The following is a 57,671-nucleotide window of genomic DNA, read 5'->3' on the forward strand; positions in this document are numbered from 1 at the left end:
TTTAATGATCTGACTCGTCCCAAGTTTTAAGCGCCTGCTCTACCACTTCCATTACACAGGTAATGCCCCCTGCTAAACTAAAAAGCCAGTATTTATGCGCATAAATCCAATCTAGCTGTTTGGCCTGCAAACTCTCTTTATCTAAAGCGGGTTTAGCCACAATTTTAGCGATGTCTAATTCTTGGTGGAAAATATAAGATTGAATCGCATCATTAAAACAATGGCTAAATCTAGGGTCTTCAAAAATATCTTTTAAATCATTGATTTTTTGGCTTAGCTCTTCTAAATGATCTATTTGTAACTGATCTAATTGCCCCTTAGCATGCAAGCTTTCCACTTCCTCTAAAAACGCAGCCACCTCTAAAAAAAGCCCTTCAATTCTTTCCTTACACTCTTTGGTGTAGGCGATAAGATTAAAACAGGTTTGTTTGGCTTTTTGCAAATTGTAGGCGTATTGTTCTTTTGTAGGATAGGGTAAAAGAAGGGGGGTTTTAGGAATAAGGGGTTTAAGATCAGCTTTGATTTTTGCGACACTTTCTAAAAAGCTTAGCTCTTTTGTGCCGTGTATGCGCGCCCCTCCCTCTGTAGCGTTGATCACTTCTAAATTATAGGGCGTGTGGAAGATGTCTTTTTCAAAGAAATCTAAAAAGAGTTTCCAAATACGAGTCGTTTCTACCTCCCCCTCCCCTCCATAGCCTTCTATAAAAATTTTATCCTCTGTTTTGGGTTTGATCTCTGTATTACCATAAAGTGCCCCACTCGCATGGCTATGCCCGCTTTTAGAAAAACTTAAATCTTGTCCGATAAAAATACAACGGGCAAATCGCGCATGCACCACCAACTCATAAGCCATATTAGCCGCACTCATTCCAATGCCAAGATAGCCATAATCATGCAAACCAAATAAGCTAGTATAACCAAAAGGGCGTAGGCTAAATTGTTTAACCCCTTTTGTAATGGCTTGAGGCAATGTGGGGTGTACGATAGAGGTGAGTACAAAAATCACGCCCTCTTGGGCTTCTTCGGGGGTGTCTGTGTAAAATTTTGCTGTAGCTTCTACGCGTTCTAAAGAAAAAACAAGATCGGGTTTAATGCCATAAGCGTTTAGAATGGGAAAAGAGGCATCTATACAAAAAAGAGTAGCATAGGGGGCTATTTCTTTTAAAAGGGGGAGTTGTTTATTTAGACTAGGGCCTGTAGAGATGATAATGGCGGTGTTGTGTGTGAGGTTACGCTCTTGCAGGGCAGCAACTAGGCTTAGTAGAGTTGGGTTTTTTAGTACTAAGGGGAGATTTTGCACATGGTTTTTAATCCCGATAATGGCATCTCTGGCATCATTGCCCACACTTAAAACCGCGTTTTCTAAGGCTTTAATTAAATCTTGGTTAATGCGCTCAATTTCTGTAAAGTAGCGCTCATAGTAGGCATTAAAGACAATTAATTCGTAAAGTTTGGCATAAATACGCGCCTTTTTATCCATGTTAAAAAGCGAGGCTAACATTTGATAAGAACAAGCTTGGCTATGCAAAAAAATAATGCGATCGCTTTGCATTTCTTGACTAAAATCAAGTAGGTTAAAAATAATAAAAAGAATTTCAATTTCAGGCTCAATCACTACAATACGGCTAATAGAATCTAAACCTAAAAGCAAGCGGTATAGCATTCCATTACCCGCCCCATAAAAATAAAGATAGGGAATGGGGCTTATGCGTTTGAATTTTTCTAAGTTTTCCTCTAAAGGTTTATGGGTAAAAAGGGGAGTATTGGTGCGAATATCTAAAATATTAAAGTCCTCTTTTTGCATGAAGACTTCGTATTTGAGGTTAGCCTTAATCTGTAAAAGATCTGAGGCTAAAAGGGGGTCTTTATGTTTTAAAACCTCTAAATTTTGTTCGTAAATAGATGCCATGCCCCCTTAAAACCTATTGCAAGAGTCGTAATACATTTTGCTGTACCGCATTAGCTTGCGCCATAGCAAAGCTCCCACTTTGGGCTAAAATGTTGTATTTAGAGAAGCTTGCGCTTTCCTCTGCAAAGTCTACATCTCTAATTTGTGATTCGGCTGCCTTGACATTAACCTGAGTTACAGAGATGTTATTAATCGTAGTAACTAACTCCATTTGCACCGAACCCAAATCTGATCGGATTTTATCTAGCTGGACTCGCGCACTCTCAGCCATATCCATCACCACCATCGCCCCGCGTAAACTTGTAACCCCCGCGCCAATGCCTTTAAAATTAAGTTGAGCCTGCGCGGCATTGGCATTTCCCCCGCTAGCACTAGCCACATTGGCATCAAAAACCCCACGGATAGCCCGTAGATTAACTGAATATTCTGCTATCCCTTGTGCTGAGTGTAACCCAATATGGCTATAGTTAATGCCACTAATAACGATGTCTCGAGCATCTTGCTTGATCAAAGTCAAACGGCCAATAATAGCATGGGCATTTCCTGAAATGCCTGCAAAATTCCCGCCCCCAAAAACTTTCCCGGAGGCACTGATAGCATGCACAGAAATAGCCCGCCCGTCAGTAGACTTTAAATTAATGCGCCCTGATATGTCTATGTAGGCCTCTACCCCTGTGCGCTCTTTAACTGAGTTGATTGCATTAATAAGCCGCCCATCGCGATCGTTGCGCTTAACATCATTGATCGTACCTATCATCACCCCATTAATAGTAAGCCCTTTAACCGTGCCTGATTGTACCGGTTCTCCGCCCGTTCCCATTACAGTAGCTGTAGCGCGTACCCCTAAAGTGTTAGAATTTTTATTAATCACCTCTACTAATGCTCCAAGACCCGTACCCGCACTGGTAGAAATCTTGACTGATTCAATCTTAAAGTCATTAACAGCATTAGCCTGTCTAAAATTTAAAGTAACCTCTTGTAGGTTCTTTGCCCCAGCACTCACCTCCATGCCATCCCTATCCATTGCTGAGGTCTCAAAGCGCACATGCCCTATCTTATCCGATCCAGTGGGGCCAATAGAGGCCTTAATCGTTGTATTAGAATAAGCCCCGATCTGAAATTCCTTATTAGAGAAACTACCCGCCAAAAGCTGTTGGCCATTAAAGCTAGTGGTATTAGCGATATTATCTAGTTCCTCTAAAAGCCGTAAAATATCACTCTGCAACGCTTTTCTAGTTTCAGCTGTTTGGCCATCTTGGGCGGCTTGGACGGCTTTTGTTTTAACCGTATCTAAAATCTTAATTTGCTCATCCATTGCCTTATCTGCTGTTTGGACTATCCCAATAGCATCGTTGGCGTTTTTAATGGCCTGCCCTAAGCTTGCGCTTTGGCTACGCAAACTATCCGCAATGGCCATCCCTGAAGCGTCATCTGCTGCCTTATTAATGCGCAAACCCGAGCTTAATTTTTCTAAAGAGCTAGCAAGGTCTCTATTGTTGCGTACGCCTATTGTGTGGGCGTTTAAAGCCGCGACATTGGTGTTGATTCGAAAACTCATCTTTGCATCCTTTGCTAATTATGATACGCACACCAAGCAAGGGCTGTTCCATAACTTGTTAACTACAATGTCTTTTAAGCCTTCTTGGCAGAAATCCCACTATTCCCACTTTTGTGGTACAATACCCGCGTACATTTCGTATCTACGGCAGGAAGTGCCGAAAGTTACGCCTTTGGATATATGATGTGTGAGACCTGTAGGGAATGCGTTGGAGCTTTCAACTCTGTAAAATCCCTACCATAGGGACACAGAGTGAGAACCAAACTCTCCCTACGGGCAACATCAGCCTAGGAAGCCTAAATGTCTCTAGCATTTGGGCACTTCACAATAGTTTATAATGCCGCCCACTACTAAATCAAAAAAAGAGTTTGTATGAGAAGAAAGTCTGCTAAAAATCTCATTATCGTAGAATCCCCCACGAAAGCTAAAACAATCGCGCATTTTCTTGATCCTAATTACCAAGTTATTGCCTCCAAAGGACATGTACGCGATCTAAGCAAATATGCTATGGGGATTCATATTGAAGATGAGAAGTTTTTCCCTAAGTACACGGTGAGTAAAGATCATGAAGAAATTGTGAGCCAGATTTTAGATTTAGCCAAAGATGCCTCACAAATTTATATCGCTACAGATGAAGACCGCGAAGGGGAGGCCATTGGTTATCACATTGCCTATCTGATCCAAGAAAAACAAGAGGGGGCTAAAAAAACCTCTCATTCTATAAAACAAGAAATCTTAGATTTAGAAACACAAACAAATAGCCCCAAAAACAACCCTATTTTTGCCCTCCCCCGTATTGTTTTCCACGAAGTTACCAAATCAGCTATTTTGCACGCCCTAGCGCACCCCAAAACTTTAGATATTGATAAAATTAACGCCCAACTAGCCAGAAGACTTTTAGATCGCATCGTAGGTTTTAGTTTAAGTTCTTTGTTAGCCCATAAAATTTCGCGGGGCATGAGTGCAGGGCGCGTACAAAGCGCAGCCTTAAAAATTATTGTGGATCGTGAAAAAGAAATCCAAGCGTTTAAACCCCTTACTTATTACAATATTGAGGCTATCTTTGCCCATGGGATAGAAGCGAGTTTAGAAAGTTATCAGGGTACTAAAATTAAAAAGCAAAGTTTAACTGATGTTGCAAAAGCCTTAGAAATGGTAGCTAATTTAAAGGATCAAGTTTACCATGTCCAAGGAATTAGCCATAAAAATAAAACCTCTCCTACCCCGCCTCCCTTTATGACTTCTACCTTGCAACAAAGCGCCTCTACCCATTTGGGTTATAACCCCTCTAAAACTATGGGCATTGCCCAAAAGCTTTATGAGGGTGTGGCTACTCCTGATGGAATTAGCGGGGTAATTACTTATATGCGCACGGATAGTTTACACATCGCTAAAGAAGCCCAGCAAGCTGCCAGAGAATTTATCCAAAACACCTATGGTAGCCCTTATTTGCCACCAACTCCCAAAAATTATACTTCTAAGAATAAAAGCGCCCAAGAAGCCCATGAAGCTATCCGCCCCACACAGTTAAGCTTTACCCCTGATATTGCCAAAGATTATCTCAAACCAGAAGAACACAAACTTTATACCCTTATTTACCAACGCTTTTTAGCTTCTCAAATGAGTGATGCCATCTTTGAACAACAACAGATTTTAATTGGTACACCGCTAGAGGCTGTGTTTAAAGCCAGTGGGCGTAAATTGATCTTTGATGGCTATCATAGAGTTCTTAAAGATAACAGCGAGGATAAACTCCTCCCGCCCTTAACCCTTCAAGAATCCATCGCCTTAGAAAAAATACAAGCCCGCGAATACCACACAGAACCCCCTGCTAGATATTCTGAAGCCTCTTTAATTAAAACTTTAGAAAGTTTAGGCATTGGTAGACCTAGCACCTATGCCCCCACTATTACCCTCTTACTAAGCCGCAACTATGTACAGCTCAAGAAAAAACAACTAACCCCCACTGAAAACGCCTTTGTAGTTGTTGGCATTTTAGAAAAATATTTTACCAATATTGTAGATGCCACTTTTAGCGCTAGTTTAGAGGATAAATTAGATGCCATTGCCGGCAATAAAGCCTCTTGGCAACAAATGCTCATGGATTTTTACATGCCTTTTATGGAACAAATAGAAATTGGAAAAGCCCAAATTGCCTCCCAGAAAGTCAGTATCCCCACCGGAGAGTTTTGCCCAAAATGTGGTTCAGAATTAGTGCAAAGAAAAGGTAGATTTGGGGTTTTTGTTGCTTGTAGTGGTTATCCTAAGTGTAAATTTATCCAACTCACCTCTAAAGACTCTGAAAATATAGAACCTTGTGAAAAATGCGGATCTGCTATGGTGGTTAAAAAAGGGCGTTTTGGAGAATTTCTAGCCTGTAGTAATTACCCCACCTGTAAAAATATCCGCTCACAAACCCCCAAAGAACAGGGCTCTGCCTATCCATGCCCGCAGTGTCAGGGGCAGGTGGTGCAAAAAAGAAGCAAGAGGGGGGTTTTTTATGGCTGTAATAATTACCCCACCTGTACTTTTCTAACCAATTATAAACCCATAGAAAAACCATGCCCGCAGTGTGGTTCTTTAATGGTCTTAAAAGCTTATAAGAAAAAACCTAGCCTTCATAATTGCTTAAAATGTGATTTTACAGAGCCAGCAGATGCCTAATTTAGTTTTTGGGCCTATTAAATCACGCCGTTTTGGTTGGTCCTTAGGGATTGATGTTTCCGGGGAGGCTAAGCAATGTAATTTTGATTGTCTTTACTGCGAACTCACGCCTAATAAACCTATGGAAAGTATGCACACAGCTTTACCCCCAGAGGTTTTAATTTCTAAGATCAAACAAGCTTTAACCTATAAATACGATCATTTAGATGTACTCACCACTACAGCTAATGGCGAACCCACTCTTTATCCTCATTTAGAAGAGCTCATCACCGCGATAAAGCCCTTTATTCCTAGTGGTGTGCAGTCTTTAATCTTAAGCAATGGTGCGCGTCTTGGCAACAAAGAAGTACAAAAAGCGCTTTTACACTATGACATCGTTAAATTTTCTTTAGATGCCATTTGGCCACAAGTTTTTAACAAAATAGATCGTCCACATAAAAATCTAGCTTTAGAAACTATTTTAGAGGGCATTTTAGATTTTGCTAGCCAGTATCAAGGCATGTTAGTTGCAGAGGTGCTATTAGTAGCAGGGATTAACGATCAAGAAGCACATATTCAAGATTTAGCCGCCTTTTTACAAAAAGTCCCTAATCTAGCCCGTGTGGATTTAAGTAGTATCGATCGCCCTCCAGCTTATAAAGTCCAGCCTCTAACCCTTGATCACCTACTCAAATTAGCCACTTATTTTGAAAAATTGCCCATTAGCTTACCTAGCCGCATTCCCTTTAAAACCACAAAGTTACAAACCACCCCAAAGGTTTTTTTAGATTTACTCAAATACCGCCCCCTAAGTGTAGATGAGGCACATTATTATCTTTTACCAGTAGAATTAAAATCTCTCTACCAAGAAGGGGCAATTGTGGTTAAAAAAGTCGGATTGGTGGATTTTTATCATTTGCCTTAGATCTCTTTAGTGTGCTATAATTTTGGCGTTAAAAGCTCAATATTAGGAGGAAAACATGAAAATACGCGCCTTATGTTTAGCTGTTGTACTTACAAGTGGGCTTTATGCTAGTCCAAGCCATGAAAAAGATATATCCTTATTAAGCGATACACAAATTGGTTTACGCAAAGCCCCTCTGGAGGACGAAAAGGATTTGCACTTGCATGACTATAATTTCCATAAAAACCCTCCCGGAGAAAGCCAACGATTCGAACGGGCTTATGAAAATGCCCCACCCATGATCCCCCATGACACCACCGGATTACTCCCCATTACAAAAGATAATAACCAATGTTTGGGTTGTCATATGCCAGCTGTGGCTAAAACCGTGGGGGCAACACCTGTACCCCAATCGCATTTTTTTGACTTTAGGCATAACCGCCCCACTAGAAAGGGTAATGTGAGCGATGCGCGTTTTAACTGCACTCTTTGCCATGCTCCCCAAGCCAACGCCCAGCCTCTTGTGAAAAATAATTTCAAACCGGTTTTTACCAATAAATCTTTAGAGTATCGCTCCGATTTTATAAATGTGGTCAATGTCGGGGTTAAAGATTATAGCAAGCACTCTAAAAACAGACAATAAATTTGAAAACTTTCCAGTGCTTGGGCGTGGCTGTATTTTTTTGGGGGTGCTGGGTGGGCGATCCTAAAGATGTTAACCCTAAACTCCCCGATGTAGATACTCTTAATGAGTGTAACGAGATGAAAAACGAGTGTGTGGGCAATAAAGATGGGGATATTCCTGTGGCACTTAAGCCCAAAAAATACGGGTCTTTCCATGATATTTTTTTAGCCGGTATTAAACTTGCCCACGGGGGTAAATTTGCTCTCTCGGCTCTGCCTCCAACAGGAGCGGGCTATATTCCCTACAACCCGATGATGATGCGTCCGATGATAAGCCCTATGGGCATGTATCCTTATGGCATGTATCCGATGATAGGAGGCATGCCCATGATGTATGGGCCTTGGTGGTGAAAACGCAAGGATAAATGCCTAATTTGTGGAGGGCGTATTATCTGTTTTGCTTAATTTAACAGGCGGGTTACTCAAGCCAAAGAAGATAGCAAGCGGGTAGGTCTGGTTAGATTTTTTCAACTCCAAATAGGCCTTGATAATTAAAAACTCATCTTGAGGGTGGGTGTTTAAACGCTCTTGAGCCTGCTCAAGCATCTCTAAATCTAATAGCACAAACAATAAAGCCTTTTCAGCTAACTCGTCTTTGCTAGCTAAAAGCTCAAAGAATTTAAACCAATCATCAGGGGATAAAAAGGGTTTAGAATCTAGCGCCATTTGCAAATATTGCTGTTTATCATAACCCACCCCCGCACACAGCTCCACAACTTCTACTTGGCTTAAACCCACATTTTTTTGCCAAAATACCTGCAAAAGAACCGCCAAAACAGATTTATCCACTAGCTCTTTAGCGCCTTTAAGCACCTTAGGGATTTCTTTTAAAGAGCCTCTTTGGATAATATTGATAAGCGCTTGTTTTTTAGCCTCCGGACTAAAACCCTCTTTTTTAAGAACGAAAGAGGCGTATTTCAGATCGCGATCTATTTTATTGGAAATATTTTGGGTATAAAGAGAATTATGCGCGTCTAGGTGGTATTTTTGCCACTCCACCTCCTCCCCCTTTTGTACTTTTTGATAAAGCTCAAAAAGTTGATCAACTCTTTCATGCCCACTTTGTGCTGTGTTTAAATCCTCTTTGAGAAAAAAGCGGGAGAGAATGTTAGAAAGTTCTGCAAAATGGGCGTTAGAATAATTTTGCTTGCTAAAGCTATTGTGGGTGTTTTGATCAATGATCTGCCCTACAAGTTTTTCAAAATCCCGTTTTTCCTTGTAGCGTTTAAAAAAGCTACCAATCCCTCCTAAGAGCATAAAAAATAGGGTAAAAAGGAAAAACACAAACACCGCCCCCACTACCCAAAAAGCAACGGGTAAAACAAAAGTGTGTTGTGCGACATTGAGCGTAAGCTTTTCGGGGGTGGCGTGGTAGATATACCAGCCAATAGCTGCCATAAATAAAATTGTAAATGTACCATAGTAGCGCAGTTTCATATTGCCTCCATTTCTTATTTGTGATAGGGGTGTTTGTTTAAAAGGCTAAGCCCTCTAAAAATTTGCTCACACAAGACAAGCTTAGCTAGTCCCGCGCTTAAAGTCAGCGGGCTTAAAGAGAGCGGCATTAATTTATCTAAAAAGGTTTTTTCAAAGCCATAAGCCCCCGCGATGAAAAACTGCACGCGGGCATGTGTGCTTAATAGCTGGCTAAATTGCAGACTATCATAAAGCTTACCTGTTGGGTGCATGGCATAAGAATTTGGCTTAAGATAGGGGTTAAAGGCTTTGCTATAGTGCTCTTTGCTCTCTTTTGATACAGAAATATCTACAATTTCAAGCTTAGTTTTAAATTGTAAACACGCCTGTTGGTGGTGTTTAAAAAGAGACGCATAGAGGGGATTTTTCTTAGAAATAGAGTAAATAATGCAGGTCATCTATTTTCTCTTAACATCCCTACTAAATCGCTGAGTGTCTTTTTTAAATCTTTGCGTTGCACGATCATATCAATCAAGCCATGCTCAAGCAAAAATTCTGCACTTTGAAAGCCTTCGGGTAATTCTGCCCCGATAGTTTGCTTAATCACTCGCGCCCCAGCAAAGCCAATCATCGCGCCCGGTTCAGCAATGATTAAATCACCTAAAAAAGCAAAGGAAGCGCTCACACCCCCAAAGGTAGGATCGGTCAGTAGGGAGATAAAGGGCAATTTAGCCTCTGAGAGTTTATTAAGTGCGGCGCTGGTTTTAGCCATTTGCATGAGCGCATAAGTAGATTCTTGCATGCGCGCCCCTCCGCTAGCAGAAACTATGAGCAAAGCTTGGGATTTTTCAACAGCACGGTTAATTGCCCGTACAATTTTTTCACCCTCCACAGAACCCAAAGACCCTCCCATGAAAGCAAAGTCAAAAACAGCAATTTGTAAAGAAATCCCATTGATTTGCCCCTCTCCACTGATGAGAGAACTAGGCCGTCCTGTTTTGGCTTGGTGTTTTTTAATGCGCTGTTTATAACTTTCCTTGTCTACAAAATTGAGAGGATCAACGGGCTGTAATTCTTGATCATTTTCTACAAAAGTATTAGGATCGCAAAGAAATTCTAAACGATCATTAGCACTCATTCTAAAATGATAGTTGCATTTAAGGCAAACATGGTGCTTAGAAAACACTTCCTTATAATACATGAGAGCTGCACATTTTGGGCATTTAATCCAATGGCTTGGCATGTCCTGCCCAGAAGACTGCACCCTATTTCTCTTGAAATTTTTTAAGAAGTCTCCAAAACCCATCCATTTATCCTCAATCAAAAAATAGGGCTATTTTAGCATGGACTAGGCGCTTTTAAAAGTTTTTTGTGGAATGGGGAGCAATACCGCAAAACTTAAAAAACACACAGCCGTACAAATCATAAACATCCAATAAAAGCTTATAACCCCCAAACACCAAGTGAAAAAGAAAGAAAAAAGCGCCTGAAAAATCCCAAAGGTTAGAAAAACAGCACTTGAAGCGAGCACAAAATGCTCTTTATTTTCCTTACCCACGATGTAGATAATCATGGTACTTGTAAGAACAACATTGCCCGTCGTGGTAAAGCCCATTAAAAAGATCGAGAGATTAAGCCAGTAAATATTAGTACAATAAGCTGCTAGGATACAAGAGAGGGTTTTAAGCAGTGAAACCACGCTAGAGGCGTTTTTAAGCCCGATTTTATGAGACATCCCCGCGCTTAAAAAAGTACCTAACACCGCCCCAAAGCCAAAAAACGCCCATGAAGCCCCAGCAATGGCTTTATTGAAGTGTAAAAAGCGGACTAGATAATCCACCCAAAAAAGAGTGTGGGGTAAATAACCAATGGCATTGAGGGCAACAGAAATGAGTAAAAGTATGAAAAAATAGGAAAATTTAAATTTTTCTGTTTGTATGGTGGCGGGTTTGGGTGGATGCAGGGTTTTTAAAGAGAGTGAGCAGAGGAAGGCTAGAAAACTTAGCCCTCCTAAAAAGATCCAGGACCAAGAAATAATATGGGCAAAATGGGGCAAGGCAAAACCACTAAACACCACCCCTACGCCAATGCCACTAAAAACTAAGGCACTCACATAGGGGCGGTATTGTTCTTTGATAAAGCCCAGACATAAGGGGGCTGAAAGAATCATCAAACAAGAGGAGGCCACACCGGCTAAAAAGCGCCAAATCCACGCCCAAGCAAAGGGGAAGTTATCTAAATAACAGGCAAAAAAACTAAGCGCAATGATTAAAAAGCTCATTTTGCCAATGCTCTCTAATGAGAAGCGTTTTTGCAAAAGACTTAAAACCACACTCCCAAAGATATAGCCCACAATAACAGCAATACCTAATTGTAAACTCTGATTTTGTGTTAACTTACCAGAGAGAATTAGAAAGGGAATAAGAGCTGTATAGCCAAAGCGGGCTAGACCATTGGAGACAAAGGTAGCCAAAAAGCACACAAATACACGCATTGTCATGAAAAAACTCCTCAAAATTAGACCGGGAAACTAGGGCAAATTGTACTCCTTTTTTTGTTAACAATTTCAGGCTATCTTAGAGGAATTACTTTTGCTTGTAACTTGTCAATACCACCACAAGGATATTTGTGCCAAGCAGTGTCAAGGGCTTAAATGCCCCTAATCTTAAAAGCAAACCCACTCAAGGGGCTAGCAAAAAGCACACAGCTACAGAGGACAAGGACGCCTTTAAAAAGCTTGTTGAAACAAAGAAAACTAACCTTAAAGCATCTCCTAGTACGGCTAAAGTACCCCCAGATAAGACAAAGAATTTAAACAAGGAAGAAAAAACCTCTGAGAAAAACACCGATAAAACTAGGCACTCCCATATTTCTCCAAATAGCCCTCTAGCCCAACTGCTTGATAAAAAAGCCCCCCTTAAAAGCACAGAGCCTAAAGAAACACACCCAGCAGGGGCTAAAGGTAAGGATAAAGCCCCGTTAAATTTTGCACAGCAATCTAAAGCCTTTGAAAAGGCAAATGCCCTTAAAAAAAATAGTGCCAAACTCTCAGATATTAAACAACTAGATAGCGCTAAGCAACTCAAGTTAGGTAAAATCCAGCATGAGAGTAAACCCGGTGCAAGCACCGCTAAAAATCAAAGCACAGAAACACAAGCACAAGCCAAAACCTCCCCTAATCCAGAAGCTAAAGCAGATAAAATGTCAACAGCTGATTTATTGGCTCTTAAAAATAACCCTACCACTGAGTAATAATGTTACGGCTGATGATCGCAATTTTGGGGTTGCTAAGGGGAGTAATGCGATTTCAGATAAAGATGGCGAGTATATGCCCAGCGACTCAGATTTTAACATGGCCTATCAAGGGAGTGGGTGGTTTATTGTAGGGCCTAATAACTTAATAAAAACCTAGCGCCAACCCCCTCTTCTCATATCATCAAGGATAGCCATACCAATGATAGAGACATTAAACAGGCCTTTGAAGAAGCCTTTGAAGGGCCTTTAAGACAAAAACCTGCCATAATTCCCCTTTCTTTTAATCCTAACCATTTGCCTTTACAAAGTCCGGGTAAACCCCCCACACCCTCCAAAGACACAGGAGAGGAAGTTAAAACTAGTTCTATAGAAACGCCTAATCATTCTGTGCACAACACCAAAGTAGAATCCCAACCCTCTTTACAAGCTCCTCAAATTAAAGAAACCTTAAAAAATTTTGCCACCATTTTACGCCAAGAACTTTTAGATTTTAAACCACCCATTACAAAACTTTCTATAGAACTTAATCCTGATAATTTAGGCAAAGTAGAGGTTGTGATTCAGCAAGTGGGTAAAAATATTCAGGTGAGTGTGGCTTCTAGCCCGCCGGTGAGTGCTCTTTTAGCCACCCACCAAAGCGAGTTACGCCAAAATTTAGCCCAAATGGGCTTTAACGATGTAGATTTGCGCTTTAATGCCCAAAACGATACGGGGGGGAGTTTTCAGCAAAATTTAGGCCAAAACCCCGGACAACACCCCCAACAACAACAAAATTTAGGCCAAAACCCAAACCAGCCCCAGCAAAGCCAGCCCCAGCAAAATATAGAGCCATCTACCCAAACCCCCACTCTTACCATGCGCGATCAAAATGCGCCCCCCTCTACTAGTACACAAATCCCTAATTACGCCTAAAAGGTAGAAGTTCTAGTGTATAATGGGCGCAAATCCTGCACTTTTGGAGGCGCACATGCCTATTGATTTAGCAGAGGTAACCGGGGCTAAGGCAGCAATGGAAAAGAAAAAACATGAGCCCAAAGTTGCCAATGGCTTAAATAAAGATGCGTTCATGAAGTTGTTTTTAGAGCAACTTAAAAACCAAGACCCCACTGCACCTATGGAGACTGATAAAATTATCAGCCAGACCGCACAACTCTCGCAAGTAGAAATGCAAGAGGAAAACAAAAAGGCGATGAAAGAAGTAGCCGATGCGATGCAATCCACTAAAGAGACGAATAAATCTTTAAAAGACTCTCAGGGCAAACTCCAAGATACCCTTGAAAATCTGAATAAGGGAATGAATAACACCTTGCAAAGTAACATGGCTATGGCTCAGGTAGCGGGCTTAAATAGCGTCTCTATGATTGGTAAGATTGCTGAAACCGATGTGAAGGGGATTAATGTTACTAAAGGCAAGGTGGATTTTTCTTTGTATTTTGATGAGCCGATTAAAGTAAGTGAGGGTAGCCCGGGGGTGCAAATTTTTGATAAGGATAAACAATTAGTACGCACCCTCTCTTTAAAAGAGAAAAATGGCAAACAGGGATATGTAGCCTTTGAGTGGGACGGGTTAAACGATCAGGGTAAACCCGTGCCAGCGGGTACTTATGAAGTTTTTGCCGAATACAATTTAAACCCGACGAGTAATAAATACCTACATACTCGCATTGGTAGAGGCGAGATACAAGGAGTGGTGTTTGATAAGGGTAAGCCTATGCTACGCATGGGGGAGATGATTTTGCCTATGGATAGCGCTTTAGAATTTTATGATAAAACTAATTCGCGCCAAGAGGAGGAGCAACGCGAAAATACAGCCCATTTTGTGTCCTCTAAAAGTAAAGAGAAATTAGCTTGCCGCAGCATGGGAGACTCTGCGCCTAAAGAATTAAAAGAGGGTGAAGTGTTCTATACCGCACAAAAAGCCCCCATAAATACACAAACCCCGTTTGCATCTAATCAAAAAACCCCACAAAGCCCACTACAACAAGGCTTGCACACGCCAAATAAGGCACAAAGTACAGACCAAAAACCCCCTTTAAATCCAGTAAGAAATACAGATCAAAATACAGCTAGAGTTAATAGCTCAAGTCCCTTAACTCATAGCCAAAACCCACCCAATAACCACCCTCTAGCGCATAATCTAGCAAGTAGCGCTAGCTCCCACCCCACTCCAAAAAGCGCCTTTGAAACGCCTAACACTGCTTTAAAACCTAAGATGAATCCTTTAGAACGGGCTAGTAGCCATTCTAACCCACAAGAAAGCTCCACATGAACGACACCCTCTTACATGCCTACTCCGGGATTAAAACCCACCAGTTTGGAATTGATAGCCTTTCTAATAACCTTGCTAATATCAACACGGTGGGGTATCGCGAGAATGAACCTGAATTTAAATCTCTCTTTGCAGCCCATTTTGATTCGATGAGTAATAATGTTACGGCTGATGATCGCAATTTTGGGGTTGCTAAGGGGAGTAATGCGATTTCAGATAAAGATGGCGAGTATATGCCCAGCGACTCAGATTTTAACATGGCCTATCAAGGGAGTGGGTGGTTTATTGTAGGGCCTAATAAAGATGGGAGTTTTGAAATTGATAAAGATGGCTATAAACAAAGCCAAGAAAACTTTTTTACCCGCGATGGGAATTTTTTACGCGATGCTGATGGTTATATTGTCAACACGCATGGCTATTATGTTTATGGCATTGATTTACACAAGATTAAAAATGGCGTACTCATGGCAGGCAATGCAGATGCAGAAGCTAAGATTTTAAAGGGTAGCAAACTTAGTACGCTGTATTTGCCCCGCGATGTGCAGTACCAACCGGTGGTGAGTACTAAAGTTAACATGAGTTTGAATTTAAACCCTAAAAACCATGTACGCCCGGCTGAGGAGTATCTTTTAGATGAAAATGGAGAGGTGATTACGAATCGCTTTTTAAATCAAGATGCTAACGCATTAGCCAATAGTGATAATGAACCTTTGGATTTAGCTATGCATCGCAATTTAGAGATCATGATTGTTAAGGGCGATATGGCTCAGGATTTAACCTTTAAATACGGCACAGGCGGACCTGAGAAAAATGAGTTTCACACTTTAGGAGATTTAAAAAACTTACTCAAAAGCAAGGCTAATTTAGATCTCACTATTGCTAAAAGCAAACCCGATCAAGTGATCTCGCCTCTCATGTTACAGATTAAAAACCCTAGCGATCCAGAGGCTACGCTCTTTATTGGTGGCCAGATGGCAGAAAAATTAGGCTGGGTTGCTAGTGGCATGATTTTAAAAAAGGGTGAGACACGCGATTCGGTAAATATTCGTATCCCTTTTTATAGCACCACTACAGAAATTTATGACAAGGCCGGGGATAAATATTTGCTTAAAAGCGATTTTTTCATGACTAATTCTAAAGACCCTATGGCAACCCCGCCCACAGAGCAAAAATGGGATGTGGAAAGCTCTATTTTAGAAATGCGTGATAAAACCCCTATCACCCCTAAACCTGTGCGCCAGACTATCACCTTTGATCAAGCGGGTAAAATGCAATCTAAGCCTATCACGCTTAATTTTAAAGGTAACCCTCTTGTTTATTCAATCAATAAAAGCGATGATTTTGAATCTAGCGATGTACCCTATGAGGATTCTAGAATCTATCAAGTTTCTCAAGACGGCAAGCCTAAGGGAATATTAAGAAATATGCGCATTGATGATGATGGGATCATTCATTTATCCTTTAGCAATGGAGCGATTGAGACTATGGGGCGGGTGGGCATTGCAGCCTTTACTAACGATCAAGGGCTTAAAAAAGTGGGGAGTAATTTATTTGATATTAGTAATGCTACGCGCAATGGCCGCGCTGTACCTTTAAGCGGAAACCCCATTTTAGGCTGGGATCGCGATGATGGCAAACTTAAATTTGGCAAGATCATGCATAAATATTTAGAAACTAGTAATGTCAACGCCGGGCGATCTTTAACGAATTTAATTTTAATGCAGCGCGGCTATTCTATGAATGCTAAAGCCTTTACAACGGGCGATGATCTGATCAAAGAGGCCATTAATTTAAAGAAATAATCCATGCCTTTTAATAACTACATAGAAAAAGAATTTAAAGAAATTGTGGCGCTTTTATCAAAGAGGGAGTATGTGATCCCGCGTTTCCAAAGAGGCCTTGTGTGGAAAAGAGAACAAGTAGCCAATTTTTTAGACAGCATTTTAATGGGGTATCCTACGGGTATTTTTGTGCTGTGGAAAAGTAAAGAGAAATTAGCTTGCCGCAGCATGGGAGACTCTGCGCCTAAAGAATTAAAAGAGGGTGAAGTGTTCTATATTTTAGACGGGCAACAACGCATGAGCGCGCTTTACCTTGTCTATGAGGGCTTAACACTACCCCAAGCTAAGGGAGTGGAGGAAGATTACAAGGATATTTTATTAAGAGTAAAGCCCGATGCTAATGGGGAATATTGCTTTGTTAAACCTAAAAAATCTGAAAAGATAGAGCAGGCAATTAGGGCTACAGATTTGCTTAGAAACGAGAGTATTTATGATATTGAGGAAAAATACGGGCTTGATAAAAAGACGGCTAGGGAATTTGAGCGTTTTAGAACTAAGCTTTTAAACTATAAATTCCCTATTGTAGAGATCACAGACGCCTCTTTAGAGGAGATTATCAAAATTTTTACCCGTATCAATACGGGGGGTACTAAATTAAGCCTTTCTGAAATTTTATATGCTAAGTTTTATATCGCCCCTAAAAACACACAAAAAGGTTTTGATTTAGAGGCACATTTTAAAGAACTCCAAGATGAGCTTAAAAGCCTAGATTATGGCTTTAACTCATGTGTGGTGGTTTTACAGCTGATCTCTTTTATTTTGCGGTATAACGCCTCAGGCAATTTAACAGAGAAAATTTCTACCTCCACCCTCGATCACATTGGAGAAAAGAGTATTAGAGGCGGGCTTTAATGGACTTTAACCTACAAAGCTAGTTTTTAGGTCGATACTGGTAGTCTAGCGCGTTTAAGCTTTGCTAGGGTTGTAGTCTAAAAGTCGGGTATTAGTAAAAGAGTTTTGAAAATGGATATTTTAAAGAGATGAATCGCTACAAATGCCCTCTAAAATCAAGCCTTAATGAGAGTTCTAAGGCCGAAAAACAAGCCATTGTTACAAGCATGAAAAATTTACAACCCATGCTTAAAAAAGGCAAACTAGACTCTAGTTATAAACTTTTTGTAATAGGGGATAATCAGGCTGTGATCAATGGTTATAAGTGTAAAAACGAGGGTTTTATTCTTGAGAGTGGTTTTAGAAATATTGAATACAAATGGTGCAAGCGCGGTTCTGATGCGTGTAATAAAGTGGTAGATGCCATTGTTAATCTTAGAGGATAAAAAGCGTTCTTTTTAAAATTTATCAAGGGTAGGTTATTTTGCAACTTAATAGCGAACAATTACAGGCTATAAAAGCCCCTTTGGGGCATAATTTAGTGATTGCCTCTGCTGGTACGGGTAAAACTTCTACTATTGTGGGGCGGATTTTACACCTGCTTACAAGTGGCATTGATCCGCGCCAAATTCTTTTACTCACCTTTACTAATAAAGCCAGCCAAGAGATGAAGGAGCGTTTAGCACGCTACACTAAGGAAGCTGAAAAAATTGAAGCCGGGACTTTCCACGCTGTGGCTTATCGTTTTCTTAAACTACAAGACCCTTCTTTAAGTTTAAAGCAACCAACAGATATGCAAACCTTACTGAAGAGTTTTTTAATAGAGACAGAGGGGGTTTATAGCGCGAAGTATTTATACGAGCTGTATTCTTCTTATCTGAATGAAAATTGCGCGCAAAGTTTTACAGGTTGGCTATTAAAGCGCACCCCTGAGCAAGAGGCGTACACAGAATTATATGAATGCGCGTTAGGGCTTTTTGAAAGCTGTAAAAGAGAACAGCACTATGTAGATTATAACGATCTATTAATTCTTTTTAAAGAGCAGATCAAGCATCAGCCCAAAGCCTTTTGTGAAGTTTTATGCGATGAGTATCAAGACACTAATCCCTTACAAGATTCTATTTTAGATGCCCTACAACCCTCTAGTCTTTTTTGTGTGGGTGATTATGATCAAAGCATTTATGCCTTCAATGGGGCAGATATTTCTATTATCAGTAATTTTACACAAAAACATAAAAACGCGCAGGTTTTTAGTTTGCGCAAAAATTACCGCTCCTCAGGGGCTATTTTAAATCTGGCTAACCGCGTGATTGCTAACAACCCGCGCATTTATCCTAAAAGCTTAGAGGTGGTGAAACAAAACAACCCCTCTACCCCTAAACTTTTGGTTTATGACGAGTTATTAGATCAATATCAAGGCATTGCTAAGCAGATCGCGCTAAGGGGGCGTTTTGAGGAAGTGGCCATTCTCTTTAGAAATAACGCTAGTGCTGAGGGGTGCGAGGCGGCTTTGCGGCTACTTGGTATCCCCTCTATTCGCAAGGGTGGGGTGGGTTTGTTTGATACTAAAGAGGTGAAATTACTCTTAGATGTTTGTGCTTTTTTGATCCAGCCTAAGGAAATGGTAGCAACCATGCAGATTTTAGGCTATGGGCATGGGGTAGGGGCTAAGTTGTGTGCAGAACTTTACCAAGCTTTGCAGATTTTAGGCGAGGGTAATAGTCTAAAGGGCTTACTCACCCCTAATCAAAAAGAGCCCTATCCTAGTATAAAACGCCCCCAAATGGGTTTGTTTGAGGGTTTTATGGCTAATACCTCCCCTTTTGATCTGCGCTCTGATTTTAAAGATCACCCACTTTTAAGCCACCCTAAAATAAAACCACCTATCGCCTGCTTTTTAGAAGATCTTTATATCCTTTGTAAAACCCACTCTTTTAAAACCTCCGCCCAAAGCCTAGAACACATTATGCAATCTGCGTGGTTTGATAACATTATGCAAAAGCTTGCACGGGAGCGCTCTAAAAATAAAGATGGAAGTGTGGATACAAACCGCTATGAGCAGGCTTTAGAGAAAATTAAAAGGCGGGGGGAATTACTTGTACAGATGTCTAGCAAATATGGCCATTTAAAAGATTTTATCAATGAAATAGGGCTTGACTCTCAAGAAATGGATAGTGGGAGTGGGGTACACTTACTCACCGTGCATGCAAGTAAGGGGCTTGAATTTAGCGAGGTGTATGTGATTGATTTAATGCAAAAGCGTTTTCCTAATACCAAGTTAGCCAAACAAAACGGAGGTTTAGAGGAGGAGCGCCGTTTGTTTTATGTGGCAGTTACTAGGGCTAAAGATCATCTTTATTTATCCTATGCTAGAGAGGATCGGCGTAAAAATACCCGTTATGAACCCTCATGTTTTTTAAAAGAGGCGGGCTTTAATGGACTTTAACCTACAAAGCTAGTTTTTAGGTCGATACTGGTAGTCTAGCGCGTTTAAGCTTTGCTAGGGTTGTAGTCTAAAAGTTAAAAATAAGTAAAAGAGTTACATGGAAAAGTTTGTGAATGAAGATCACTTTTTAGTTACCAAGACGGATTTAAAGGGAGTGATCACCTATGCAAATAAGCCCTTTATAGACATTGTTGGGGGTGGAGAAAAAGACCTTCTGTATAAACCCCATAGCGTGGTGCGCCATCCAGAAATGCCTAAGGTCATTTTTAAACTCCTCTGGGATAACATCAAAGCCCAGCATGAAATTTTTGCCTACATTAAAAATAAAACCTTTGATGGGCATTTTTACTGGGTTTTTGCCAATGTAACCGCCTCTGTAGATGAATCGCAAAATTCTATCGGGTATTATTCTGTAAGAAGAGCCCCCAATAGAAAAGCCCTTAAGGTGATCATTCCTCTTTATACTTCTTTGTTGTCTGCTGAGAAAACACAGGGGATACAGGCTAGTTTAAAAGCCCTCCAACAAGTTTTACAAGAACAGGGCTGTGATTACCACCAATGGGTCAACCAGCTACAACGATTATAAGGATGGCGCATGTTTAAATGGCTTTCAGGCAACTCTGATCCTGCTATTGAGAAAATCTATGAGTTTATCGCTCAAGTTAGAAACGGGTATTTAGAATGCCGCATTGTAGAGATTGATGAGAATAGCCCTTATAGCGCCATGATGCATGGTTTAAACGATCTTTTAGATCAAATCGAATCTTTATTCCGTGAAATGGATGCATGTGTACAGGCGGCTAAAGAAGGTAGGGATTATCGCAACATCTTTTTAGAAGGGTATAGAGGGATTTTTAAACAATATGGAGAGCATGTGAGATCCCATGTTGATGGGATTATTGCAAGCAATAATAGCAAGATCGTACAGCGCTTATTAGAAATGGGAGGGGGCGCTAAGGGGATTTTAGCCATATTAAATGAACTTAGCCGGAGAGTACAGCAGTGTACAGAAAATAAGCAATTAGCACAAAATATTGAAGAGAATTCTTTAAAAAGCCAAGATGAAATCTTAGGTATCCACACTAATTTAGATAATTTTAGCGCGCACTGTTCGCATGTCAACACAGTTGTAGAAGAATTAAAGAAAAACATGGATTTTATCATGCAGGTTGCTGATATTATCAATGATATTGCCGATCAGACTAATTTACTTTCTCTTAATGCAGCTATTGAGGCAGCTAGGAGTGGAGAACACGGGCGAGGCTTTGCGGTGGTGGCTGATGAAATTAGAAAACTTGCTGAGAGGGTGGCTAAGGAAGTTAGCAATATTAAAGGTAATTTTAGTGGTTTTAAAGAGGAAATTGATAAGTTAGAGGAGGCCTTTTCAGAAGTAACAAGTCTAAGCACGGAGATTGGCGTACATTTTCAGGGTTTTTCAAAGGTGCTAGAGGTTTTTGTGCAAGATAGCCGTAAAAGTTTAGAGAATAATAAAGGGTTAGAACAAGGGCTTAGCAAAATCATGCGCCATATTGAGTGGATTATTCTAAAGATGTATATTTATAAAAGTGTACTCACCAATGAAACCCAAAATATCGCTTTAGACAAAGCACTCAATGATAAAGCCAAAACCCTAACACAGGAGGTACTAGCCCATGTTAAAGATCATTATAAGCTAGATGAGGTAGAACAAATGGCAGCGCGTTTGCAGGCCTTAGATGCTGTTGAATTAGATTAATTGATAAAGGAGATCGTATGCGATATGTTTTAAGCTTAGTATTGGCGGCGGCTTTTTTAGGTTGTTTTATCGGAGGGCTTGCCTTTGAACGGTTTGTTTTGGGCAAACACAAAACTAAAAGTGGTAGTGAAATTACCATGCAAATCCAAAGTAAGCAAGTGGTGATGCCCGGAAGTTATAGCGCGCATCTTCTTTTTAGTAGCGCTAATGGGCTGTTAAAAACAGAAAAACTAACCCCTGAACAAGAGCAAAGTATCAAAGAAAGTTTTAAACAAATTAATGATCTGGCAAAAGATAGCCATTTATGCCAACGAACTTCTTATAGTCTAGAGCCTCATTATACTTTTAAACAAGAGTTAAACGGCTATTCTTTGCATGCTTTAATGGTTTGTGAAATCCCTACTTCTAAATTAAACGATTATGAAACCCTTAAAAGTAAAATTTCTGAAGTGGTTACAAAAAACGCTTTATTTGTACTCAATACACCCGCCCTTTATGCCAAAATGCAAGAATCTGATCTAGTAGCATTGCAGGATGCATTATTAAAAAAAGCCCAAGAGAAAGTGATCTTTTTTAGCCAGAAATTTAAGAAACAATGCATGGTTAAAAGCCTAGATTTTTACCCTAATCATTTCCCTATGCGCTTTAAAATAGAAAAACAACAAGAGACACAACAAAGCTTTAGCCTCACGGCTAGACTTACGGTGGGTTGCTAAAATGTGTTATAATGCCGTCTTATTAAACAAGAAGGTTAGAGTGTGAAAATTGCTGTTTTGATGAGTGGAGGGGTGGATAGCTCTTATAGCGCTTATTTGTTAAAGCAGGCCGGGCATGATTTATTAGGGCTGTATTTAAAATTGCATGGGAAAGAGGAAAAACACGCCTTTTATATTAAAAATTGCCAAGAAGTGGCCTCTTTTTTAAATATCCCGTTTGAAGTGGTGGATTTACAAGAACCTTTTAAAAAACAAGTCTATGAAGTTTTTATTGACACCTACAAAAATGGCCAGACGCCAAACCCTTGTGCTTTATGTAACCCTTTAATGAAATTTGGTTTAGGGCTAGAATTTGCCCTTGATCGTGGGTGTGAAAAGGTAGCTACAGGGCATTATGCTAGATTAATGGATTTAGAGGGTGTGCTACGCATCCAAGAGGCCTTTGATTTAAGTAAAGATCAAAGCTATTTTTTATACGCGCTCCCACAACACGCCATTGATGCGCTCATGTTTCCCTTAGGTGGTTTATTAAAAAGTGAGATCAAACCAAAAGCCCTAGAGGCCATGCCCTTTTTAGGGGACTTGCAAACTTATAAAGAATCCCAAGAAATTTGCTTTGTAGAGGGTTCTTATATTGATACGCTCAAACAACATATTGATGTAGATCAAAAAGGTCTGGTGCGTAATTTAAAAGGGGAGGTTGTAGGCACGCATAAGGGCTATATGCACTACACCATTGGCAAACGCAAGGGCTTCACAGTTCAAGGGGCACACACGCCTCATTTTGTTGTGGGTATCCATGCTAAAGCCAATGAGATTATTGTAGGCGAAAAAGAAGATCTAGCGATCTTTACCCTAGAGGCTGAAAATAAATCCTTGCCTTCTAATTTTAAAACAGGTACTTACATGGTTAAGGTGCGCTATAGAAGCACCCCCACCAAAGCTAAGATCAGCCTCAATCACCAAACCATCCACGCCACCTTTGAAGAGCCCGTTTATGGTGTGGCTCTAGGGCAAGCGTTGGTGATTTATGAGAAAGACTGCGTCTTAGGAGGAGGCGTTATCACCAAAAGCGCCTAAAATTTCCAGTGAAAACTAGCATGAAAGGTAGAAGTTGGTGATACGCCTGAGCCCATGTTAGGAACATGAATCTTAACATGCTTTTGGCACTTGCTTACAAAATCATCATACTGATAAGACAAGATATTAGAGAAATTACGAGCGCTCAAACGCTTAAGCACTTCATCTGCATCACCCAAAACTAAGGCATCAAATCTCGCGTTAAAAAGCCGTCTTATCTTTTTACCAGCAATCAAAGCCTCAAGACTTAAAACAGTCAGGTTAGATTTACCCATAACACTCCCGCGCCGGTGGTATAAGATATTCGCAGTTTTAGGGGCTGCTAATCGTTTGAGCACTTGCTTAGTATTGCCTAAAACTAGGGCATCAAACATAGCATTAAAAGTACGCCTCTCTTCTTTACCAGCAACCAAAGACCCGATACTTAAAACAGATAACTTTAAAGGATTAACAAGCACGCTAGAATCGCTAGCGTAGCCAACTTCAACATGTGCCACGCGGCTCACAAAGACCGCAAACATCAATGGCTTAAATACCCCATCAAACAACTCCCGATATTTTATTTTAGCGAAGGCTCGTATTTTAACATGCAAAATCTTAAGCTTGTTTGAGAAAAGACTTAGGAGTTTTATTTTCTGTTACAATATTATTTTAGAGTTAAAAAATCAGACCTTGAGTTGGCAAAATTTATAGTGGAGAGTGTTATGTTAAAGTTGTTTTATTCGTTTATAATTGTAGCGGCGTTAGTGGGGGTTGTGTGTGCAAAACCTAATTTGTATATTCTTGCTACAGGGGGAACTATTGCCGGGAAATCTTCTAACACACTAAGCAGTGCTTATAAATCTGGGGCGTTATCTGTAGATAGTCTCATTAGTGTAATCCCACAAGCTAAAGACTTAGCCAATCTTAAAGCTGAGCAAATAAGCAATATCGGCTCTCAAGAAATGGATAATAAAATTTGGCTCAAATTAGCTAGACGGGTACAAGCCTTACTCTCTAAAAAAGATGTAGATGGAGTGGTGATCACACATGGTACAGATACAATGGAGGAGACGGCTTATTTTTTAGATTTGGTGATTAAAAGCCATAAACCTATTGTAATGGTTGGTGCGATGCGCAATGCTAGCTCTTTAAGCGCAGATGGCCCTCTTAATCTTTATAACGCTATCGCAGTGGCTAGTAATCCCCAATCTAAAGGCAAGGGGGTTTTAGTGGTGATGAATGGAGATATCCATGCGGCTAGAGAAGTGAGTAAAACACACACGACAGATGTCGCTACTTTTAAATCTCTTAATAGTGGTCCTTTAGGGAAGGTGATTTATGGGCATGTGCGCTTTTATATGCAATCTTTGCGCAAACACACGCTAGAAAGTGCTTTTGATATTGCTAAGATTGTTCATTTGCCTCGTGTAGATATTATCTATAGCCATGCTAATGATCATGCAGATTTGATACAAGATGTGATTAAACACGGCGCTAAAGGAATTATAAGCGCTGGGGTGGGTAATGGTAATCTTTATCCGTCTGTGTTAAATGCACTAGCTAATGCGCTTAAACAGGGTGTAGTGGTGGTGCGCTCTAGCCGTGTGGGGAGTGGATTTATCACACCACTAGGTGAAATTGATGATTCTAAATACGGCTTTTTAACTAGCGATAATCTCAACCCTCAAAAAGCTAGGGTACTTTTAATGCTTGCCTTAAGCCAAACCCATAACCGCCAAAAAATCCAAGAATATTTTAAGACGCATTAATTTTTAGCTATCAAGTTTTAGCTCAAACGCATATTTGACATTTTATTTTTATATTTGCTAAACTACGAGCCTACTATTTTTTTGAAAGGGTCTTTATGGTATCATCGATCCAAACAACAAACAACAAACAACAAACAACAAACAACAAACGCGTAGCGTTTTCTCTCTAGCTTTTACCCGCTTTGCTTTTATCAGCGCTCTTAGTTTTATCTCTTTAGCGCCTTTAAGTGCGGAGAGAAAAGGTGGTTTTATAGAAGGAGGTTTTCAGTATTCTAATTTTGGCGGTAAGGATAATTCTAGCTTTCAGGAAAGCACAAATGGCAACATAACAAGTTATACTTCCACCACGACCTATAACGGCAATCTCTTCGGAGGGGACGTTCAAATTGGTTATAAACAATTTTTTGGCAAAACAAAGCGCTTTGGTTTGCGTTTCTATGCTTTTTTCAGTGGTCAGGGTGGGAGTGCGACTGTTGTTCCGGGTAAGGGGAGCTACAACACCTTTAATTACAACCAATCCTTAACTGATCTCTTTTATGGTGTTGGCATGGATATGCTCTTTAATTTTTATGATAAGAATGAAAAAACCTTTGGCATGGCTCTTGGTGTGATGGGAGGGGGGAGTTCATGGTTAACGGGGAATAATCAAAATGGAACATGTATTCCCAATCCAGACGGTACTTGTCAGGTATCATCTCAGATAACAACTCGGTACGGGCAAGTCATCGTTAATATTGGTTTAAGGGCTAACTTTAGCAAGCACCAAGGCTTTGAATTTGGCGTGCGTATCCCCACCATTAACTATCCTTATTACTCCTACTCCAACACCCAGTCCCCTATCTCTAATGCTTATGGGAGTACTTATTCTAGTAATTCTAGTAGTACTACAGAAACCATCACACTCAGACGCAAAGTTGCTGTTTATGTCAACTATGCGATCAACTTTTAGAGAAGTTTAGGGCAAAGGCTAGGGGCTTGCCCGTGTTTTATTTCTTAGATACACTAGCAAAACTTTAAGCTAATGTTGCGGTGGAGAATCTACGGGCATTTTTGAAGATAACTCCAGCTTTTCGTGTTATAATTGCCCGTGTTAGTTAGTTTTGAGTTTTTGACCGGCTTTTTAGAATTTTTAGCAAATGGGGAATAGTTGAATGGATGATTCTGATTACAAAAAGGTTTTTGAACTTGCAAAAAACAGACTTAACGACAGGCTTAACGAAAAATCTGAAGTTAGCTTAAAGGACATAACCGATTGTATCCAAAATATTAGAAAATCCTTTTCATCAGGGCAGGCATCTTTCACGTTTGGCATTGGTGATGGTGTAAAAATGAGTGAGGATGACTATACAAGACTATACCAAGATTTAAGCGATCATTTTATTAACATAAAAATGGAAGCGGGCATGTCTTTACAAGGAGAGGAACAAAGAAAACGAGACACTAGGTGGTATGCGGAGGAGTTTAAACCTAAAAATGATAATTTTTACTGGGATAGGCTAAAGAGAAACCTTAAGAGTTACCCTTCAAAGGTGGTTGAAGCGCTTGATAAAGATACAGACGTGGTTATGGGTCAAATCGGCGATCCAAGAGAGGATAATTTTGGTGTCTATGGCATGGCAGTGGGGAATGTGCAATCAGGTAAAACCCTAAATTATACCTGTTTGATTCACAAAGCTATGGATGCGGGGTATAAATTCATCGTTATTCTTGCTGGAGATAAAGAAAATCTAAGAAGCCAAACGCAAAAACGCCTCAATGAAAGATTTACAGAAGTGCAAAAAGAACGACAACCAATTAGCCTGACAACAGAGGACTATGACTTTAATAAAAGGGATTCTGATAGGGATACTCGATTTAATTTGGAAGAAACTAAACCTATTTATGCAGTTTTAAAGAAAAACAGCAAAGTACTGGATGCCCTTATGAAATGGCTTGATCCTCAAAGAATTTCAGAACATGCCATATTGCTTATTGATGATGAGTCAGATTATGCCTCTGTTGATACCAAAAAAGCTAAGGAGGAAGCCAGCGCCATTAATAGAAAGATTAGAGAGATTTTGAATCGTTTTAAAAAATACTCTTATGTCGGCTATACGGCCACACCCTTTGCTAATATTTTTATCAATTACGAGCTTAAAAAGGATAATCTCCCCGATCTGTTTCCACGGGATTTTATCCATGCCCTTAAGACGGCCACAAACTACTTTGGAGCACAAAAGATTTTTATAAAAGAGCCAGAAAAATTTCTGATAAACATAACAGACTATGAGGAAGCCTTTCCTCTAAAACATAAAAAGAAACACCAGATTTTAGAATTGCCCGAGAGTTTGGTAGAAGCTATCTTTGTTTTTTGCCTTAATATAACCATAAGGTATTTAAGAGGGCAAGAAAAACATAACAGCATGTTGGTCCATGTTAGCCGCTTTAATGATGTGCAAAGACAAATATCTGAAAAATTAGAAGAACTAAAAAGGGGTTTGGGCGATTTTATTACAGAGGCAAAGAATATTTTTGATCGCAGATTTGTAGATTGTAATTTTTCGTGGGAGCAAGTGCGAAAAGTGTTGTCTAAAACCCTATCTAGCATATCGGTTAAACTAGTCAACCAAGAGAGTGAGGAATTTAGTTATCCCGAGGATGAAAAATTGAATGTGATTGTGGTGGGAGGCGCAAGTTTATCGCGTGGGTTTACACTTGAGGGCTTAAGTGTGAGCTATTTTATTCGAGACTCCGAATTTTATGACACACTCATGCAAATGGGTCGTTGGTTTGGTTATCGGGATGGCTATGAGGATTTGTGCAAAATCTACATGCCAGAAAAGATTCAAGAAAAATTTAAAGAGATCACGAATGCTATAGATGATCTTATGGCGCAATTAAAAAGAATGGAGGAGGAGAGAAAAACACCTCTTGATTTTGGGCTAGCTGTTAAAAAAGCCGCTGGATTACGGCCTACATCTGGAAACAAGATGAGAAATGCCCAGAGACGAACAAATAAAAAGCCCTTGTCATTTTTTGGTGTCTATCGTTTTGTAATAGATAAGCAAGTACATGAGAAAAACCTAAGAATCTTATCTGCATTCGTTAAATCAAAGGAATTTGAAGAAAAAGGGTTTTATAAGGTTTGTAGAGGAGTGAGTAAAGGGGAAATATTAAAGTTCTTAAGGTTAATTGTGTGCCCGGCTCGCCAATTGACTGTGCTGCTACTACGCCTACTGCCTCGCCCGGTTTAATCATCTTGCCCTCGCCTAAATTAAGTCCATAACATTTTGCGCACACACCCTTTTGTGCCTTGCAGGTTATGGGGGTACGGATAATGACAGATTTAATCCCAGCCTCAATAATGCGTTTGGCTTTTTCCTCTGTGATGAGAGTATCTGCGCTAAAGAGTATTTCATTTGTAAGCAACAACGGAGAATGGAGAAAACCCACTTGAAGGAATTTTAGTACCCGCATACGAAGTGTCTTTCCCTCGTGGTGTGCAAAACCAAGAACAAGAACAAGAAAGAGAAGAGCGCTACTACAATGCCCAGCAAGATAATTTAGCAAGGAAGAAGAAGACTAGGCGAGCTCTTTAGAACTTTGCTATTGTCTAATGCAAGCTTAAAGATTTTATGCTGCACAAAGATATTTTTCACACCTACACAAAACAAACCGCCCTTAAAACCGGGCATTAACTCTCTGTCGCCCTTATTTTATACCCCCGTGTAGAAAATATTTTTACAAGTCTAAAAAACCCTACCTTCTACTCCCCTCCCTCTTGATAGCTTAATCTTAAGTATCCTTAATCACTTCTTGCTCTTCTTCTATCTTTACCCCTACCTTTTTATCCTTATAAAGCCCCGTGCCCACAGGAATCATGCGCCCTAGCACCACATTTTCTTTTAAATCCTCTAAAAAGTCCTTTTTCATCGCAATACTAGCCTCTGTGAGCACTTTAGTTGTTTCTTGAAACGAGGCGGCTGAAATAATGCTATCACTGCCAATAGCCGCGCGGGTAATGCCAAGCAACACAGGTTCAGCAATAGCTGGTTCGCCCTTAGCCTGTAAAATCCGTTGGTTTTCCTCCCTAAAATGTTTCTTGCTCACTAAATCCCCCTCAATAAACTTTGTATTCCCGCTATCTAAAATCCGCACTTGGCGCAACATCTGCGAAACAATGATTTCAATGTGCTTATCTGCGATATTCACCCCTTGGCGTCTATAAACCTGTTGTACCTCGCTTACAATATATTTATGCAGCTCTTTTTCCCCGCTTATGCGCAAAATATCATGGCTACTAACCACCCCATCAGTGATAGCCTCGCCAGCGTGTACAAACTCACCCGGCCGCACTAAAATCTGCTTGCCTTTATCAATAAAGTACTCTGCTTGTCTTCCATCGCTAGCGGTGATACAAATCCGTTCTTTATTGCGCACGGGTTTTTCAAAGCTCACCTGCCCATCCATTTCGCTTAAAATAGCGAGATCTTTTGGTTTGCTTTTACGGGCTTCAAAAATATCAGAAACGCGGGGTAAACCACCGGTAATATCTTTAGATTTAGCCGTAGCTTTAGGGATTTTTGCTAGCACATCGGCTACTTCTACCTGCGCACCCTCTGCTACTACAATAGAGGTTTTAGGCTCTAGCGGATAAAAGATACTTTCTTGGTTAGGGTTTTCAATCACTAAACTAGGTTTAAGCCCCCCGGTAATATATTCATTCACCACCAAAGATCGCATACCTGTATTTTCATCTTCTGTTTCAGTTACACTTACCCCCGCTACAATATCTACAAAGCGCACCACTCCGCTTTTATCCGCAATAATGGGCGTGTTGTAGGGGTCCCAGCTAGCAATCGTGGTTTTGCCCTCTACACTAGGTTTAGCCAAAAGCGTATGCGTTTCAACTGGGCTTTTATCGCCTACCTGCATTAAAGAGTTTCTAGCGATGTAGTGGCGAATAGCCTCCTGTCCGTTTTTATCCACCACCACTGCAAACAAGCCTTTTTCTTGCACCACTTCCCCCGCTCTTACTGACTCAAAGCGTTCTAAATGATCCCCTTCTAAATAGTAAAACTGCACAATGCCCTTTTCTTTGGCATAGATATTCTGAGCAATTGGCTCATTATCTTGAATGGCAATTTGGCTTGCATAGGGAATGCGGTGGGGCACATTCCAGCTATCTTTAATGATGTCTGCGATGCTATCGCCGTATTTAACCTCTTGATCATGGCTATAGGGTAGATAGAATTTTCCCTCAATCTTGCCCCCCACGCCGGCTAACTCGCTTGGCTTAGCCACATCGCTTTTACGCAAGGTAAACTTAGCCTCTTTCTCTCCTACCACGCTTAAAAAGATTTCCTCATGGGCATTGTTAATTTTAAGCACCCCATCAAAGGGGGCTTTAATCTTAGGCTCAACCACCAAAATAGCGGCGTTACGGCGGTTGGTGATGATGTTATGCCCCTCTTTATTTTGGTAGGTCTCAATGTTAAAAAAGCGCACAAACCCCTCTTTTTCAGCGACAATCTCGCGCTCCTCTTGGCTTCTGGAGGCTGTACCGCCCACATGGAAAGTTCTTAAGGTTAATTGTGTGCCCGGCTCGCCAATTGACTGTGCTGCTACTACGCCTACTGCCTCGCCCGGTTTAATCATCTTGCCCTCGCCTAAATTAAGTCCATAACATTTTGCGCACACACCCTTTTGTGCCTTGCAGGTTATGGGGGTACGGATAATGACAGATTTAATCCCAGCCTCAATAATGCGTTTGGCTTTTTCCTCTGTGATGAGAGTATCTGCGCTAAAGAGTATTTCATTTGTAAGCGGATCTAAAATATCCTCCACAATAACCCGCCCAAAGATGCGCTCCTCTAAAGGCTCAATGAGTTCACTACCCACAGTAATATCTGTAATCTCAATGCCTTCATGCGTGCCACAATCCTCTTGTACTACCTTAACATTTTGAGAAACATCAATGAGTTTACGGGTGAGATAGCCCGCTGTCGCGGTTTTAAGTGCGGTATCGGCTAGGCCTTTGCGCGCCCCGTGTGTGGAGTTAAAGTACTCTAATACATTCAAGCCCTCTTTAAAGTTAGAAATAATGGGTGTTTCAATAATAGAACCGTCCGGTTTAGTCATCAAGCCACGCATGGCAGAGAGTTGGCGAATCTGAGCAGCCGAACCACGCGCCCCGCTATCTGCCATCATATAAATAGAGTTAAAGCCCTCTTTATCTTTAGAAATAGCCTCCATCATCTCCTTACTCATGGAGTTATTAACTTCTGTCCAAATATCAATGATTTTATTGTAGCGCTCTTGATCGCTTAAATGTCCGCTTTCAAATTGCGCTTGGATTGCTTTAACCTGTTCTTTAGCCACTTCTACCATGCGGTTTTTATTAGCCGGTGTAATAATATCCTCCATAGAGATAGAAATCCCGGCTTTAGTTGCGTATCTAAAGCCTAACATTTTTAGATTATCTAAAAAGCTAGCCGTTTGGCCAATGCCACTTTCTTTATAAACAAAATCTACCAAAGCCCCGATGTCTTTTTTCTTCATGACTTTATTCCACAAATGCGCGGGCACAAAATCTGGCAAAATAGATTTAATAATGAGGCGTCCGGCTGTGGTTTGTAACATATGGCGATCTTGTAAAACCCGTACTTTAGCGTGTACATCTAATTCTTTAGTATCCACAGCGATTAAAACCTCAGCCACACTTGAAAAAAGCTTATGTTCACCTAAAACGCCACTTTTTTCTAAAGAAAGGTAATAAATCCCTAAAACCATATCTTGACTAGGTACAGCTACAGCCTTACCACTAGCGGGCAATAAAATATTCATAGAACTAAGCATTAAAACTTTACATTCCGTGATCGCCTCTTGGCTTAAAGGCACATGTACAGCCATTTGATCCCCATCAAAGTCGGCGTTAAAGGCTGAGCATACAAGGGGGTGTAATTGGATTGCCTTACCATCAATGAGTTTAGGGTGGAAGGCTTGGATAGATTGTTTATGCAAAGTGGGGGCGCGGTTTAAAAGCACCGGATAGCCCTTCACCACTTCCTCCAAACACTCCCAAACTTCGGTACTTTTTTGTTCAATCATGCGCTTAGCTTGTTTAAGCGTAGTAGCAAAGCCCTTTTCCTCCAACTTAGCTAATAAATGGGGTTTAAAGAGTTCTAGCGCCATATTTTTAGGCAACCCGCATTCATCCATTTTTAAATTAGGCCCCACTACAATCACGCTTCGGCCTGAAAAATCCACCCGTTTACCTAATAAATTTTGTCTAAAGCGCCCTTGTTTGCCCTTAATGATTTCTGAAAGGGATTTAAGTGGCCGTTTATTAGCCCCCTTAACCGCGTTAGCGTTGCGTCCATTATCAAATAAAGCATCTACCACTTCTTGGAGCATGCGTTTTTCATTGCGCACAATAATTTCAGGCGCGCCTAGCTCAATTAATCGTTTGAGTCGTTGGTTACGGTTAATCACTCTTCTATAAAGCTCATTGACATCACTTACCGCAAACTTGCCCCCATCTAAAGCCACTAAAGGCCTTAAATCAGGTGGCAATACAGGCAGAGCTGTAAGCATCATCCACTCGGGGCGATTTCCTGAATTAATAAAGCTTTCCACCACTTTTAAACGCTTAACTAATTTCTTTTTCTTAGCATCTGAATGGGTGTCTCTAACTTCTTCTTTAAGCGATTCAAGCAAACTAACTAAATCTAATTCCTCTAAGAGTTCTTTAATGATCTCGCCTCCCATTTGGGCGTTGAAATCTTGATCGCTGTAGTGGCGCTGGATACTTTGAAACTGCTCCTCATTTAAAATATCATATTTAAGTACAGGTCTAGTACCCTCTAAGTCATAACAAACCTGACCGGGATCTTTAACAATGTAAGCCTCGTAGTAAAGCACGCGTTCTAAATCTTTCATTTTAATGCCAAGAAGTGTACCAATACGGCTTGGTAGAGAGTTAACATACCAAATATGAGCTACCGGAGTGGCTAACTCAATATGCCCCATGCGAAAAGATCGCACCTTAGAGCTAGTGATAGCCACCCCACATTTTTCACAAGTTCCAATGGTTTTATAACGCGGCTTTTTATACTTACCACATAAACATTCATAATCTTTAGTGGGCCCAAAGATCTTCATGCAAAAGAGTCCATCGCGCTCGGGTTTGAGGGTGCGGTAATTAATCGTCTCTGACTTTTTCACCTCCCCATAACTCCATTCGCGGATTTTATCCGGGCTAGCTAGGGTGAGTTGGAAGGAATTAAAGTCTTTGGGGCGATCGTCCTCTTTGATCACAATGGGTTTTGGCATGCCAAATTCATCTACTTCTTCATTAAAGATATTCACATCTAAAGCTAAGGATTGTAATTCCTTAGTCAAGACATAAAAAGTTTCTGGAATTTCTGATTCGCCTACATGCTCGCCCCTAGCAATAGCCCTATAGGCATTTTCCCGTCCTTTAATATCATCTGATTTAACCGTGAGCATTTCTTTAAGCGTGTGTGCCGCTCCATAAGCCTCTAGTGCCCACACCTCCATTTCCCCAAAGCGTTGCCCGCCAAAGAGTGCTTTACCACCCACCGGTTGGTGGGTTACTAAAGAATAGGGGCCGGTAGATCTAGCATGTACTTTTTCATCTACTAGGTGGTGGAGTTTAAGCATGTACATGTAACCTACATTTACCCGCTCTTTCATTTTTTCACCCGTACGCCCATCATAAAGCTCGGTTTTGCCGTCTAAATCAATTTTGGCTAGCTTAAAGAGTTCCATAAACTGCTCTTCAGAGATGCCCTCAAAAACAGGGATAGCAAATTTCACCCCAGAACTCCAATCTCTAGCATAGCTAAGCAAATCTGTATCGCTACAGCTTTCTAGTATTTGGGCTAGAGTTTGGTTATCTACATTGACTACGCGGGCAATTTCTAGCATTTTAGAACGCAATTTAGCGATAAAATCCTTAGTCTGGCTATCTAAAAGGGCTTTAATTTGCTTGCCTAGCTCTTTACCCACAAGCCCTAAATGCACCTCTAAAATTTGCCCAATATTCATGCGGCTTGGCACGCCCAAAGGATTAAGCACAATATCAACCGGTTCGCCATCAGCTGTATAGGGCATGTCAGCAATAGGTACAATATTAGACACAATGCCTTTATTGCCATGCCGTCCGGCCATTTTATCGCCTACTTTTAATTTGCGCTTAGTGGCGATGTAAATTTTAACTAGCTTAATCACCCCATTTGGCAAAATATCATCTTTCTCTAAAATAGAAAGTTTTTTCTCATGCCCTTGACCTAAAAGTTTCTTTTGCTCTAAAATGTTGATCTTAATTTGTTCAAAACGATCTTGTACCTCTTTGCTGTACTTTTTAGCTAGAGAAATCAACCCAAAGCGATTACTCCCCTCTATAACTTCTCTAGGGATTTTTGAGCCTTTCGGATAGGTGATTTCATTAAACACCGCCTCTTCCTCTAGGGGCTCTTGGGAGAAAATATCACTGATTTGTAAAAGCTCCTCTTTATCAATCATTTTAAAATGCTTATCATGCCTATCATCTAAGACCCATTTTTCCTCTTCATAAGCATTAGTAGCCCGGGTATCTCTTTCATAACCCTTTTTAGTGAAAATCTTAACCCCAATCACAGTCCCCTCTAAAGAAGGTGGGCAGTAAAGCGACTTGTTTACCACATGCCCGGCCTTATCCCCAAAAATAGCCCGTAACAAACGCTCCTCAGGTGTGCTTTTAATTTCCCCTTTAGGCGAAACTTTCCCCACTAAAATCATGCCCGGGGCCACATAAGTTCCGATCTTTACAATCCCCCCGCTATCTAAGTGCGCCACCTCCTCCTCTTTGACATCAGGAATATCTGCGGTAAATTCCTCAATACCGTGTTTGAGCTCTCTAGCCTCAATTTCTTTTTCATAGATGTGTACGGAGGTGAAAACATCTTCTTTAATGATTTTCTCACTCACCACAATCGCATCTTCAAAGTTATAGCCATTCCATGGCATGAAAGCCACGCGGACATTTTTACCTAAAGCTAGCTCGCCCTTATCCATGCTAGGGCCATCGGCAATAATTTGGCCTTCTTCTACCACATCGCCAACTTTAACAATAGGTACTTGGTTAAAACAGGTGTTTTGGTTGGTGCGTAGATTTTTTTGTAACAAATAAGAGGTGATATGCGGGCCTTTTTGGGGGTCTTTTTCAACAATATAAATATTTCCCGCATCTACTTCATCAACCACGCCCTTACGCTCAGCTTTGATACTGCCCCATGAATCGCGTGCAATCACGCTTTCAATACCTGTCCCTACAATAGGCGCTTCTGAGCGCAATAAGGGCACAGCTTGGCGCTGCATATTAGTTCCCATTAAGGCGCGATTAGCATCATCATGTTCTAAAAAGGGGATCAAAGAAGCGGCCACGCCTACTAAAATGCGCGAACTTAAATCCATTAGGGTAACTTTGTGCTTTTCATTAAGCACAATTTCACCCCCCACTCTAGTTTCTACCAAATCTTCTTGGATATAACCTTTAGAATCTACAACCGTACTAGCCGGTGCAATCACATGCCCTTCTTCTTGAATGGCGGTTAAATACTCAATTTGTTCGCCCACATGCCCCTCAACAACCTTTTTATAAGGCGCTTCAATAAACCCTAAATCATTAACCCGCGTAAAAGTAGAAAGGGTGTTAATAAGCCCGATATTTTGCCCCTCAGGGGTTTCAATAGGACAGATACGGCCATAGTGGGTGGGGTGTACATCGCGTGCCTCAAAGCCCACACGATCTTTAACAAGCCCACCTTCACCCAAAGCTGAAAGCCGGCGTTTATGCGTAACTTCTGAAAGGGGATTTGTTTGATCCATAAACTGGGAGAGCTGGCCACTCATGAAAAATTCTAAAATTGTACTGGTAATCATTTTAGAGTTAACCAAGTCATGGGGCATGAGTGAATCTAATGCATTATTCATCGTGGTGAGCTTATCTTTGATGGTTTTTTGCATTTTCATCAAGCCCTCATGCAACTCATTAGAGAGCAATTCACCAACCGCACGGATACGGCGATTACCTAAGTGATCGCGATCGTCAATGCGCCCCTGTCCATTTTTAATTTTGATGAGGTATTTAACGGTTTCAATGATGTCTTCATGGGTTAGAACGGTTACATAATTGGGCACTTTTAAATGCAATTTATGATTCATTTTCATCCGGCCTACCATTGTTAAATCATAGCGTTCTGGATCAAAAAAGAGTTGTTGTACATAGGTTTTAGCCACTTCAGTAGTAACTGGATCCCCCGGGCGCATCACTTTATAAATGCGGATTGCAGCCAAAGCACTTTCATCTTCAATTTTTTCGCTTTGTTTGAGTAATTTAAGCGATTCATTGCGCAAAGACTCGGCATCTGATGTAAAAGATCTAATGATAGAGGCGTCATGCCCTAATGCTAGATCATTAGCAATCACAAATGCATCAATGCCAGCCTCGCGAATTTTGTCTAATTTTGGTTGTTCTAAAAGAGTGAGTGCATCTAACAATACTGATTGATTTGTATCCATAATAGGTTCTGCCAAATAGCGGTTGAGTAAAATTTTAGTGGGATATTCCACCCACTCAACCCCGCTTTCTCTAATTTCTTTGGCTTTTCTAGCCGTAACTTTTTTACTAGCCGCTAGTAAAACCCGCCCTTTTTCATCTTTTAGATCAAAATCAAGGCGACTATCTACTATAATACTTTCAAAGGGAATATAATATTTGCTCTCGCCTTTAATCACCCTATGGCGCACTTTTAAAAGGGGGTAAAAAATCTTAATAATGTCTTGTTTGCTATAACCAATGGCTCTAAATAAAATTGTGGCAGAAACCTTGCGGCGTTTGTTAATGCGCACATGTAAAATATCTTTTACATCATATTCAAAATACAACCACGATCCACGATCTGGGATAATTTGACCGGCATAGATAAGCTTATTCGTGCTAGTGGTGGATTTTTCCTCTTTAAAAATCACCCCGGGGCTTCTATGCAACTGGTTAACCACCACCCGTTCAACACCATTGATAATAAAAGAGGTACGATCCGTCATTAAAGGGATTTCACGGATAAAAATACTTTGTTCTTTAATGTCTTTGGGCCCTAGTTTTTCCCCTGTTTTAGGGTCTTTTTCCCATAAAATCAAGCGAATCTTAATCTTGAGATAAACCGAATAGGTGATACCCCTTTCCATAGCCTCGCGCACGGTGTATTTGGGTTCGCCATATTCATAGCCTCCATATTCTAAGGTGATACGATTTTGGCTATCGTGTATAGGGAATACGGACTTAAAAACCCGTTCAATCCCACTTTCTTTCCCGTCCTTAGCGTATAAAAACGCCTCATAACTCTCTTTTTGTAAAAACAAGAGATTAGGGACTTGCAATTCTTGAGGGACTCTTGTAAAATCCGCACGCAACCGATTTTTTAAAGTTTTCATGTCATTAAACCTTTGTAATGGAGATCTAAGCTGATGTGTAACCAGCTGGCATTAACCACAAACACTCAAAACGCGCCTTCAACCCCTCCTTTAAGACTACTTGATTTCTGCTTTAGCCCCCACCTCTTCTAATTTCTTTTTAATCGCCTCAGCCTCTTCTTTATTCACCGCCTCTTTAAGCACATGCGGGGTTTTCTCAGTAGCCTCTTTAGCCTCTTTAAGACCTAGCCCAGTGATTTCGCGTACCACCTTAATAACCTTAATTTTCTCAGCCCCGGTTTCTACTAGAGACACGCTAAATTCGGTTTTTTCCTCTACAGCCTCTGCTGGAGCTCCAGCCACAGCTCCCGCTACCATAGTAGGCGCTGCACTCACACCAAATTTTTCCTCAAACTCTTTGACGAGCTCAGAGAGTTCTAAAACGCTCAGGTTTGCGATGTACTCTAAAACTTCCTCTTTTCCAATAGCCATAATCTATCCTTTATTCTTGTTCTTTTGACTTTCTCAAATTGTCTAAACCCGTAACAAAATACCTAGCAGGCGCGCTCCAAACCGACAAGAGCATGCCAATGAGCTCTTGCTTACTTGGCAATTTAGAGATGGCTTCTACATGCGCGCTATCTACAGCCTGTTGCTCATAAATCCCAGCCTTAATCACAAAATGATCCTTGTGATCTTTAGCAAAACCCATCACTAGTTTAGAAAGCGCGATCTGATCATCGCCCCAAATAAAAACATTGTTCTCTTTGAGGTTTAAAACGCCCAAATTTGCCTCTTTTAGTGCTAACAAGGCAAGGGTGTTTTTGATCACCTGCACAGAAATACCCTGCGCGCGGGCTAAATTGCGCAGTTTTTCTAAATGCTCTACACGCAAACCCTTATAATCACACACCACTAAAGCCTGCATCGCGCTAAAAGACTCCCCTAAGCGCGTTACAAGCTCTTGTTTTTGCTCTCTATTCAAGATTTCCTCCTTTCCAACCAACTTCCACAAGGCTACCAAAGTAAATTAAGCCAAAAGCCCTTGTTTCTTCAGTTTAAGATGAACTATTTCACATCCATGAGTTCTTGAGAGTTGAGTTGTACACCCGGGGACATCGTAAGGGACATGACGCTATTTCTAATATACTTGCCTTTGGCTGTATTGGGTTTTAAGCGATTAATCGCGCGCACCAAAGCTAACATGTTTTCTTTGATCTGCTCCTCTGTAAAACTCACTTTGCCAACGGGGGCGTGTACATTGCCCTTTTTATCCACACGGAAATTCACTTGCCCGCTTTTAGCATTGCTCACAGCCTTTTTAATATCCATCGTTACTGTGCCGGTTTTAGGATTTGGCATTAAACCCTTAGGACCTAAAATACGCCCCACTTTCCCCACAACAGCCATCATATCCGGAGTGGCAATGACCATATCAAAGTTTGTGTTGCCATTTTTAATTTCCTCAGCTAAATCCTCGCCCCCTACAATATCTGCACCGGCCTCTCTAGCCTCATCTAATTTAACATCTTTAGCAAAAACAGCTACCCGTACTTTTTTCCCTGTGCCATGGGGTAAAACCACCGCCCCGCGCACCATTTGATCGGCATGTCTTGGGTCTACCCCTAAGCGCAACGCCACTTCTACACTTTCATCAAATTTAGCCGAAGCCAGAGATTTAAGCACCCCTACACCCTCCTCTAAGTTATAAACTTTATCTTTTTCAAATTTGTCTACTAATTTTTGTAAACGCTTTGCTATCTTTGCCATGTTTATCCTTCTATCTCAATGCCCATGCTCTTAGCACTGCCCATCACAATCTTTTTAGCCGCCTCTAGGGTGGTTGTGTTGAGATCCTCCATTTTATTTTGCGCGATCTCCTCTACCTGTTGCATGGTCAGTTTGCCCACCTTATTTTTTAGCGGATTATCCGAGCCCTTAGCCACCCCGCTAGCCTTTTTAATCAGATCCGTAACCGGGGGCTTTTTGGTGATAAAAGTAAAACTCTTATCTTGATACACCGTGATAATCACCGGGATATTAAAACTACCCATGTCTTTAGTTTTCTCATTAAAAGCCTTGCAAAATTCCATGATATTCACCCCTCTTTGGCCTAGAGCGGGTCCAATGGGGGGGGAAGGATTAGCCTTGCCTGCGGGGACTTGCAATTTAATCTGGCCGACAACTTTTTTTGCCATGCACTCTCCTTAAATGATTTTTTCTACCTGTGAATATAAAATATCAATCAGCGTATTGCGCCCAAAAATAGACACACTGAGTTTGAGTTTGCGATGCTCTACATCATACTCTTCTACTGTGGCTGTAAAGTTAGCAAATGGCCCTTCTACAATGCGCACCACCTCACCCTTTTCGTAGTAAATTTTAGGCTTAGGCGCGGCGCGATTGGCCATCTTTTCTAAGATATTGCCAATATCTGCATCGCTTAAAGGTGTGGGTTTTTTGCTCTCTCCAATAAAACGACTCACTTTAGGTAAAGACTGGATTTTATGCCAAAGTACTGTGTCTAAATCTACCTTAATAAAAACATAGCCCGGGTACAAACTGCGCTCCGTAACTTTATTTTTACCCTTTTTAGAAAGTTCAATCACATCTTCAGTAGGCACAATTACCTTTTCTACCCGATTAGCGATGCCATTTTCGCGTACCATGTTTTCAACGGCCTTTTTAACAGACTGCTCGCTACCTGAGTAAGTCTGGATTGCATACCATTCCATGCCCACAGCTTCCCCCTAAAGAATGCTAGCGACAAAAGAGGACAAAACAAAATCAATCAAAGTCAAAAACAGAGTGATAATAGTTACCACGATCAGAACAGATATTAAAGCGTTTCTAATCTGCTCTTTGAGTGGAAAAATCACCTTTGATAGCTCTTCTTTTGTCAGTCTATATTGTGATAATAACTTCTTCATGCCACCTATCTTTAATATTCACCCCTTGGCAGGCCAGGAGGGACTCGAACCCCCAACAATCGGTTTTGGAGACCGACGCTCTACCATTGGAGCTACTGACCTTTGCACCCCCTCTTCTTTCTTAGCTACTTTTTAGCTTGACTTCTTTATGCACCGTGTGCTTATTTTCACGAGGACAAAACTTTTTGAGCTCCAGCTTTTCCGTTTTGGTTTTGGCGTTTTTGGTTGTGCTGTAATTAATCTCAGCGCAATCCGCACACTTCAACCCAACCTTGACTTTCATGAAAGCCCCTATTCTACGATCTTAGTAACCACGCCCGCGCCCACGGTTTTGCCCCCTTCGCGGATGGCAAATTTAGTGCCAAGCTCTAGCGCAATAGGGTTAATAAGTTCAACCACAATTTTTGTATTGTCCCCGGGCATGATCATCTCAGTGCCTTCTGGTAGTGAGATAGAACCGGTAACATCTGTGGTGCGGACATAAAATTGGGGGCGGTAGCCGTTAAAAAAGGGAGTGTGCCGTCCGCCTTCCTCTTTGGAAAGTACATACACCTCGCCCTCAAATTTTTTATGGGGTGTGATGGATCCGGGTTTGCAAAGCACCATACCGCGGAAAACTTCCTCTTTTTTAGTGCCTCTAAGCAAAATGCCCACATTATCCCCCGCTTCACCTTTATCTAGTTCTTTTCTAAACATCTCAATACCAGTAACGGTGGTTTTTTGGGTGGGTTTGATCCCTACAATTTCTACTTCATCGCCAATTTTAACCATGCCCCGCTCAATCCTACCGGTAACCACAGTACCACGACCCGCGATAGAAAACACATCTTCTACAGGCATCAAAAAGGCTTTTTCGGTATCGCGCTCAGGGGTGGGAATATATTTATCCACCTCTTCCATGAGTTTAAGCACTTTTTCACCCCATGTACCAATGCTTCCAGATTTAGCCTCTTCTAGGGCTTTAAGAGCAGAGCCGGCAATAATGGGGGTGTCATCTCCGGGGAATTCATAGGTGCTTAAAAGTTCGCGTATTTCCATTTCTACTAAGTCTAAGAGTTCTTGATCGTCAACCATGTCCTGTTTATTTAAAAACACCACAATATGGGGTACACCTACTTGGCGGGCTAAAAGAATGTGTTCGCGGGTTTGAGGCATAGGGCCATCAGCGGCTGAAACCACTAAAATCGCGCCATCCATTTGGGCTGCACCGGTGATCATGTTTTTGACATAGTCAGCATGGCCGGGGCAGTCTACATGGGCGTAGTGGCGGTTTTCTGTAGCGTATTCAATATGAGAAGTAGCGATAGTAATCCCTCTTTCCTTTTCCTCAGGGGCGTTGTCAATGTTGTCATAATCCTTGAGTTCTGCCAAACCTTTTAAAGACAACACAGCTGAAATTGCCGCACTCAAGGTGGTTTTGCCATGGTCTACATGCCCGATGGTGCCCACATTGACATGGGGCTTGTTTCTTTCAAATTTTGCTTTTGCCATTGGATAACTCCTCTAAAATTTTATAAATAAGCGCGTGCTAGGGGACTCACACTGGAGCCCATAAGCGGGATTGAACCGCCGACCTCTTCCTTACCAAGGAAGTGCTCTACCCCTGAGCTATATGGGCACTCTCCCCAACTGGAGCGGGAAACGGGGCTCGAACCCGCGACCCTCAGCTTGGAAGGCTGATGCTCTAGCCAACTGAGCTATTCCCGCATGGTGGTGAGGCGTGGATTCGAACCACGGAAGACTAAGTCAGCAGATTTACAGTCTGCCCTCGTTGGCCACTTGAGTACCTCACCTGGAGCTGGCTAAGGGACTTGAACCCCCAACCTGCTGCTTACAAGGCAGCTGCTCTACCAATTGAGCTAAGCCAGCAAAATAAACCCGCATTATAGCTAGTTTTGCGCTACTTTGTCAAGATTGCAAAATTTAAACCCTTGACAATCTGTTTTAAATCTGCTAGAGTGCTACTAGAGTGCGCTGTCTTAATCTTTTGAAAGGATTTTTATGGTATCGTTGCAACAAATCACAAATCACAAACGCGTAGCGTTTTCTCTCTGACTTTTTCCCGCTTTACTTTTATCAGTGCTCTTAGTTTTATCTCTTTAGCGCCTTTGAGTGCGGAGAAAAACGGCGGTTTTATGGAAGGGGGTTTTCAGTATTCTAATTTTGGGGGTGAGGATAATTCTCAGGCAAGTTTTACTTATGATTCTTATTCTTCTTCTCCTACAAAAACCTATAACGGCAATCTCTTTGGGGGGGGGATTTCCAAATTGGTTACAAACAATTTTTTGGCAAAACAAAGCGCTTTGGTTTGCGCTACTATGTTTTCTTTAGCGGTCAGGGGGGAAGTGCGACTGTTACTGATAATAGCTACAACGCTTCCAGTGATAACCAAACCTCTAGCTATAACCAACCCTCAGCTAATCTCTTTTATGGTGCAGGCATTGATATGCTCTTTAATTTTTATGACGAAAACGAGAAGACCTTTGGCATGATTCTTGGTGTGATGGGAGGGGGGAGTTCATGGTTAATGGGAAAGGCAACTTATCAAAATGGAACATGTGTCTGGGGAGAGACAAATAGTGGTGCTTGTCAGACAATGAATCAGGCCCTTTGGAATTCAAATGATATGGGTGGAAGCCTTATTCCTATTTACGGGCAATTCATCGTTAACATTGGTTTTAGGGGTAACTTTAGCAAACATCAAGGCTATGAATTTGGCGTGCGTATTCCCGTCATTAACGATCTTTATTACACCCAATCCTTTAGCGGTTTTCTATATTCAAGTGGCACACAAACTATCACCTTTAGACGCAGAGTTGCCGTCTATATCAACTATGTGATTAATTTTTAACCATGTTTTGCACAAGAGAGGCGTATTCTTAAAGAGGCGCGCCAAAAGCTTAAAACCCATGATATTTTAAGGGGCGGAGTAAAAAGCTTTCACCTCTCATTGTTTTAAATCCATCCGCTCAAAAACCCACTTTGCACAAAATCCCTGGACAAAACTTTCCCCTAGCCGTGTTGAAAGGATTAAAAGAGCATTTAGATGATTTCTTTGCCTTTGTCGATCTTTATAAAAGCAGACAAGAGTCTTTAGTGGCGCTTTTCCAGTATCATAATTTACAAAAAGGCTGTTTGGAGTGGGTGTTAAAATCAGTTGGTGAGGCGGATATGCGTGTTTTGCTAGAGGCGTTAAAAAACCATGCAAAGGATTTAGGCTATACAAGTAAAGGCGGAGGCCGTAGCGATCATGTGTCTTTTGTATTACTCAAAGAGGGAGATTTTAGCCCACAAGAGATTAAGAGCCTGCAAGAGGCTATTTATCAAAAAACCTTAGAGGTTTTGCAAAATTAAATGCACACCAACACGCTCTTTTTAATGCTCTTTGTTTCACTCACGCTAGGTTTGATAGGCTTGCTCATTTTTTTATGGGGTTTAAAGGGCAAGCAGTTTAGCGATGAGAAAAAGATGTTAGAATCCTTGCGTGCATGAAAAAGATCAAGAGGCTTATAAATTATGGCAAAAATTCGTGCCTATTAGCCATATTAAAACTATGGGCGATGCGGATAATTTTTGGCAAATGGCTGATGTAGGACCTTGTGGGTATTGCAGTGAAATTTATATTGATCAGGGGGAAAAATATTTTCATTCCTCTGAGGATTATTTTGGAGGGGAGGGAGATCGCTTTTTAGAAATCTGGAATTTAGTTTTTATGCAGTATGAACGCTCAAGCACAGGCATTTTAACCCCACTAGAGCGCCCCTGTATTGATACGGGTATGGGTTTAGAAAGAGTACAAGCGCTTTTAGAGGGGGTGCAAAATAACTTTGATAGCTCGCTTTTTAGACCACTAATTTCTCGCATTGAAGAAGTTTTTGATCTAAACTATACAGATCATCTTGAATCTTTTAGAGTGCTAGCCGATCACGCTAGGAGTGTGGGATTTTTGCTAGCAATGGGGGTATATTTTGAAAACACGGGGCGGGGTTATGTTTTGCGCCGCATTTTAAGGCGCGCACTTAGGCATGGCTATTTGCTCAAACAAGCCCAACAAAAACAGCTAGAAGAGCCTTTTTTCTACAAAATTTTAGGCTATCTATGTGGCTTGATGCCAGATTATCCCTTGCTTGCAGAACATAAAGAGAGTATAGAGGCTGAGTGTAAAGCAGAGGAGGAATTATTTTTAGCCACTTTGGATAAGGGCATGCATTTATTTGAAAGCGCTTTAAAAGAGTGCAGTGGTTCTAGTTTTAGCGGGGCGGTGGCTTTTAAGCTTTATGATACCTATGGTTTTCCTTTGGATTTAACTATGGATATGCTCCGGCATAAAAATATTACGGTCAATTTAGAAGAGTACCAAGCCTGCATGCAAGAGCAACAGCAACGATCCCAGTTTAAACAAAGCCATGCCAAAGAGGGGTTTAAAAATTTAGATTTAAGCGCCCTTGTGCCTAATGTGTTTGTGGGCTATGAGTGTGAGAGTGTGCAGGCTAAAATTTTAGCGCTCTATTTAGAGGAGGCCAATAGGGCTTTTTTAGTGCTAGATAAAACCCCATTTTATGCGCAAGGAGGCGGACCCATTGGGGATAGAGGGGTGATTTTAGATACTAACCATGTTTTACTCGCCCAAGTTCTGGATACCCAAAAGGTAGGAGAGATTAATATCAGCTTTGTAGAGTTAGTAGAGGGGGCTAATTTAGGGGTAGGTGATAGCGTGATTGCTGAGGTGAGCCATCGTTTAGAAATTGCCAAACACCACAGCGCCACGCATTTACTACATCTTGCCTTACGCGAAATTTTAGGCAAAAAGGCTAGGGAGGAAAACAAAAAGGTAGAAATCCAGCAAAAGGGTAGCCACATTGAACCTAGCCGTTTGCGCTTTGATTTTAGTTTTTACCGCAATTTAGAGGATACAGAAATAGAACAGATAGAAGCCTTTGTGAATGCCAAAATCGCCCTAGCCATGCCCACAAGCGTGGAAAATATGCAAGCCTTGCAGGCAAAAGAAAGCGGGGCTATCATGCTTTTTGAGGATAAGTATTTAGAGCAGGTGCGGGTGGTTAAGATTGCAGGGAGTGTTGAGGCCTGCGGGGGGGTACATGTACAAAATAGCGCACAAATTGGAGGCTTTGCTATTATAAAAGTTTCTAGCGTGAGTGCGGGGGTTAGGCGCATTGAGGCGGTGTGTGGGGAGGCGTATTATGATTTTATTGCACAAGAGAGGCGTATTCTTAAAGAGGCGCGCCAAAAGCTTAAAACCCATGATATTTTAAAAGCCCTAGATCACAAACAAAGCCCTAAAAGCCCTGTTAAGCCCGCTCAAAAACCCACTTTGCACAAAATCCCTGGACAAAACTTTCCCCTAGCCGTGTTGAAAGGATTAAAAGAGCATTTAGATGATTTCTTTGCCTTTGTCGATCTTTATAAAAGCAGACAAGAGTCTTTAGTGGCGCTTTTCCAGTATCATAATTTACAAAAAGGCTGTTTGGAGTGGGTGTTAAAATCAGTTGGTGAGGCGGATATGCGTGTTTTGCTAGAGGCGTTAAAAAACCATGCAAAGGATTTAGGCTATACAAGTAAAGGCGGAGGCCGTAGCGATCATGTGTCTTTTGTACTACTCAAAGAGGGAGATTTTAGCCCACAAGAGATTAAGAGCCTGCAAGAGGCTATTTATCAAAAAACCTTAGAGGTTTTGCAAAATTAAATGCACACCAACACGCTCTTTTTAATGCTCTTTGTTTCACTCACGCTAGGTTTGATAGGCTTGCTCATTTTTTTATGGGGTTTAAAGGGCAAGCAGTTTAGCGATGAGAAAAAGATGTTAGAATCCTTGCTTTATGATGGTCCTGAGGATCTCAACCTTGCTAAAGAAGAAGAGGCCAAAAAACTTAGAAAGGATAGTCATGAGTGAGTTGTATGATGTGGTGGTTGTGGGGGCTGGACCTAGTGGGATTGCTGCAGCTGTTGAGTGCCAGATTAATGGGATTGAAAAGGTCTTGCTTTGCGAGAAAGATGAGCAATGTTGTGGAATGATACGCAAATATTACAAAGCGCATAAACGGGTGGATAAGGATTATCGCAAACAGGTGGTAGACATCAAGGGAAATATTCCTTTTACAGACATGGATAAAGAGGAAGCTTTACTGGTGTTTGAGCGGGTTTTAGAAAAGTATAAAACCCCCACTCTATACAAAGCAACCGTGGAAAGCGTGCAAAAAAAGCAAGATATTTTTGAGGTCTTGACGGGCAAGAATGAAGTACTGCGCGCTAAATGTGTGGTGATTGCTATTGGTAAAATGGGACAGCCTAACCGCCCAAATTATCCCATTCCCGTAGAGATCATGCGCCAAGTGGTTTATACGATTAATGATTGTAAAGAAAAGGAAAAGGTTTTAGTTGTAGGCGGGGGTAATTCAGCTGTTGAGTATGCCATTGCACTAGCTAGCACCAACACCACCACACTTAATTACAGACAAACCAGCTTTAGCCGCGTCAATGATGAGAATTTAAAGGCTTTAGAGGAGGCTTTTTCTAAAAATCTCTCTAAAAAGCTAGGCGTAGAGATTGAAAGCTTAGAGGCTTGTGAGGGGCAAATTAAGGTCAATTTTAAAGATAGCACGCATGCAGTTTATGACAGGGTTTTATTTGCTATTGGTGGATCTACACCCTTAGAATTTTTAAAAAAATGCGGGGTGGCTTTAGATGCGGGTAATTTACCCATTGTGAGTGAGGAACAAGAAAGTAATATCCCTAATTTATTCGTGATAGGCGATATTCTCTACAAGTCAGGGGCTAGCGTCGCTGTTGGGCTTAATGCGGGTTTTGATGTGGCGCAGGTGCTTAAGAGGCGTTTACATTAACCAAGCATTTTTTACTTATGATACTCCCTTGTTAACTTGATTGGTTGACCTAATCTCTAATGGAAGGGAGAAAGATGTGCATTTTAAGGGTTTTTTTATTAGCTTGCATGTTGAGCGCAGTAGCCAACTGCGATCAGATCATGCATTTTAAACAACACCAACACAAAGGAAAACACATGCAGTTTTTTAAGGTTTTTATCCATACCGACGCACATGGGTTTTTAGATCTAAAATTTGGCGGGAATGCAGATGCTAGTTTTTTAGATCATGGTTTGCCCAAACGATCGCCTGAAATTAGCTGGGAGAGTGTACCGGGAGCTAAAAGCTATGCTTTAGAACTAGTTGATTATGACGCAGCAGCCTCTGGTGGAAGGGGAAGACCCTTTATCCACTGGGTGGTGGGCAATATTACAGCAACTAAGCTAGCAGAAAATGCCTCTGTAGAGGATAAACAGATTGATCAAGGGATTAATTCACTCACAGAAGGTTATACCGTATCTTCTTTGAGCGCGGAGGAAAAACAGGCCTCTAATCTAGCCAATAGTAATTACATTGGACCCATGCCCCCTGATAAAGATCACCACTATTTGATCCAAGTTTACGCTTTAGATGTGGCGCATTTAGATTTAAAAAAACCCTTTTTTATCGGGCAGTTACACGATGCAATACGCGGGCATATTTTAGGTTTAGGGCGCGTGGAGTTTAAATATCCAAAGTTGCGCCACTAACTCTTAAACTTGTTTAAATCTGAGATGTGCTAGTATAGCCCTTTTTCTGCGGTAAGTTTTAAGGAAAAAGGGTTTAAGAATGTCTGAGGGAATTATAAATTTAGACATCCATATGATTAGCCAAATCCTCCCCCACCGCTACCCATTTTTGCTGGTGGATCGAATCGTGCACCTAGAGCCTTATAAAGAGGTGCATGCCTTTAAAAACATCACCTATAACGAGGAGGTTTTTACGGGGCATTTTCCAAGCAGGCCTATTTATCCGGGAGTGCTGATTGTAGAGGGCATGGCACAGGCGGGGGGGTTATTGGCCTTTATTAGTTTATTTGGGGTGAGCCCAGAGGTGGCGGCCACTAAGCTTGTGTATTTCATGACCATCGATCGGGTGAAGTTTAGAAACCCGGTGATCCCCGGCGATCAACTGCATTATCATTTGAGTGCCCAAAAACATAGGGGCATGATCTGGCAAGTAGGCGGTGTGGCTAAGGTGGCAGAAAAGATTGTGGCAGAGGCTGAATTAAAAGCCATGATTGTGGATCGCGAGGCCAATAATCGCGAGGCCAATACATGAGTATCGCACCGACTGCTCTTATTGATCCACAAGCGCGCCTCCACCCTTCTGTTACTATCGGTCCTTTTTGTGTGATTGGACCAGATGTTGTACTAGAGGAGGGCGTTACGCTGTATAACAATGTAACGCTTTTGGGGCGCACCACCATTAAAGCCCACACAACTGTTTTTCCCTATGCCACGCTTGGTACGATCCCACAAGATCTCAAATACGATGGCGAACCCTCTACTCTTGTAATCGGGGAACATAATTTGATCCGCGAGTATTGCATGATCAACACGGGTACTAAGGGCGGAGGGAATGAAACCATTATTGGTAACCACAATTTATTAATGGCCTATGTACATGTTGCCCATGACTGCAAAATTGGCAATCATTGCATTTTGGCCAATGGCGTAACTTTAGCCGGGCATATTGAAATTGGCGATCATGTCAATATTGGTGGACTTACTGCAATCCACCAGTTTACGCGTCTGGCTAAGGGGTGCATGGTGGCTGGAGCGAGTGCTCTTGGTAGAGATGTCCCCCCCTTTTGTATTGCTGAGGGTAACCGCGCCTTTATCAGAGGGCTTAATCGCCACCGCATGCGTAAACTCTTAGAACGCAAAGAAATTGATTTTATTAACATACTTTATAAACGGCTTTTTAATATCAATGGCACTTCTGTACGCGACAATGCCTCAAAAATTTTAGAAGAATACCCTGAAAATGCGCACGCTAAAGAGATTTGCCAATTTGTTTTAGAAAGCAATAGAGGCATTGCCATTAAAGCGGGGTATTTTAACGATCAGGAGGATTCATGAACACCCGTTACTGCAGTTTTTGCAATAAGCCGGAAAACACCCTGCAACACCACCGCCGCTTGGTGTTTTCCTCTAAAAAATCGGGTAAGGATATCCACATCTGCGAGTACTGCGTGGAATATCTTTATAAAGAACTCCACACAGAACTACACACCAGTGTTTTAGATGTGCGCAAGCACACAGGAGAAGATCCCTTACCCCTTAAAAACAACACCCCTGCCATGATTGCCTCTCCTAAACTTTTAAAAGAAGCCTTAGATCATTATGTTATCGGGCAAGAGGACGCTAAGCGGGTTTTAAGTGTGGCGGTGTATAACCATTATAAACGCTTGCATTACCAAGAAACACGCGATTCAAACACACAAGAAGTAGAGATTTCTAAATCCAATATTTTACTAGTAGGGCCTACAGGTAGTGGTAAAACTTTAATGGCACAAACCCTAGCGCGCTTTTTAAATGTGCCCATTGCCATTAGCGATGCAACCAGTTTGACAGAAGCGGGTTATGTTGGAGAAGATGTAGAAAACATTTTAACCCGTTTGTTGCAGGCTAGCGATGGAGATGTAGAGAGGGCGCAAAAGGGGATTGTTTTTATTGATGAGATTGATAAAATCGCACGCCTTTCAGAAAACCGCTCCATTACCCGCGATGTTTCTGGTGAGGGAGTACAACAAGCGCTTTTAAAGATCATTGAGGGGGCTGTGGTCAATGTCAGCCCCAAAGGGGGGCGCAAACACCCTAATGAAAACTTTGTACAAATTGATACCACCAATATTTTATTTATCTGTGGTGGGGCTTTTGATGGGATCATTGATGTGATCAAACGGCGTATCCACAGCAATGTACTAGGTTTTGGTAATGAGAAAAAAACCAAAGAGGAATTAGAGGATATTTTGCACCTAGTTGAACCAGAGGATTTAATCTCTTATGGCTTAATTCCTGAACTCATTGGCCGTTTGCCGGTTATCTCTACTTTAAAACCCATTTCTAAAGAGGCTATGGTAGATATTTTACAAAAGCCTAAAAATGCGCTGATCAAACAATACCAAGCGCTCTTTAAAATGGATGGCGTGGAGTTGATTTTTGAGGAAGAAGCCGTTGAAGAAATTGCAAATTTAGCCATTAAGCGCAAGGTAGGGGCGCGGGGCCTTAGAGCAATTATTGAAAGTTTTGGTTTAGATATTATGTTTGATTTACCTAATCTCAAGGATTACCAAGTCATCATCACTAAAGAGTGCGTGCTTAAACAAGATAAACCGCTTTACATTAAAAAAAATAAGCCCTTGCTCATGCCCTCTTGAGGCCAGTAAATCCAACATGAAAGAGTTCTATGATACTAGATAAACTAATTGGTGTCTTTTCCCACGATGTGGCCATTGATTTAGGGACGGCTAATACAGTGGTTTCTGTCAAAGGGCAGGGTATTATCATCAATGAGCCCTCTATTGTAGCTGTTAAACTGAATAAGTACGATCACATGGAAGAAGTTTTAGCAGTGGGGAGTGAAGCTAAAGAAATGATTGGTAAAACCCCAGCCGGTGTACAGGCCATTCGTCCTATGAAAGATGGAGTGATTGCGGATTTTAATATCACCGAGAAAATGATTCGTTACTTCATTGAAAAAGCCCATAAACGCAAATCTCTAATCCGCCCGCGTATCATGGTTTGTGTACCCTATGGTCTAACTAGTGTAGAGCGTAAAGCGGTTAAAGAAAGCGCAATGAGTGCAGGGGCTAGAGAGGTATTTTTGATTGAAGAACCTATGGCAGCTGCCATTGGAGCGGGTTTACCGGTAAAAGATCCACGAGGGAGCTTGATTGTAGATATTGGCGGGGGCACAACTGAAATTGGGGTGATTAGCTTAGGCGGGCTAGTGGTGAGTAAGAGTATTAGAGTGGCGGGTAATAAGTTAGATGCTAGTATTGTAGATTATGTCCGCAAAACTTATAACCTACAAATTGGGGAGCGCACTGGTGAGGAAATCAAAATTGCAATTGGTTCGGCTATTGAGCTAAACCCCCCTTTAACAATGGAAGTGAGTGGGCGCGATCAAATAAGCGGGATTTTAAACACCATTGAGCTTAATAGCGAAGATGTACGCGAGGCAATTAAAGAGCAACTAAGAGAAATTAGTAATGCGTTGCGATCGGTGCTTGAAGAGGTCAAACCGGATCTAGCTAGAGATTTGGTAGAAAATGGCGTGGTACTTACAGGTGGGGGGGCACTCATTAGAGGTTTAGATAAATATTTGAGCAATATTATTAAATTACCCGTATTTGTGGGTGAAGAGCCATTATTAGCCGTAGCTAGAGGTACGAGTAAAGCCATTGAGGATTTAGATTTATTAAGCAGCCTAGGAGATATTTAGTCTTTTGAGCAGTTGGCGTACCCTTCTGATCTTAATTGTGATCTTTGGGGTGCTTTATTGGTTAGATATTAAGGGTTCTAGTAGTTTTATAAGCGATAAGATTAAAGTTGTTTTCCTAGATATCAAAGATGATATAACCCTAGCCTATCAAAAACACTTTGAGCAGGCTCAAATGGTTGCAGATTATAAAAAGCAAACCCATGCCTATGAACAGCTCAAACTAGCTTATGCCAATTTAAATGCCCGTAACCAAGCTTTAGCTTTAGAAGTTTATGATTTAGAAAAACTCCAAGAAAAACATGTTAGAGCTAACCAGCCACAACCACTTTTTTCCAATCAAAACAATATCTGTACGCCCGATCAAACCCTTGATTTAGATAATCTACTCCCTCAGCCTACTTTTACTCTTACGCGTATTTATGGTTTTGTTTCTTTAGATAACCCCTATCAAGTGTTTTTAGACATCAAAAAACCCTACCCTAAGGATAAAATTTTAGGCATGGTGGCCTTTAACCGCGTACTGGGTACTGTCGTGCAAAGAGAAGGGCGCTTTGTAGGGCTTTTACATGGCGATTCACAGATGAGTTATAGCGTGATGATTAGAAGCGGGGGCAAAGTTTATTATGGTTTTGTTACTAATGAATCTTTTAAGAGTTATATCAACTTTTTACCCACCTATGCGCCCATTAAAGTAGGCGATCAAGTTTTTACCAGTGGACTTGATCACATCTTTAGCCCTAATATCTATGTAGGCACAATTGCTAGCGTTGAAAACCACTATGTTTACAAAAAAGCACTCCTCCAGATTGAGGATTTTAAAAGCATGCTATTTTACACCACGATTGTAGATGTACCCTAATGCCGGATTTTGATTCTTTTTACCGGGGGCTTGTGGATAGTCAGGGTTTATTTTTTCTAGAGGCTAGTTTAGAGAGCTTACCAAGTACGCCCATGACAGCTAAGCAAGGTTTAGAAGTGTTTAGCATTTTCCAAAAAAAGAGTATGGAATTACTCAAACACGCAGAAGTTTTATCTATTTGCACCCTTTATTTAGCCCCCCTCATTCCAGATGACATAGCTATCAATCATAGCTTTAAAGACTATGCTAGTTTAGCTATAAAGGGCATGCAACATAGCCAAAACACAGCAGAAGAACGGCTCTTTTTTGAATTAGCCTGTGCGTGCCTGATTTTATCCGGATCTAAACTAGAAGCCCTAGATTTTTTAATCCGCCAACTTTGTTTAAAAGATAGCGCTTTCCTAACCCATTATAGTGCCTTTGTAAATAAACTTTTAGATTACTTGCAAATCCCCTTTAGCCTGCCTCAAAAAATCTTAGCAGAATTATTATCCCCTTCCTACTTTTTAACCCTAACCCCCAAAGTCCAGCGCAATATTCTGAATGCCCAATTACACTTGCTTTGGAATGTTAAAACCTATTTTGCCTCTAAAGCGTGGCTTGATCTTTACCCTACTTATAAAGATTTATTTAAAGCTCTTTTAGAAGATGGACAACTAGATAGCGCTTTATTCACGCAGTTTATGATTTATCATGTATGCGGGAATGCCTTTAGTCAAGCAGATGAGTGGGCGGATTTTAACACAAATATTAGTGCGCTTGGTGCGCGCTTTTATCCTAAACTCTTAGAAAGAGAGATACAAAAACGGGGAAAAGATTACCCTAGTTTTAACCCTGAAGAATCGCATAAGATCGTAATAGGTGTGTTAAAAGATCGTCTTGTAGAAAATTCTCCATTTAAGGTAGAGTGTAGTTTATTTGCTATGCTCTTAAAACACCAAGCTTTTAAAAATCGTTTTATCTTCAAGGTTTTTAGTATGGATTATGATGAAAAAAGTCCCAATGATTTAGAATGTATTACACTCCTAGAAAACTTAGGGCAATATGGCGGTTTTGAGGGAGGTATAGAGGTGATTTCCATTAATAAAACACTCCCCCAAGATCTTTTTTATCAAAGCCATTTAGAAAAAGCGTTAAAGCTTAAAGAAATCCTCTATGCCCACCGCGTCCATATCCTCATTAGCCCTAATAATGGCTATGGTATTAGCGATTTTTTACTTGCTACGCGTAGCGCGCCCGTACAGATTTATTACAGCCATGGCAATAAGGCTTACTGCCTTGATACTTTAGAAGGGTATATCACCCACATCGCCCCTACCATAGGGCTTTATCAAGAAGGCAATATTTCTTATTTGGGCATCTACGCGCCCATGCTTTCCTTTTTTTATAACCCTCCTCTAGATAACCATAGCCAACACCTCATTGAAAAAACCCGCGCCCTTTATGCTCCAGATACACAAACACAAATTTTAGGTACAATTGGGCGGCTCACCAAATTAGACTCATTAGAATTTTTACAAAGTGTGCTAGAAATTTTACAACAAGCGCCTAAGACCATCTATTTAGCATGCGGGATAGGGGATCAAAAGATCATTTTAGAAAAACTAAAAACCCTTTGTTTGGATCTACACCTCCCTAGTGATTTATTAAATCGCTTCCAGTTTATTGGCTATGTTAACGCCCATTTATACGGGCATGTGATTGATTTATTTTTAGACACTTTCCCTATGCATCAGGGTGAAAGTAAGTCTGAGTTTATGGGCAAAAATAAACTTGTTTTAACCCTATCAGAGAGCACGCCACAAGAACGCATAAATGCGTTTGAAAAGTTTGTTAAAACCCACTTTAAAACCCTTGAAAAATGCTGTGAGGATTATCATATTTCATTAGATGAGTACCAAAAAGCTTACCACTATGAGAGTCAAAGCGTGATAGCCTTTAATCCAAAAGATTATGTCAATAAAGCCTTAAAACTTTTAAGTATTTTAAAAAATCCTAATCAATTATCCTCTCTACTACAGCAACGATCCATGTTGCGCGCCATTACAGGGCATGTTAAATCCAATCAAAGCATTATGCAAATCATCACCTATTTAGAACATCTTTTGGATAAGACAACTCCATGCGCTATATAGTGGGTCTTCTTTGTGTGTGGATTTTTTTAGGGTGCATGGGAATGGGCGCACTTTTTCCTATGATGATGATGTCCCCTCTTTCCTCAGATCATGAAAACTCACTCAAACAAACCCACCAAGGGCTACAAGCTGATGATGATGACGATGATAACAGTCCACCTACTTATTACACCCGCATGGAACCTGTGATGCTAGACACACCTCAAGAGCATGAGAAAAAAGAAGAGCAACAATTAGAACAGCAATTTGGAGGTAAAGCGCCTAAAAAACCCGCCCCTGCCCCTACTCCTACAGATTCAGTTATTTCCTCTCAAGATATCCATGGTTCACCTTTGCCAAATGGGGTTGAAATTAAAAGAAGCGATGTTTTGGCTGCACTTAAAAACACCCAAGAGGCATATGCTAAAAACCCCGCAAAGCCAAAAGAGTCTTACTATACTCTTTTAAACTACTGCGCTAAAAACGACTTGTTTAACGAATTGGGGGCACATCTTATTATCAATCAAGCAGAACAAACCCGTTGCAAACGCATGCAAAAGGCTTATTTCCATGTTTTAGCCGAGCATTATCAAGAACTAGATCAGAAAAAGCAAGTTTCTGTATTTCTCCATGATATTCTTTTGGGTTGTAGTACCCAAATAGATCAACAAAAAGTCCTCAAGAGTGCCTTTTTTAAAAGTCTAAGACCCCAGATTAAGAGCTATAGGGATAAAGCGCTCCTTAAACGCTTTTTACAAGAAAAACCCCTTGATAATGACAAATTACACGCCTTATTAAACGATTCCAAACTCGGCGAGCGTTATTATCGTTGCCATTATTTTATTAATCTGCCTTGAAAACTTTTGATTCACTCCCCATAACAATAGGTTTATTAAGATTAGCAATACCGGTTTGAATACCAAAATTTTCTAAGCTATCTTAGTACTTCCTCCCCCAGTTCGTTATAACCTTAAATTTTTCCAAAGTCTCGGCTTTAGATTTAATCCGATTTTCTCTAGAGTTTGGCCAAAAGTTAGGCCGCTGGTATGAACTTGAAATTCAAGGCACAGAGTTAGTCAGTTTAGAGCACTTCAAAGAAGCGCCTGTATTAAAAGAGGGCTTTAAACTCCAAAGTTTAGATTTTGATAAGTTAGCTGAGCGTGCCCCTTCTGAAAAACCCTATCCCTTCACTCAAAGAGTGCTAAACACAATCAAAAGCGCGCTATCTTTGTTAAGTTTAGATGAGAAACAAGATCGGCATGTATTAAATAGCCCAAATTATAAACAAGGGCGGAGTTATTACACAAAAGCGCCTACAATTGAGGAGGTGATGGGGTGGATAAGGGAAAGTCTAAAAATTGATTTAGACAAAAAAGGCAAGTGGGATAAACATGGCATTATTAGCCACCCTGATTTTGAAGGTGTGGTTTTGCCATTCTTTGATAAATCAAAAGCCCCCGTTAAGGTATATAAAAGTAAGATACATTTTAGTAAAAAGGGCATTCACATTGTGCCCTTTGGCAAGGAGTAACTTTGGGAAACTTACCGGATATGTCTAAATATCCTAGACCCCTAAAAATTACTTTTGTAGACGGGGATATTTGGGAAGGTGTCGAACTTGAGGCGGTTTATTATGCTGGTAATTATTCTTATGTCCCTGAAGATGATAGCGAAGATGAATTATTTGTAAATTATCAAGGCATGGGCTACTCAATTAAAGCCTCAGATATTCAAAAGATCGAATCGCAAAGACAAAACTAACCCCTCTTGCGCATTTTCTGTTCAAAACTTCTTATAAAATCCATTCAAAAAAGTTAAGGCCAAAAAATGGATTTTTCTACAGCTTTACAAAAACTAGAGGATCGTATTAGTGGGCTTAATACTATGCGGGGGCGGTTAGTTAAGCTTGTTAATCCCCAAACACCGCCCGCCACTAGCGCCCCTGAAGTTAGCAACACTAGCACGCCCACTCAAGCGCCTACACCGCCCGCCCCTGAAGTTACAACACCCGCCCCCTTAAGCGATTCAGAAAGACAAGAACGGCTAAATCTGATCAATAGATTGATTGTAACTAGAAATATCACTAATGATGACCTAGCCCCTTTGGGTTTGCATTTTGAAAACATTGAGGTTTTTAGGGGTGTGGTTTGGCGCAATAACGAACTAACCCAAGCCTTTAAAGATTATATGCGTAGCATGGATAGCATTAGCGCTTTTGGCGTTATTTATGGAGCTATGAAACCCACAGAGTTTAGAAAACTTGATTTTACCATGCGCAAAACCTCCACTTTATCAAAATTGTATTTCTTGCACACCTCAAAAACAGCCATAGTATTAAGTTCCACACTACCATATAGATAGTCTAAAAGAGATATTAAGTTTATAAGTCTCTTGAGCATAAAAATCTATTTCACTTGTTTCACTTGCAAAAACACAGCACACTATTGCAAGAACACTAAATAAACCCCCACCCCTACAAAAAGATCGATCAACAATAACAAAGTTGCTATTTATCGCCATCTAGTATAGTTTTAAAGGATTAGGTGCTACAATACCCCCTATGCGCATAGATAAATTTTTAAATGCTGTCAATCTCACTAAAAGGCGCTCTATAGCGCTAGACATGCTCAAAGAGCGGGTGGTTTTTGTTAATGGGGTGGTTGTTAAACCCAGTAAAGAGGTAAAAGTGGGCGATGTGATCGAGCTTAACTATTTAGATCAAAAAAAGCGCTACAAAGTGCTTGCTATCCCCACCCTTAAAACCGTCCCTAAAAGCCAAAGCCATCTGTATTTCCAAATCCTTGATTAAAGATTAACCATGCCCAAAGATTACAAAGATACTTTAATTTTGCCCATAACTTCCTTTCCAATGAAAGCTAATTTAGGTGAAAGCGCGCCTAAGATTTATGCTAAATGGCAAGAGCAGCACATCTATGATGCTATG

53 protein-coding genes, 5 tRNA genes and 2 pseudogenes (2 of these 60 cut by a window edge) are annotated in these 57,671 nt (G+C 41.0%); 38 read left to right on the forward strand and 22 right to left on the reverse strand.

Translation table 11 applies throughout. The features are described from left to right. On the forward strand, window positions 1–30 hold the 3' portion of the coding sequence (rseP, locus tag OO773_RS05350) for an RIP metalloprotease RseP (RefSeq protein WP_006564304.1). The gene continues 984 nt to the left of window position 1, outside the view; only the last 30 of its 1,014 coding nucleotides appear in the window; its start codon lies off the left edge, out of view; it ends in the stop codon at window positions 28–30. Here the strand turns inward: rseP and OO773_RS05355 are convergent. Next, on the reverse strand, window positions 2–1,909 hold the full coding sequence (locus OO773_RS05355) for a motility associated factor glycosyltransferase family protein (protein ID WP_006564303.1): 1,908 nt from the start codon (window positions 1,907–1,909) through the stop codon (window positions 2–4). The genes rseP and OO773_RS05355 overlap by 29 nt on opposite strands. Before the next feature lie 13 nt (window positions 1,910–1,922). Continuing rightward, window positions 1,923–3,467, reverse strand: a complete 1,545-nt coding sequence (locus OO773_RS05360; RefSeq protein WP_006564302.1) for a flagellin B — start codon at window positions 3,465–3,467, stop codon at window positions 1,923–1,925. A 372-nt stretch (window positions 3,468–3,839) separates the two neighbouring features. Here OO773_RS05360 and topA point away from each other — a divergent pair, with 372 nt between their 5' ends. The 4 genes from topA to OO773_RS05380 are packed head-to-tail and all read left to right on the forward strand — an operon-like array spanning window position 3,840 to window position 8,049. Beyond that, entirely contained in the window at window positions 3,840–6,131 is a 2,292-nt protein-coding gene (gene topA, locus OO773_RS05365) for a type I DNA topoisomerase (RefSeq protein ID WP_006564301.1), read from the forward strand. Beyond that, window positions 6,124–7,035, forward strand: coding sequence for a radical SAM protein (locus tag OO773_RS05370; RefSeq protein ID WP_232088462.1), 912 nt, complete (start codon window positions 6,124–6,126; stop codon window positions 7,033–7,035). The genes topA and OO773_RS05370 overlap by 8 nt, the downstream gene beginning before the upstream one ends. A 55-nt stretch (window positions 7,036–7,090) precedes the next feature. Then, window positions 7,091–7,657, forward strand: a complete 567-nt coding sequence (locus tag OO773_RS05375) for a nitrate reductase cytochrome c-type subunit (RefSeq protein WP_040499168.1) — start codon at window positions 7,091–7,093, stop codon at window positions 7,655–7,657. A gap of 26 nt (window positions 7,658–7,683) precedes the next feature. Further along, the gene (locus OO773_RS05380; RefSeq protein WP_233424242.1) at window positions 7,684–8,049 is read left to right on the forward strand and encodes a U1 small nuclear ribonucleoprotein; all 366 of its coding nucleotides are present in this window, start codon (window positions 7,684–7,686) and stop codon (window positions 8,047–8,049) included. Between the two features lie 18 nt (window positions 8,050–8,067). Here OO773_RS05380 and OO773_RS05385 read toward each other — a convergent pair whose 3' ends face one another. The 4 genes from OO773_RS05385 to OO773_RS05400 are packed head-to-tail and all read right to left on the reverse strand — an operon-like array spanning window position 8,068 to window position 11,608. Further along, the gene (locus tag OO773_RS05385; protein WP_231102869.1) at window positions 8,068–9,135 is read right to left on the reverse strand and encodes a hypothetical protein; all 1,068 of its coding nucleotides are present in this window, start codon (window positions 9,133–9,135) and stop codon (window positions 8,068–8,070) included. A 14-nt stretch (window positions 9,136–9,149) separates the two neighbouring features. Further along, entirely contained in the window at window positions 9,150–9,572 is a 423-nt protein-coding gene (locus OO773_RS05390) for a 23S rRNA (pseudouridine(1915)-N(3))-methyltransferase RlmH (RefSeq protein ID WP_006564298.1), read from the reverse strand. Then, window positions 9,569–10,420 (reverse strand): acetyl-CoA carboxylase, carboxyltransferase subunit beta, encoded by an 852-nt coding sequence (accD, locus tag OO773_RS05395; protein WP_034376234.1) that lies wholly within the window; start codon window positions 10,418–10,420, stop codon window positions 9,569–9,571. Before accD ends, OO773_RS05390 begins: the two co-directional genes overlap by 4 nt. A 42-nt stretch (window positions 10,421–10,462) precedes the next feature. Next, window positions 10,463–11,608, reverse strand: coding sequence for a YbfB/YjiJ family MFS transporter (locus OO773_RS05400; RefSeq protein WP_040499172.1), 1,146 nt, complete (start codon window positions 11,606–11,608; stop codon window positions 10,463–10,465). 134 nt (window positions 11,609–11,742) lie between these two features. Between OO773_RS05400 and OO773_RS05405 the strand changes: the two genes are divergently transcribed. From OO773_RS05405 to mnmA, 11 genes are all read left to right on the forward strand, one after another. Beyond that, window positions 11,743–12,366 (forward strand): hypothetical protein, encoded by a 624-nt coding sequence (locus tag OO773_RS05405; RefSeq protein WP_264828462.1) that lies wholly within the window; start codon window positions 11,743–11,745, stop codon window positions 12,364–12,366. Window positions 12,367–12,663: 297 nt separating this feature from the next. After that, window positions 12,664–13,281: a flagellar hook-length control protein FliK gene (gene fliK, locus OO773_RS05410; RefSeq protein ID WP_158650314.1), complete on the forward strand. Its 618-nt coding sequence runs from the start codon at window positions 12,664–12,666 to the stop codon at window positions 13,279–13,281. A 55-nt stretch (window positions 13,282–13,336) separates the two neighbouring features. Next, complete coding sequence (gene flgD, locus OO773_RS05415) at window positions 13,337–14,638, forward strand: flagellar hook assembly protein FlgD (RefSeq protein WP_264828463.1); 1,302 nt, start codon at window positions 13,337–13,339, stop codon at window positions 14,636–14,638. After that, a complete protein-coding gene (locus OO773_RS05420) occupies window positions 14,635–16,440 on the forward strand; it encodes a flagellar hook-basal body complex protein (protein ID WP_006564294.1) in 1,806 nt (601 codons plus the stop codon). Before flgD ends, OO773_RS05420 begins: the two co-directional genes overlap by 4 nt. Before the next feature lie 3 nt (window positions 16,441–16,443). Next, entirely contained in the window at window positions 16,444–17,331 is an 888-nt protein-coding gene (locus tag OO773_RS05425; RefSeq protein ID WP_264828464.1) for a DUF262 domain-containing protein, read from the forward strand. Window positions 17,332–17,459: 128 nt separating this feature from the next. Further along, the gene (locus OO773_RS05430) at window positions 17,460–17,756 is read left to right on the forward strand and encodes a ribonuclease H family protein (protein ID WP_264828465.1); all 297 of its coding nucleotides are present in this window, start codon (window positions 17,460–17,462) and stop codon (window positions 17,754–17,756) included. Between the two features lie 38 nt (window positions 17,757–17,794). Beyond that, complete coding sequence (locus OO773_RS05435; RefSeq protein WP_040499166.1) at window positions 17,795–19,756, forward strand: ATP-dependent helicase; 1,962 nt, start codon at window positions 17,795–17,797, stop codon at window positions 19,754–19,756. 97 nt (window positions 19,757–19,853) lie between these two features. After that, window positions 19,854–20,342, forward strand: coding sequence for a PAS domain-containing protein (locus OO773_RS05440; protein ID WP_006564291.1), 489 nt, complete (start codon window positions 19,854–19,856; stop codon window positions 20,340–20,342). A 9-nt stretch (window positions 20,343–20,351) separates the two neighbouring features. Next, on the forward strand, window positions 20,352–21,491 hold the full coding sequence (locus OO773_RS09820; RefSeq protein ID WP_040499165.1) for a methyl-accepting chemotaxis protein: 1,140 nt from the start codon (window positions 20,352–20,354) through the stop codon (window positions 21,489–21,491). A gap of 17 nt (window positions 21,492–21,508) precedes the next feature. After that, window positions 21,509–22,207 carry a hypothetical protein gene (locus OO773_RS05450; RefSeq protein ID WP_233424220.1) on the forward strand — a complete coding sequence of 233 codons (699 nt, stop codon included), beginning with the start codon at window positions 21,509–21,511 and terminating at the stop codon, window positions 22,205–22,207. A 42-nt stretch (window positions 22,208–22,249) separates the two neighbouring features. Beyond that, window positions 22,250–23,287 carry a tRNA 2-thiouridine(34) synthase MnmA gene (gene mnmA, locus OO773_RS05455; protein ID WP_006564289.1) on the forward strand — a complete coding sequence of 346 codons (1,038 nt, stop codon included), beginning with the start codon at window positions 22,250–22,252 and terminating at the stop codon, window positions 23,285–23,287. Here the strand turns inward: mnmA and OO773_RS05460 are convergent. Then, complete coding sequence (locus OO773_RS05460; protein ID WP_034375561.1) at window positions 23,284–23,808, reverse strand: hypothetical protein; 525 nt, start codon at window positions 23,806–23,808, stop codon at window positions 23,284–23,286. The genes mnmA and OO773_RS05460 overlap by 4 nt on opposite strands. A gap of 183 nt (window positions 23,809–23,991) precedes the next feature. Here OO773_RS05460 and OO773_RS05465 point away from each other — a divergent pair, with 183 nt between their 5' ends. The 3 genes from OO773_RS05465 (at window position 23,992) to OO773_RS05475 (ending at window position 28,271) form a co-directional block, all read left to right on the forward strand. After that, window positions 23,992–25,038, forward strand: coding sequence for a type II asparaginase (locus OO773_RS05465; protein WP_073115423.1), 1,047 nt, complete (start codon window positions 23,992–23,994; stop codon window positions 25,036–25,038). Window positions 25,039–25,465: 427 nt separating this feature from the next. Then, entirely contained in the window at window positions 25,466–25,987 is a 522-nt protein-coding gene (locus OO773_RS05470) for an outer membrane beta-barrel protein (protein ID WP_232087191.1), read from the forward strand. Window positions 25,988–26,189: 202 nt separating this feature from the next. Then, the gene (locus OO773_RS05475; protein WP_264828466.1) at window positions 26,190–28,271 is read left to right on the forward strand and encodes a Z1 domain-containing protein; all 2,082 of its coding nucleotides are present in this window, start codon (window positions 26,190–26,192) and stop codon (window positions 28,269–28,271) included. Here OO773_RS05475 and OO773_RS05480 read toward each other — a convergent pair. The 15 genes and pseudogenes from OO773_RS05480 to OO773_RS05550 all read right to left on the reverse strand — a co-directional run. Then, window positions 28,195–28,443: pseudogene (locus OO773_RS05480) on the reverse strand (hypothetical protein); the annotation flags it as partial. The gene OO773_RS05475 and the pseudogene OO773_RS05480 overlap by 77 nt on opposite strands. A gap of 369 nt (window positions 28,444–28,812) precedes the next feature. Next, window positions 28,813–37,515 (reverse strand): DNA-directed RNA polymerase subunit beta/beta', encoded by an 8,703-nt coding sequence (locus OO773_RS05485; protein ID WP_006564781.1) that lies wholly within the window; start codon window positions 37,513–37,515, stop codon window positions 28,813–28,815. Between the two features lie 96 nt (window positions 37,516–37,611). Next, complete coding sequence (gene rplL, locus OO773_RS05490) at window positions 37,612–37,986, reverse strand: 50S ribosomal protein L7/L12 (protein ID WP_034375583.1); 375 nt, start codon at window positions 37,984–37,986, stop codon at window positions 37,612–37,614. Window positions 37,987–37,996: 10 nt separating this feature from the next. Continuing rightward, window positions 37,997–38,422: a 50S ribosomal protein L10 gene (rplJ, locus tag OO773_RS05495; RefSeq protein ID WP_231102876.1), complete on the reverse strand. Its 426-nt coding sequence runs from the start codon at window positions 38,420–38,422 to the stop codon at window positions 37,997–37,999. Window positions 38,423–38,562: 140 nt separating this feature from the next. Further along, on the reverse strand, window positions 38,563–39,264 hold the full coding sequence (gene rplA / locus OO773_RS05500; protein ID WP_064430031.1) for a 50S ribosomal protein L1: 702 nt from the start codon (window positions 39,262–39,264) through the stop codon (window positions 38,563–38,565). A 2-nt stretch (window positions 39,265–39,266) separates the two neighbouring features. Next, complete coding sequence (gene rplK / locus OO773_RS05505; RefSeq protein ID WP_006564784.1) at window positions 39,267–39,692, reverse strand: 50S ribosomal protein L11; 426 nt, start codon at window positions 39,690–39,692, stop codon at window positions 39,267–39,269. A 9-nt stretch (window positions 39,693–39,701) separates the two neighbouring features. Then, window positions 39,702–40,229, reverse strand: coding sequence for a transcription termination/antitermination protein NusG (gene nusG / locus OO773_RS05510; protein WP_006564785.1), 528 nt, complete (start codon window positions 40,227–40,229; stop codon window positions 39,702–39,704). Window positions 40,230–40,244: 15 nt separating this feature from the next. Further along, window positions 40,245–40,424, reverse strand: a complete 180-nt coding sequence (secE, locus tag OO773_RS05515) for a preprotein translocase subunit SecE (protein ID WP_006564786.1) — start codon at window positions 40,422–40,424, stop codon at window positions 40,245–40,247. 26 nt (window positions 40,425–40,450) lie between these two features. Next, a tRNA-Trp gene (locus tag OO773_RS05520) sits at window positions 40,451–40,526 on the reverse strand. 19 nt (window positions 40,527–40,545) lie between these two features. After that, window positions 40,546–40,707 carry a 50S ribosomal protein L33 gene (gene rpmG, locus OO773_RS05525; RefSeq protein ID WP_006564787.1) on the reverse strand — a complete coding sequence of 54 codons (162 nt, stop codon included), beginning with the start codon at window positions 40,705–40,707 and terminating at the stop codon, window positions 40,546–40,548. Window positions 40,708–40,715: 8 nt separating this feature from the next. Continuing rightward, a complete protein-coding gene (gene tuf, locus OO773_RS05530) occupies window positions 40,716–41,915 on the reverse strand; it encodes an elongation factor Tu (protein ID WP_006564788.1) in 1,200 nt (399 codons plus the stop codon). Between the two features lie 52 nt (window positions 41,916–41,967). After that, window positions 41,968–42,042: transfer RNA gene (locus OO773_RS05535), tRNA-Thr, on the reverse strand. A gap of 12 nt (window positions 42,043–42,054) precedes the next feature. Then, window positions 42,055–42,131: transfer RNA gene (locus OO773_RS05540), tRNA-Gly, on the reverse strand. Window position 42,132: 1 nt separating this feature from the next. Continuing rightward, window positions 42,133–42,217, reverse strand: a tRNA-Tyr gene (locus OO773_RS05545). Further along, a tRNA-Thr gene (locus tag OO773_RS05550) sits at window positions 42,218–42,293 on the reverse strand. It abuts the tRNA gene before it with no gap. 439 nt (window positions 42,294–42,732) lie between these two features. On the opposite strand from OO773_RS05550, the gene OO773_RS05555 reads away from it, so the two are divergent. The 19 genes and pseudogenes from OO773_RS05555 to ileS form a co-directional block, all read left to right on the forward strand. Continuing rightward, window positions 42,733–43,275 carry an outer membrane beta-barrel protein gene (locus tag OO773_RS05555; protein WP_232088031.1) on the forward strand — a complete coding sequence of 181 codons (543 nt, stop codon included), beginning with the start codon at window positions 42,733–42,735 and terminating at the stop codon, window positions 43,273–43,275. 131 nt (window positions 43,276–43,406) lie between these two features. Beyond that, window positions 43,407–43,778 carry a hypothetical protein gene (locus OO773_RS05560; protein ID WP_264828467.1) on the forward strand — a complete coding sequence of 124 codons (372 nt, stop codon included), beginning with the start codon at window positions 43,407–43,409 and terminating at the stop codon, window positions 43,776–43,778. Further along, window positions 43,779–43,907 (forward strand): annotated as a pseudogene (gene ccoS, locus OO773_RS05565) (cbb3-type cytochrome oxidase assembly protein CcoS); the annotation flags it as partial. It abuts the gene before it with no gap. 1 nt (window position 43,908) lies between these two features. Next, window positions 43,909–46,128 carry an alanine--tRNA ligase gene (alaS, locus tag OO773_RS05570; RefSeq protein WP_264828469.1) on the forward strand — a complete coding sequence of 740 codons (2,220 nt, stop codon included), beginning with the start codon at window positions 43,909–43,911 and terminating at the stop codon, window positions 46,126–46,128. Then, complete coding sequence (ccoS, locus tag OO773_RS05575) at window positions 46,129–46,335, forward strand: cbb3-type cytochrome oxidase assembly protein CcoS (protein WP_034377048.1); 207 nt, start codon at window positions 46,129–46,131, stop codon at window positions 46,333–46,335. Further along, window positions 46,328–47,284 (forward strand): NAD(P)-binding domain-containing protein, encoded by a 957-nt coding sequence (locus OO773_RS05580; RefSeq protein ID WP_006565341.1) that lies wholly within the window; start codon window positions 46,328–46,330, stop codon window positions 47,282–47,284. Before ccoS (OO773_RS05575) ends, OO773_RS05580 begins: the two co-directional genes overlap by 8 nt. Window positions 47,285–47,391: 107 nt before the next feature. Then, complete coding sequence (locus tag OO773_RS05585; RefSeq protein ID WP_006564791.1) at window positions 47,392–48,012, forward strand: YbhB/YbcL family Raf kinase inhibitor-like protein; 621 nt, start codon at window positions 47,392–47,394, stop codon at window positions 48,010–48,012. Between the two features lie 79 nt (window positions 48,013–48,091). Beyond that, window positions 48,092–48,583, forward strand: a complete 492-nt coding sequence (gene fabZ / locus OO773_RS05590) for a 3-hydroxyacyl-ACP dehydratase FabZ (protein WP_006564792.1) — start codon at window positions 48,092–48,094, stop codon at window positions 48,581–48,583. Continuing rightward, window positions 48,580–49,386 carry an acyl-ACP--UDP-N-acetylglucosamine O-acyltransferase gene (gene lpxA, locus OO773_RS05595; protein WP_006564793.1) on the forward strand — a complete coding sequence of 269 codons (807 nt, stop codon included), beginning with the start codon at window positions 48,580–48,582 and terminating at the stop codon, window positions 49,384–49,386. Before fabZ ends, lpxA begins: the two co-directional genes overlap by 4 nt. Further along, window positions 49,383–50,687, forward strand: a complete 1,305-nt coding sequence (gene clpX / locus OO773_RS05600) for an ATP-dependent protease ATP-binding subunit ClpX (RefSeq protein WP_006564794.1) — start codon at window positions 49,383–49,385, stop codon at window positions 50,685–50,687. Before lpxA ends, clpX begins: the two co-directional genes overlap by 4 nt. Window positions 50,688–50,716: 29 nt before the next feature. Further along, window positions 50,717–51,754 (forward strand): rod shape-determining protein, encoded by a 1,038-nt coding sequence (locus tag OO773_RS05605; RefSeq protein ID WP_006564795.1) that lies wholly within the window; start codon window positions 50,717–50,719, stop codon window positions 51,752–51,754. A 4-nt stretch (window positions 51,755–51,758) separates the two neighbouring features. Beyond that, window positions 51,759–52,613: a rod shape-determining protein MreC gene (locus tag OO773_RS05610; protein ID WP_233424219.1), complete on the forward strand. Its 855-nt coding sequence runs from the start codon at window positions 51,759–51,761 to the stop codon at window positions 52,611–52,613. Next, window positions 52,613–54,748, forward strand: a complete 2,136-nt coding sequence (locus OO773_RS05615) for a hypothetical protein (protein ID WP_034377045.1) — start codon at window positions 52,613–52,615, stop codon at window positions 54,746–54,748. The genes OO773_RS05610 and OO773_RS05615 overlap by 1 nt, the downstream gene beginning before the upstream one ends. Beyond that, a complete protein-coding gene (locus OO773_RS05620; protein ID WP_040499290.1) occupies window positions 54,736–55,584 on the forward strand; it encodes a hypothetical protein in 849 nt (282 codons plus the stop codon). The genes OO773_RS05615 and OO773_RS05620 overlap by 13 nt, the downstream gene beginning before the upstream one ends. A gap of 371 nt (window positions 55,585–55,955) precedes the next feature. Beyond that, window positions 55,956–56,258 carry a polymorphic toxin type 50 domain-containing protein gene (locus OO773_RS05625; protein ID WP_034377042.1) on the forward strand — a complete coding sequence of 101 codons (303 nt, stop codon included), beginning with the start codon at window positions 55,956–55,958 and terminating at the stop codon, window positions 56,256–56,258. Window positions 56,259–56,260: 2 nt separating this feature from the next. After that, window positions 56,261–56,488 carry a hypothetical protein gene (locus tag OO773_RS05630; protein WP_040499291.1) on the forward strand — a complete coding sequence of 76 codons (228 nt, stop codon included), beginning with the start codon at window positions 56,261–56,263 and terminating at the stop codon, window positions 56,486–56,488. Between the two features lie 66 nt (window positions 56,489–56,554). Next, window positions 56,555–57,088, forward strand: a complete 534-nt coding sequence (locus tag OO773_RS05635) for a hypothetical protein (protein ID WP_034377040.1) — start codon at window positions 56,555–56,557, stop codon at window positions 57,086–57,088. A gap of 199 nt (window positions 57,089–57,287) precedes the next feature. Beyond that, window positions 57,288–57,536, forward strand: a complete 249-nt coding sequence (locus tag OO773_RS05640; protein WP_034377038.1) for a S4 domain-containing protein — start codon at window positions 57,288–57,290, stop codon at window positions 57,534–57,536. Between the two features lie 9 nt (window positions 57,537–57,545). Beyond that, window positions 57,546–57,671: the beginning of an isoleucine--tRNA ligase gene (gene ileS / locus OO773_RS05645; RefSeq protein ID WP_006564798.1), read on the forward strand. 2,700 nt of this gene lie beyond the right edge of the window; 126 of the gene's 2,826 nt are visible here — the first part of the coding sequence; it begins with the start codon at window positions 57,546–57,548; the stop codon falls past the right edge of the window.

This window comes from Helicobacter suis HS1, from assembly GCF_026000295.1.
GTDB classification, from domain to species: Bacteria; Campylobacterota; Campylobacteria; order Campylobacterales; family Helicobacteraceae; genus Helicobacter; species Helicobacter suis.

Coding starts and splice junctions, on each gene's coding strand:
- ccoS (WP_034377048.1), top strand. CDS start 46,129: ATGCACACCAACACGCTCTTTTTAATGCTCTTTGTTTCACTCACGCTA.
- OO773_RS05615 (WP_034377045.1), top strand. CDS start 52,613: ATGCCGGATTTTGATTCTTTTTACCGGGGGCTTGTGGATAGTCAGGGT.
- OO773_RS05465 (WP_073115423.1), top strand. CDS start 23,992: ATGTTAAAGTTGTTTTATTCGTTTATAATTGTAGCGGCGTTAGTGGGG.
- OO773_RS05425 (WP_264828464.1), top strand. CDS start 16,444: ATGCCTTTTAATAACTACATAGAAAAAGAATTTAAAGAAATTGTGGCG.
- rplJ (WP_231102876.1), bottom strand. CDS start 38,422: ATGCAGGCTTTAGTGGTGTGTGATTATAAGGGTTTGCGTGTAGAGCAT.
- OO773_RS05585 (WP_006564791.1), top strand. CDS start 47,392: ATGTTGAGCGCAGTAGCCAACTGCGATCAGATCATGCATTTTAAACAA.
- tuf (WP_006564788.1), bottom strand. CDS start 41,915: ATGGCAAAAGCAAAATTTGAAAGAAACAAGCCCCATGTCAATGTGGGC.
- OO773_RS05460 (WP_034375561.1), bottom strand. CDS start 23,808: ATGTTTGCGGTCTTTGTGAGCCGCGTGGCACATGTTGAAGTTGGCTAC.
- OO773_RS05355 (WP_006564303.1), bottom strand. CDS start 1,909: ATGGCATCTATTTACGAACAAAATTTAGAGGTTTTAAAACATAAAGAC.
- OO773_RS05390 (WP_006564298.1), bottom strand. CDS start 9,572: ATGACCTGCATTATTTACTCTATTTCTAAGAAAAATCCCCTCTATGCG.
- nusG (WP_006564785.1), bottom strand. CDS start 40,229: ATGGAATGGTATGCAATCCAGACTTACTCAGGTAGCGAGCAGTCTGTT.
- OO773_RS05400 (WP_040499172.1), bottom strand. CDS start 11,608: ATGCGTGTATTTGTGTGCTTTTTGGCTACCTTTGTCTCCAATGGTCTA.
- OO773_RS05640 (WP_034377038.1), top strand. CDS start 57,288: ATGCGCATAGATAAATTTTTAAATGCTGTCAATCTCACTAAAAGGCGC.
- clpX (WP_006564794.1), top strand. CDS start 49,383: ATGAACACCCGTTACTGCAGTTTTTGCAATAAGCCGGAAAACACCCTG.
- OO773_RS05605 (WP_006564795.1), top strand. CDS start 50,717: ATGATACTAGATAAACTAATTGGTGTCTTTTCCCACGATGTGGCCATT.
- rplK (WP_006564784.1), bottom strand. CDS start 39,692: ATGGCAAAAAAAGTTGTCGGCCAGATTAAATTGCAAGTCCCCGCAGGC.
- OO773_RS05580 (WP_006565341.1), top strand. CDS start 46,328: ATGAGTGAGTTGTATGATGTGGTGGTTGTGGGGGCTGGACCTAGTGGG.
- OO773_RS05385 (WP_231102869.1), bottom strand. CDS start 9,135: ATGAAACTGCGCTACTATGGTACATTTACAATTTTATTTATGGCAGCT.
- OO773_RS05485 (WP_006564781.1), bottom strand. CDS start 37,515: ATGAAAACTTTAAAAAATCGGTTGCGTGCGGATTTTACAAGAGTCCCT.
- OO773_RS05420 (WP_006564294.1), top strand. CDS start 14,635: ATGAACGACACCCTCTTACATGCCTACTCCGGGATTAAAACCCACCAG.
- OO773_RS09820 (WP_040499165.1), top strand. CDS start 20,352: ATGTTTAAATGGCTTTCAGGCAACTCTGATCCTGCTATTGAGAAAATC.
- lpxA (WP_006564793.1), top strand. CDS start 48,580: ATGAGTATCGCACCGACTGCTCTTATTGATCCACAAGCGCGCCTCCAC.
- rplL (WP_034375583.1), bottom strand. CDS start 37,986: ATGGCTATTGGAAAAGAGGAAGTTTTAGAGTACATCGCAAACCTGAGC.
- accD (WP_034376234.1), bottom strand. CDS start 10,420: ATGGGTTTTGGAGACTTCTTAAAAAATTTCAAGAGAAATAGGGTGCAG.
- rpmG (WP_006564787.1), bottom strand. CDS start 40,707: ATGAAAGTCAAGGTTGGGTTGAAGTGTGCGGATTGCGCTGAGATTAAT.
- OO773_RS05430 (WP_264828465.1), top strand. CDS start 17,460: ATGAATCGCTACAAATGCCCTCTAAAATCAAGCCTTAATGAGAGTTCT.
- topA (WP_006564301.1), top strand. CDS start 3,840: ATGAGAAGAAAGTCTGCTAAAAATCTCATTATCGTAGAATCCCCCACG.
- secE (WP_006564786.1), bottom strand. CDS start 40,424: ATGAAGAAGTTATTATCACAATATAGACTGACAAAAGAAGAGCTATCA.
- OO773_RS05620 (WP_040499290.1), top strand. CDS start 54,736: ATGCGCTATATAGTGGGTCTTCTTTGTGTGTGGATTTTTTTAGGGTGC.
- fabZ (WP_006564792.1), top strand. CDS start 48,092: ATGTCTGAGGGAATTATAAATTTAGACATCCATATGATTAGCCAAATC.
- rplA (WP_064430031.1), bottom strand. CDS start 39,264: ATGGCAAAGATAGCAAAGCGTTTACAAAAATTAGTAGACAAATTTGAA.
- OO773_RS05360 (WP_006564302.1), bottom strand. CDS start 3,467: ATGAGTTTTCGAATCAACACCAATGTCGCGGCTTTAAACGCCCACACA.
- OO773_RS05370 (WP_232088462.1), top strand. CDS start 6,124: ATGCCTAATTTAGTTTTTGGGCCTATTAAATCACGCCGTTTTGGTTGG.
- OO773_RS05440 (WP_006564291.1), top strand. CDS start 19,854: ATGGAAAAGTTTGTGAATGAAGATCACTTTTTAGTTACCAAGACGGAT.
- OO773_RS05475 (WP_264828466.1), top strand. CDS start 26,190: ATGGATGATTCTGATTACAAAAAGGTTTTTGAACTTGCAAAAAACAGA.
- OO773_RS05635 (WP_034377040.1), top strand. CDS start 56,555: ATGGATTTTTCTACAGCTTTACAAAAACTAGAGGATCGTATTAGTGGG.
- flgD (WP_264828463.1), top strand. CDS start 13,337: ATGCCTATTGATTTAGCAGAGGTAACCGGGGCTAAGGCAGCAATGGAA.
- OO773_RS05450 (WP_233424220.1), top strand. CDS start 21,509: ATGCGATATGTTTTAAGCTTAGTATTGGCGGCGGCTTTTTTAGGTTGT.
- OO773_RS05375 (WP_040499168.1), top strand. CDS start 7,091: ATGAAAATACGCGCCTTATGTTTAGCTGTTGTACTTACAAGTGGGCTT.